Source organism: Xanthomonas dyei, from assembly GCF_002939865.1.
Classification (GTDB): domain Bacteria; phylum Pseudomonadota; class Gammaproteobacteria; order Xanthomonadales; family Xanthomonadaceae; genus Xanthomonas; species Xanthomonas dyei.
Genome location: NZ_MDEE01000001.1, coordinates 1 through 55,362, shown reverse-complemented (window position 1 = coordinate 55,362; position 55,362 = coordinate 1). Strand labels below are relative to the sequence as shown.

The 55,362-nt window shown below is 64.6% G+C and carries 48 protein-coding genes, 1 tRNA gene, 1 other RNA gene and 2 pseudogenes (1 of these 52 only partly in view); 34 read left to right on the top strand and 18 right to left on the bottom strand.

Features of this window, described 5'->3' with window-relative positions; genetic code table 11:
• The 9 genes from XdyCFBP7245_RS00260 to XdyCFBP7245_RS00220 all read left to right on the top strand — a co-directional run.
• Nucleotides 1-860 carry the 3' portion of an FKBP-type peptidyl-prolyl cis-trans isomerase gene (locus XdyCFBP7245_RS00260; RefSeq protein WP_104613877.1) on the top strand. The gene continues 112 nt to the left of window position 1, outside the view, so the window shows 860 of its 972 coding nt (coding positions 113-972); its start codon lies off the left edge, out of view; its stop codon occupies nucleotides 858-860.
• Nucleotides 861-884: 24 nt separating this feature from the next.
• Nucleotides 885-2,231, top strand: coding sequence for a UDP-glucose dehydrogenase family protein (locus XdyCFBP7245_RS00255; RefSeq protein WP_104613876.1), 1,347 nt, complete (start codon nucleotides 885-887; stop codon nucleotides 2,229-2,231).
• Entirely contained in the window at nucleotides 2,224-2,460 is a 237-nt protein-coding gene (locus tag XdyCFBP7245_RS00250) for a SlyX family protein (RefSeq protein ID WP_024939344.1), read from the top strand. Before XdyCFBP7245_RS00255 ends, XdyCFBP7245_RS00250 begins: the two co-directional genes overlap by 8 nt.
• 18 nt (nucleotides 2,461-2,478) lie before the next feature.
• Nucleotides 2,479-3,216: a DUF2058 domain-containing protein gene (locus tag XdyCFBP7245_RS00245; RefSeq protein ID WP_342352078.1), complete on the top strand. Its 738-nt coding sequence runs from the start codon at nucleotides 2,479-2,481 to the stop codon at nucleotides 3,214-3,216.
• A gap of 428 nt (nucleotides 3,217-3,644) precedes the next feature.
• Nucleotides 3,645-4,493 (top strand): transporter, encoded by an 849-nt coding sequence (locus XdyCFBP7245_RS00240; RefSeq protein ID WP_104613874.1) that lies wholly within the window; start codon nucleotides 3,645-3,647, stop codon nucleotides 4,491-4,493.
• A gap of 175 nt (nucleotides 4,494-4,668) precedes the next feature.
• Entirely contained in the window at nucleotides 4,669-5,808 is a 1,140-nt protein-coding gene (locus XdyCFBP7245_RS00235) for a LacI family DNA-binding transcriptional regulator (protein WP_104613873.1), read from the top strand.
• A 13-nt stretch (nucleotides 5,809-5,821) separates the two neighbouring features.
• Nucleotides 5,822-7,132, top strand: coding sequence for an L-fucose:H+ symporter permease (gene fucP, locus XdyCFBP7245_RS00230; protein WP_104613872.1), 1,311 nt, complete (start codon nucleotides 5,822-5,824; stop codon nucleotides 7,130-7,132).
• Nucleotides 7,129-8,115: a carbohydrate kinase family protein gene (locus tag XdyCFBP7245_RS00225; RefSeq protein WP_170068414.1), complete on the top strand. Its 987-nt coding sequence runs from the start codon at nucleotides 7,129-7,131 to the stop codon at nucleotides 8,113-8,115. Before fucP ends, XdyCFBP7245_RS00225 begins: the two co-directional genes overlap by 4 nt.
• Entirely contained in the window at nucleotides 8,112-9,317 is a 1,206-nt protein-coding gene (locus tag XdyCFBP7245_RS00220; protein WP_104613870.1) for an AGE family epimerase/isomerase, read from the top strand. The genes XdyCFBP7245_RS00225 and XdyCFBP7245_RS00220 overlap by 4 nt, the downstream gene beginning before the upstream one ends.
• A 153-nt stretch (nucleotides 9,318-9,470) precedes the next feature.
• On the opposite strand, the gene metH is transcribed toward XdyCFBP7245_RS00220, so the two are convergent.
• The 4 genes from metH to XdyCFBP7245_RS00200 are packed head-to-tail and all read right to left on the bottom strand — an operon-like array spanning nucleotide 9,471 to nucleotide 14,750.
• Nucleotides 9,471-12,224 carry a methionine synthase gene (gene metH, locus XdyCFBP7245_RS00215; protein WP_104613869.1) on the bottom strand — a complete coding sequence of 918 codons (2,754 nt, stop codon included), beginning with the start codon at nucleotides 12,222-12,224 and terminating at the stop codon, nucleotides 9,471-9,473.
• A complete protein-coding gene (locus XdyCFBP7245_RS00210; RefSeq protein ID WP_146091625.1) occupies nucleotides 12,221-12,622 on the bottom strand; it encodes a hypothetical protein in 402 nt (133 codons plus the stop codon). Before XdyCFBP7245_RS00210 ends, metH begins: the two co-directional genes overlap by 4 nt.
• Nucleotides 12,619-13,758, bottom strand: a complete 1,140-nt coding sequence (locus XdyCFBP7245_RS00205) for a homocysteine S-methyltransferase family protein (protein ID WP_104613867.1) — start codon at nucleotides 13,756-13,758, stop codon at nucleotides 12,619-12,621. The genes XdyCFBP7245_RS00210 and XdyCFBP7245_RS00205 overlap by 4 nt, the downstream gene beginning before the upstream one ends.
• A complete protein-coding gene (locus XdyCFBP7245_RS00200) occupies nucleotides 13,758-14,750 on the bottom strand; it encodes an ArsR/SmtB family transcription factor (protein WP_170068412.1) in 993 nt (330 codons plus the stop codon). The genes XdyCFBP7245_RS00205 and XdyCFBP7245_RS00200 overlap by 1 nt, the downstream gene beginning before the upstream one ends.
• A 123-nt stretch (nucleotides 14,751-14,873) precedes the next feature.
• Here XdyCFBP7245_RS00200 and XdyCFBP7245_RS00195 point away from each other — a divergent pair, with 123 nt between their 5' ends.
• The 3 genes from XdyCFBP7245_RS00195 to XdyCFBP7245_RS00185 all read left to right on the top strand — a co-directional run bounded on the left by XdyCFBP7245_RS00195 (nucleotide 14,874) and on the right by XdyCFBP7245_RS00185 (nucleotide 18,035).
• Nucleotides 14,874-16,022, top strand: a complete 1,149-nt coding sequence (locus tag XdyCFBP7245_RS00195; RefSeq protein ID WP_104613865.1) for an acyl-CoA dehydrogenase family protein — start codon at nucleotides 14,874-14,876, stop codon at nucleotides 16,020-16,022.
• Between the two features lie 28 nt (nucleotides 16,023-16,050).
• Nucleotides 16,051-16,161 (top strand): acyl-CoA dehydrogenase family protein, encoded by a 111-nt coding sequence (locus XdyCFBP7245_RS24865; protein WP_228323466.1) that lies wholly within the window; start codon nucleotides 16,051-16,053, stop codon nucleotides 16,159-16,161.
• Nucleotides 16,162-16,598: 437 nt separating this feature from the next.
• A complete protein-coding gene (locus XdyCFBP7245_RS00185; protein ID WP_104614218.1) occupies nucleotides 16,599-18,035 on the top strand; it encodes a platelet-activating factor acetylhydrolase IB subunit in 1,437 nt (478 codons plus the stop codon).
• Between the two features lie 435 nt (nucleotides 18,036-18,470).
• Here XdyCFBP7245_RS00185 and XdyCFBP7245_RS00180 read toward each other — a convergent pair.
• Nucleotides 18,471-18,557: transfer RNA gene (locus XdyCFBP7245_RS00180), tRNA-Leu, on the bottom strand.
• 121 nt (nucleotides 18,558-18,678) lie between these two features.
• Here XdyCFBP7245_RS00180 and rnr point away from each other — a divergent pair.
• The 4 genes from rnr (at nucleotide 18,679) to XdyCFBP7245_RS00160 (ending at nucleotide 26,147) form a co-directional block, all read left to right on the top strand.
• Nucleotides 18,679-21,204 (top strand): ribonuclease R, encoded by a 2,526-nt coding sequence (gene rnr, locus XdyCFBP7245_RS00175; RefSeq protein ID WP_104613864.1) that lies wholly within the window; start codon nucleotides 18,679-18,681, stop codon nucleotides 21,202-21,204.
• Between the two features lie 134 nt (nucleotides 21,205-21,338).
• Nucleotides 21,339-21,812: a GFA family protein gene (locus XdyCFBP7245_RS00170; RefSeq protein WP_104613863.1), complete on the top strand. Its 474-nt coding sequence runs from the start codon at nucleotides 21,339-21,341 to the stop codon at nucleotides 21,810-21,812.
• A 315-nt stretch (nucleotides 21,813-22,127) separates the two neighbouring features.
• Nucleotides 22,128-22,877 carry a 23S rRNA (guanosine(2251)-2'-O)-methyltransferase RlmB gene (rlmB, locus tag XdyCFBP7245_RS00165; RefSeq protein ID WP_104613862.1) on the top strand — a complete coding sequence of 250 codons (750 nt, stop codon included), beginning with the start codon at nucleotides 22,128-22,130 and terminating at the stop codon, nucleotides 22,875-22,877.
• Between the two features lie 237 nt (nucleotides 22,878-23,114).
• Nucleotides 23,115-26,147 (top strand): ligand-binding sensor domain-containing diguanylate cyclase, encoded by a 3,033-nt coding sequence (locus tag XdyCFBP7245_RS00160; RefSeq protein ID WP_104613861.1) that lies wholly within the window; start codon nucleotides 23,115-23,117, stop codon nucleotides 26,145-26,147.
• Between the two features lie 254 nt (nucleotides 26,148-26,401).
• Here XdyCFBP7245_RS00160 and rnt read toward each other — a convergent pair whose 3' ends face one another.
• The 9 genes and pseudogenes from rnt to XdyCFBP7245_RS00115 form a co-directional block, all read right to left on the bottom strand.
• Nucleotides 26,402-27,043, bottom strand: a complete 642-nt coding sequence (gene rnt, locus XdyCFBP7245_RS00155; protein WP_104613860.1) for a ribonuclease T — start codon at nucleotides 27,041-27,043, stop codon at nucleotides 26,402-26,404.
• A 566-nt stretch (nucleotides 27,044-27,609) separates the two neighbouring features.
• Nucleotides 27,610-27,982 (bottom strand): annotated as a pseudogene (locus tag XdyCFBP7245_RS00150) (RcnB family protein).
• Nucleotides 27,983-28,107: 125 nt separating this feature from the next.
• On the bottom strand, nucleotides 28,108-28,818 hold the full coding sequence (gene phoU / locus XdyCFBP7245_RS00145; protein WP_005994733.1) for a phosphate signaling complex protein PhoU: 711 nt from the start codon (nucleotides 28,816-28,818) through the stop codon (nucleotides 28,108-28,110).
• A 110-nt stretch (nucleotides 28,819-28,928) separates the two neighbouring features.
• Entirely contained in the window at nucleotides 28,929-29,759 is an 831-nt protein-coding gene (gene pstB / locus XdyCFBP7245_RS00140) for a phosphate ABC transporter ATP-binding protein PstB (protein WP_039420807.1), read from the bottom strand.
• A gap of 22 nt (nucleotides 29,760-29,781) precedes the next feature.
• Entirely contained in the window at nucleotides 29,782-30,651 is an 870-nt protein-coding gene (pstA, locus tag XdyCFBP7245_RS00135; RefSeq protein ID WP_046964651.1) for a phosphate ABC transporter permease PstA, read from the bottom strand.
• Nucleotides 30,651-31,625: a phosphate ABC transporter permease subunit PstC gene (gene pstC / locus XdyCFBP7245_RS00130; protein ID WP_039420811.1), complete on the bottom strand. Its 975-nt coding sequence runs from the start codon at nucleotides 31,623-31,625 to the stop codon at nucleotides 30,651-30,653. Before pstC ends, pstA begins: the two co-directional genes overlap by 1 nt.
• Before the next feature lie 112 nt (nucleotides 31,626-31,737).
• Nucleotides 31,738-32,829, bottom strand: coding sequence for a phosphate ABC transporter substrate-binding protein PstS (pstS, locus tag XdyCFBP7245_RS00125; protein WP_104613859.1), 1,092 nt, complete (start codon nucleotides 32,827-32,829; stop codon nucleotides 31,738-31,740).
• 336 nt (nucleotides 32,830-33,165) lie between these two features.
• Nucleotides 33,166-34,185: a phosphate ABC transporter substrate-binding protein PstS gene (gene pstS / locus XdyCFBP7245_RS00120; protein WP_104614217.1), complete on the bottom strand. Its 1,020-nt coding sequence runs from the start codon at nucleotides 34,183-34,185 to the stop codon at nucleotides 33,166-33,168.
• Nucleotides 34,186-34,382: 197 nt separating this feature from the next.
• Complete coding sequence (locus tag XdyCFBP7245_RS00115; protein ID WP_104613858.1) at nucleotides 34,383-35,633, bottom strand: OprO/OprP family phosphate-selective porin; 1,251 nt, start codon at nucleotides 35,631-35,633, stop codon at nucleotides 34,383-34,385.
• 337 nt (nucleotides 35,634-35,970) lie between these two features.
• Between XdyCFBP7245_RS00115 and XdyCFBP7245_RS00110 the strand changes: the two genes are divergently transcribed.
• From XdyCFBP7245_RS00110 to XdyCFBP7245_RS00100, 3 genes are all read left to right on the top strand, one after another.
• Nucleotides 35,971-36,291 (top strand): hypothetical protein, encoded by a 321-nt coding sequence (locus XdyCFBP7245_RS00110; RefSeq protein ID WP_211287624.1) that lies wholly within the window; start codon nucleotides 35,971-35,973, stop codon nucleotides 36,289-36,291.
• Nucleotides 36,292-36,404: 113 nt separating this feature from the next.
• The gene (locus tag XdyCFBP7245_RS00105; protein ID WP_005996719.1) at nucleotides 36,405-37,085 is read left to right on the top strand and encodes a carbonic anhydrase; all 681 of its coding nucleotides are present in this window, start codon (nucleotides 36,405-36,407) and stop codon (nucleotides 37,083-37,085) included.
• Between the two features lie 11 nt (nucleotides 37,086-37,096).
• Nucleotides 37,097-38,656: a SulP family inorganic anion transporter gene (locus XdyCFBP7245_RS00100; RefSeq protein WP_104613856.1), complete on the top strand. Its 1,560-nt coding sequence runs from the start codon at nucleotides 37,097-37,099 to the stop codon at nucleotides 38,654-38,656.
• A gap of 391 nt (nucleotides 38,657-39,047) precedes the next feature.
• On the opposite strand, the gene nth is transcribed toward XdyCFBP7245_RS00100, so the two are convergent.
• The 3 genes from nth to XdyCFBP7245_RS00085 are packed head-to-tail and all read right to left on the bottom strand — an operon-like array spanning nucleotide 39,048 to nucleotide 40,917.
• Complete coding sequence (gene nth / locus XdyCFBP7245_RS00095) at nucleotides 39,048-39,758, bottom strand: endonuclease III (RefSeq protein ID WP_104613855.1); 711 nt, start codon at nucleotides 39,756-39,758, stop codon at nucleotides 39,048-39,050.
• A complete protein-coding gene (locus tag XdyCFBP7245_RS00090; protein ID WP_104613854.1) occupies nucleotides 39,755-40,126 on the bottom strand; it encodes a hypothetical protein in 372 nt (123 codons plus the stop codon). The genes nth and XdyCFBP7245_RS00090 overlap by 4 nt, the downstream gene beginning before the upstream one ends.
• 8 nt (nucleotides 40,127-40,134) lie before the next feature.
• Nucleotides 40,135-40,917 (bottom strand): enoyl-CoA hydratase/isomerase family protein, encoded by a 783-nt coding sequence (locus XdyCFBP7245_RS00085; protein ID WP_104613853.1) that lies wholly within the window; start codon nucleotides 40,915-40,917, stop codon nucleotides 40,135-40,137.
• Nucleotides 40,918-41,081: 164 nt separating this feature from the next.
• Here XdyCFBP7245_RS00085 and XdyCFBP7245_RS00080 point away from each other — a divergent pair, with 164 nt between their 5' ends.
• From XdyCFBP7245_RS00080 to XdyCFBP7245_RS00065, 4 genes are all read left to right on the top strand, one after another.
• Entirely contained in the window at nucleotides 41,082-41,780 is a 699-nt protein-coding gene (locus XdyCFBP7245_RS00080; RefSeq protein ID WP_104613852.1) for an FKBP-type peptidyl-prolyl cis-trans isomerase N-terminal domain-containing protein, read from the top strand.
• A 115-nt stretch (nucleotides 41,781-41,895) separates the two neighbouring features.
• Nucleotides 41,896-42,693, top strand: coding sequence for a CoA pyrophosphatase (locus XdyCFBP7245_RS00075; protein WP_104613851.1), 798 nt, complete (start codon nucleotides 41,896-41,898; stop codon nucleotides 42,691-42,693).
• Nucleotides 42,690-43,562: a sulfurtransferase gene (locus XdyCFBP7245_RS00070; protein ID WP_104613850.1), complete on the top strand. Its 873-nt coding sequence runs from the start codon at nucleotides 42,690-42,692 to the stop codon at nucleotides 43,560-43,562. The genes XdyCFBP7245_RS00075 and XdyCFBP7245_RS00070 overlap by 4 nt, the downstream gene beginning before the upstream one ends.
• 87 nt (nucleotides 43,563-43,649) lie before the next feature.
• Nucleotides 43,650-44,600, top strand: coding sequence for a DUF1684 domain-containing protein (locus tag XdyCFBP7245_RS00065; RefSeq protein ID WP_104613849.1), 951 nt, complete (start codon nucleotides 43,650-43,652; stop codon nucleotides 44,598-44,600).
• Between the two features lie 46 nt (nucleotides 44,601-44,646).
• Here the strand turns inward: XdyCFBP7245_RS00065 and XdyCFBP7245_RS00060 are convergent, their stop codons facing one another.
• Nucleotides 44,647-45,222 carry an N-acetylmuramoyl-L-alanine amidase gene (locus XdyCFBP7245_RS00060; RefSeq protein WP_104613848.1) on the bottom strand — a complete coding sequence of 192 codons (576 nt, stop codon included), beginning with the start codon at nucleotides 45,220-45,222 and terminating at the stop codon, nucleotides 44,647-44,649.
• Nucleotides 45,223-45,245: 23 nt separating this feature from the next.
• Between XdyCFBP7245_RS00060 and XdyCFBP7245_RS00055 the strand changes: the two genes are divergently transcribed.
• The 11 genes and pseudogenes from XdyCFBP7245_RS00055 (at nucleotide 45,246) to XdyCFBP7245_RS00005 (ending at nucleotide 55,224) form a co-directional block, all read left to right on the top strand.
• The gene (locus XdyCFBP7245_RS00055; RefSeq protein ID WP_104613847.1) at nucleotides 45,246-45,737 is read left to right on the top strand and encodes an MOSC domain-containing protein; all 492 of its coding nucleotides are present in this window, start codon (nucleotides 45,246-45,248) and stop codon (nucleotides 45,735-45,737) included.
• Nucleotides 45,734-46,261, top strand: a complete 528-nt coding sequence (locus XdyCFBP7245_RS00050; RefSeq protein ID WP_104613846.1) for an alpha/beta fold hydrolase — start codon at nucleotides 45,734-45,736, stop codon at nucleotides 46,259-46,261. The genes XdyCFBP7245_RS00055 and XdyCFBP7245_RS00050 overlap by 4 nt, the downstream gene beginning before the upstream one ends.
• Before the next feature lie 44 nt (nucleotides 46,262-46,305).
• Entirely contained in the window at nucleotides 46,306-46,812 is a 507-nt protein-coding gene (locus XdyCFBP7245_RS00045; RefSeq protein WP_104614216.1) for a GNAT family N-acetyltransferase, read from the top strand.
• Nucleotides 46,813-46,976: 164 nt separating this feature from the next.
• Nucleotides 46,977-47,936, top strand: coding sequence for an SAM-dependent methyltransferase (locus XdyCFBP7245_RS00040; protein ID WP_104613845.1), 960 nt, complete (start codon nucleotides 46,977-46,979; stop codon nucleotides 47,934-47,936).
• A gap of 181 nt (nucleotides 47,937-48,117) precedes the next feature.
• A non-coding RNA gene (locus XdyCFBP7245_RS00035) (sX9 sRNA) lies at nucleotides 48,118-48,193 on the top strand.
• Nucleotides 48,194-48,449: 256 nt separating this feature from the next.
• Nucleotides 48,450-50,063, top strand: coding sequence for an ABC-F family ATP-binding cassette domain-containing protein (locus tag XdyCFBP7245_RS00030; RefSeq protein ID WP_104614215.1), 1,614 nt, complete (start codon nucleotides 48,450-48,452; stop codon nucleotides 50,061-50,063).
• Nucleotides 50,042-50,233, top strand: a pseudogene (locus tag XdyCFBP7245_RS24385) (hypothetical protein). The gene XdyCFBP7245_RS00030 and the pseudogene XdyCFBP7245_RS24385 overlap by 22 nt, the downstream one beginning before the upstream one ends.
• Nucleotides 50,230-52,365 (top strand): bifunctional 23S rRNA (guanine(2069)-N(7))-methyltransferase RlmK/23S rRNA (guanine(2445)-N(2))-methyltransferase RlmL, encoded by a 2,136-nt coding sequence (gene rlmKL, locus XdyCFBP7245_RS00025; protein ID WP_104613844.1) that lies wholly within the window; start codon nucleotides 50,230-50,232, stop codon nucleotides 52,363-52,365. Before XdyCFBP7245_RS24385 ends, rlmKL begins: the two are co-directional and overlap by 4 nt.
• A 159-nt stretch (nucleotides 52,366-52,524) precedes the next feature.
• Nucleotides 52,525-53,301: an NAD kinase gene (locus tag XdyCFBP7245_RS00020; protein WP_104613843.1), complete on the top strand. Its 777-nt coding sequence runs from the start codon at nucleotides 52,525-52,527 to the stop codon at nucleotides 53,299-53,301.
• Between the two features lie 217 nt (nucleotides 53,302-53,518).
• Complete coding sequence (locus XdyCFBP7245_RS00010; protein WP_055844706.1) at nucleotides 53,519-54,484, top strand: 5'-nucleotidase; 966 nt, start codon at nucleotides 53,519-53,521, stop codon at nucleotides 54,482-54,484.
• On the top strand, nucleotides 54,481-55,224 hold the full coding sequence (locus tag XdyCFBP7245_RS00005) for a spermine/spermidine synthase domain-containing protein (protein ID WP_104613841.1): 744 nt from the start codon (nucleotides 54,481-54,483) through the stop codon (nucleotides 55,222-55,224). Before XdyCFBP7245_RS00010 ends, XdyCFBP7245_RS00005 begins: the two co-directional genes overlap by 4 nt.
• Nucleotides 55,225-55,362: the final 138 nt, after the last annotated feature.

Here is a 55,362-nt window from a genome sequence, read left to right as displayed (position 1 = left end):
TTTTGAATGCATCGTCTGAGAAGAGCACGCGCGACAACGTCAGCTACGCCATCGGTATGGACGTGGCGCGCTCGTTCGAGCCGATTGCCCAGGACATCGATCTGAGCGCCATGCAACGCGCCATCGAAAATGCATTCAAGGGTGGCAAGCCGCTGTTGTCCGACGAGCAGACTCAGGCCACCGATACCGCATTGCGCACCGCACTCGCTGCCCGTAACGGCCAGCAGGTGCCGGGCATGGCGCCGGGTTCCACGCCGGCCACCCCGTCCAAGGAAAATGTCGGCCTGATGCTCGGCGACCGCGCTGTCGGCCCGTCGCTGGCAGGCATCAAGGACGAGATCGATCTGTCGACCCTGATGGAAGCGGTGCGTACCGTGTTCGCCAAGGGCACCACGCGTCTGACCCAGCAGGAAGCGGCCGCCACCATGCAGGCCTTCGCTTCTGCCAAGCAGGGCGCTGCCGGCGCGAAGAATCGCGAAGAAGGCAACGCCTTCCTTGCCAAGAACAAAACCGAAAAAGGCGTGATCACCACCGCGTCCGGCCTGCAGTACATGGTGCTGCGCCAGGGCAGCGGCGAACGCCCGATGCGGACCAGCAAAGTGCGCGTGAACTACGAAGGCAAGCTGCTCAATGGGCAGGTCTTCGACAGTTCGTATCAGCGCGGCCAGCCGGCCGAGTTCGGTCTGGATCAAGTCATTCCCGGTTGGACCGAGGGCGTCGCCTTGATGCCGGTCGGTTCGAAATATCGTTTCTGGATTCCATCCAACTTGGCCTATGGCCCGAACGGCACGCAAGGGGGGCCGATCGGACCGGACGCAACGTTGACGTTCGATGTCGAACTGATGGGTATCCTTCCCTGATCCCCCACAGGAGTACCCCCACCCATGCGAGTTGCGATCTTTGGTACCGGCTATGTTGGTCTTGTCACCGGTACCTGTCTGGCGGAAGTAGGTCATCACGTTATCTGCGTGGATATCGACCAGGCGAAAGTTGATGGTCTCAATCGTGGGGTGATTCCCATCTATGAACCCGGCTTGGAGCCGATGGTGAAAGCCAACCACGCCTCTGGCCGGTTGCGCTTCACCAGCGACGCCGCCGAGGCGATTGCGCACGGCGAAATCACCTTTATCGCCGTAGGCACGCCGCCGGACGAAGATGGCAGTGCCGACCTGCAGTACGTGCTGGCGGTTGCACGCACTGTCGGTCGCCATATCGACGGCCCGTCGGTCGTGGTCAACAAGTCAACGGTGCCGGTCGGGACCGCCGACAAGGTGCGCGCGGCGATCCAGGAAGAGCTGGACGCACGTGGCGTGGACCATGAGTTCGATGTGGTTTCCAACCCCGAGTTCCTGAAAGAAGGCGATGCGGTGGCCGACTGCATGCGTCCGGACCGGATCGTGATCGGCGCCAAGAAGCCGGCTGCGATCGCACGCATGCGGCGTCTGTATGCCCCGTTCAATCGCAACCGCGATCGCATCGTGGAAATGGACGTGCGCTCGGCCGAGCTCACCAAGTACGCGGCCAACGCGATGCTGGCGACCAAGATCAGTTTCATGAACGAGATCGCCAATATCGCCGAGCGTGTCGGTGCGGACGTCGAGCACGTGCGTAACGGTATCGGCTCTGATCCGCGCATTGGCTGGCACTTCATCTATCCCGGTGCCGGTTACGGCGGCTCGTGCTTCCCGAAGGACGTGCAGGCGCTGGCCAAGACCGCAGAGCAGTACGGCATGCAGCCGACCCTGCTCAACGCGGTGGAAAGCGTCAACAACGCGCAGAAGGGGCACCTGTTCGAACTGGTGCAGCGTCATTACGGTGGCGAAGGCGGCAGCATCGCCGGCAAGACCTTCGCGGTGTGGGGCCTGGCGTTCAAGCCCAATACCGACGACATGCGTGCGGCTTCCAGCCGTCGTCTGATGGCGCAATTGTGGGAAGCCGGTGCCACCGTGCGTGCCTACGACCCGGAAGCCACGCACGAGGCCAAGCGCATCTTCGGCGAGCGCGACGACCTGACCTTCTGCGACGACGCCTTTTCTGCACTGGAAGGCGCCGACGCACTGGTTGTGGTCACCGAGTGGAAGCAATTCCGCAGCCCGGATTTCGGCAAGATCAAGCAGGCATTGAAGGACGACGTCGTGTTCGACGGCCGCAACCTGTATGACCCGCAGGAAATCGAAGCCGCCGGGCTGGCTTACTACGCCATCGGACGAGGCCGTTCGTTGCATGCATGAGCAACTCTCGCCGCGCGACCAGGAACTGGACGCGCGGTTGGTGGAACTGGAAACGCGCCTCTCCTTCCAGGAGCAGGCGCTCAACGAACTGAGTGAAGCGCTTGCGGACGCCCGTTTGACGGGCGCCCGCAACGCCGAACTGATCCGCCACCTGCTCGAGGATCTGGGCAAGGTGCGCTCCACGTTGTTTGCCGATGCAGCGGACGAACCGCCGCCTCCGCACTATTGATTGCAGATTGCCACCGCCATGAGCGATACCTTACGTGACCAGTTGCTTGGCCTGGGCTTCAAGTCCGCGCCCAAGCCCGAACGCAAACCCGACGCACGGTCTGCCGCGCGTCACCATGGCAACGGTGGCAAGCCCGCACCCGGCGGCAACCGGCCGGGTGGCCAGGGCAGGGGACCGCAGCGGCCACACGCCGCTGCGGCGACCGATGCAACCAGCGAACGTAAAAACGATGGCAGGCCCGACCGGCGGCATGATGGCAAGCCGGCAGCGTCGCCACGTCCGCAACATCCCAATGCCGACCGACGCGGCCCCAGGCCGGCGCGCACGCGCGAGGACATCGACCTGGCCAAGGCCTATGCGATTCGTGCGCAACGCGAAAAGGACGAGCGCATCGAAGCCGAGCGCGTGAAGCAGGAAGAAGCACGCCTGCGTCGCGAAGCCAAGGCCAAGCTCGAAGAGCTGCTCAAGGACAAAGGCCTGAACCAGGCCGATGCCGACATCGCTCGGCATTTCCCCTATGGCGGCAAGATCAAGCGCATCTATGTCACCGCCGATCAGCTCAAGGCGCTCAATGCCGGCGAGCTGGGCGTGCTGCAACTCAACGGGCGCTATCTGCTGGTGACCGCGCAGGTGCTCGCCGAAGCCGAATCCGTATTCGCACCGTCGGTGGCCCTGAAGGTGGACCCGAATGCACCGGCAGGCGACGACCCGTACGCCGATCCGAAGTATCAGGTGCCCGACGATCTGGTCTGGTGATGCCGTAATCCAGCGATAATGTGACACGTGGGCACCTGTCGGGTGCCTTTGTGTTTGCGGTGCTTTCGCGGGCCATGCAACGTTGGGTGCGCTTACGTCAAGCTGGCGCAGCCCGTTTCATAGCGTCTCGTGTACCGCGGTTGATCGCTGCACGCTGCATCTAGGGTCGGCCGAAAAATCGATCGCCGCCCAAGCCTGCCATCGACGCACTTTTGTAGGGCGACAAGTAACACGAATAGTCGCAATCACTTACCGAGGCCGAGCATTGCTGTGGATTTGCTTGGATTGCCGTTTCAGCGGCCTGTTGTGGACCAGCGTCGGGAGTACGCTCGCTATACAAGCTGGTCACGGCTGGGGCCGCACTATGCGCGCCATGACAGATTGGCGCACGCAGGCTTTCTGTCTGGTGCGTTGTTGCTCACTTCCCGATGGTGCCGCCTATGTCCATGCCCTCAAAATGTGTGAAGTCCTGCGCTAGCGAATCGGTTTCATCGGCCGCACCTGATGCGCTGCGTTTGCATGCCGGTCGCCTGGTTGCGTCGGCCGGCGTCGTGTTTGCGCTCTGCTGTGGTGTGAGTCCGCATGCATCTGCGCAGTCGCAAGACGCTCCGGCGTTCGACCGTCCCGGTATCCCGTTCGCTGCCGAGGTGCTGCAGCCCGGCGCATTCGCGTGGGAGCAGGGCTTGCCGGATGCCAGTACCGACCGTGCGGATGGTCAGCGCACAACGCTGTATACCGCCGACACGGTGCTGCGTTTTGGAGTATCCGAGCATGTGGAGCTGCAGCTGGGCAGCGACAGCTACAACTGGCAGCACGGCGGTGGTGCGCGTGTGCGCGGCGGCGGCGATAGCCATGTCGGGTTGAAGGTTGTCTTGCCGTCGCGATCGGAGAGTTTCCATTGGGCGGCACTGGGCACCTATCACGTGCCGACCGGCAGCCCCGCTTTCAGCGATGGCTATTCCCGCGAGCTCGGGGTGACTGCATCGTGGGATCTGGCGCAGCAGCGCGCGTTGGCGTTGTACGTCAATTATGCACGCGACAACGACGGGCACACCTGGACGTTTTCGCCCAACTACACGTTCTTCTCGGGCGAGCATTTCAGCAGTTATGTGGAAGCGGGCCTGGATACCGGTAGCGAGCATTCGCGTGTGGCCGGCGCCGGCGGCGCCTGGCAGCTACCGCATGCGATGCAGCTGGATGTCTCGGTGCTGCGCGGGTTGACCTCGGAAAGCCCGGATTGGCAGGGCGGGATCGGGGTGTCGATCGCCTTTCAGTAATCGGAAGTCGCAGTCCACCATCGCCGATGAGGTCGGTGGCGGCACTTGCGCACGGTGTCTGTGAGCTTGCTCATGCTGCACTGCCGCATGCATTGAAGGGCGGGAAAAGGCTTAATTGGATCGATCCAATTCAAGTCCATTACATGCGCGTTTTTCACCCAGCGGGGTCCGGCGCTTGACGCGTCCCAAGCAGACCTCCGTCGCACCGGAGGCAGGCGACGCGCGCCAGGCACGGCGTGGCGCGGTGACGCTGCGCGACATCGCAGGCGCAATCGGCGTGTCGCGCGCGACTGTGTCGCTGGTGCTACGGGGCAGCCCGCTGGTGCATGCCAGCACGCGCGCGCGGGTGGAAGCCGAGCTGGACCGGCAACATTATGTCTACAACCGGGCCGCGGCCAATCTGCGCCAGCGTACCTCGTCCAGCATCGCGCTGGTCATCAACGATCTGTCCAACCCGTTTTTCGCAGAGTTTGCAGCTGGCGTTGACGAAGCGTTGGGCGCGGCCGGCTATGTGACGCTGCTGGGCAGCACCGGCGAGTCCACGCAACGTCAACAGGCGGTACTGACCTCGTTGATGGAGCACACGCCGGCGGGGATCATCCTGTCGCCCGCCGAGGGCAGCCAGGCGCAGGCGCTGGCGCAGGTGCTCGGCCGCCAGCGCAACGTGGTGCTGTTCAATCGCGAGGTGGACGGGGCCGGTTGGGACCTGTTGGAGCTGGACAACGAGCAGGGTGCGTTTCTGGCCTGCACGCATCTGATTGCACAAGGGCATCGGCACATCGTGTTCTTCGGCGGTCATGCCGAATCCAGCTCGTGCCGGCAGCGTCGTGCCGGCTATACGCGCGCGATGTCCGGTGCGGGTCTGGCGGTGCAGTACGTCGAGTCGGCGCCCAATCGTCAGGACGCTGCACTGTGTGGCACGCGCATGCTCGACAACGCCGACCATACTGCGACCGCGGCGGTTTGCTACAACGACAGCGTTGCGCTTGGGCTGATGGCTGCGCTGGCGATGCACGGCAGCGTGCCGGGTCGCGATTTCGCGGTGACCGGCTTCGACGACATCGCCGAAGCCGCGTTGTTTACCCCGGCGTTGACCACGCTGGCTGCCGATCCGCGTGCGCGCGGCCAGCAAGCTGCGCAGCTGGTGCTGCAGCGCATCGGCAGCCCGGACCTGGCGTCGCAACGGCTGACAGCTGCAGTGGCGCTGAAGGTCCGCGCGAGTAGCGCCTGCGCGCCCTTACTCCTCTCTGTGTCTTCGCAACATCCCGCAAGCGATTCCCCCGTCCATTCCCCCACCAAGGCCTCAGGCCGCTGACCAGGCAACTCCTATGGTTTCCCTTTCCACGCAATCCACTGTGCCAAGCGGCAACAAGGCGCCCGTCAACAACGGCGTCGCGTTGTCGGTGGTCACCACGATCTTTTTCATGTGGGGCTTTCTCACCTGTCTCAACGACATCCTGATTCCGCATCTGAAGGCGGTGTTCGAGCTGAACTTTGCGCAGGCGATGCTGGTGCAGTTCACCTTCTTCGGTGCGTACTTCCTGATGTCGTTGCCGGCCGGTTGGCTGGTCAATCGCCTGGGCTACAAGCAGGGCATCGTGGCCGGGCTGGCGGTGGCGGCGGTCGGTGCGCTGGGTTTCTGGCCGGCGGCGGAACTGCGTGTCTACGGCGCATTCCTGGGGGCGTTGTTCGTGCTGGCGACCGGCATCACCATCCTGCAGGTGGCGGCAAATCCGTATGTCGCGTTGCTGGGTCCGGAGCGCAGTGCCTCCAGCCGGCTGACCCTGGCACAGGCGCTCAATTCGCTGGGGACCGCGATTGCGCCGCTGCTGGGCGGCTGGTTGATCCTCTCCAACACGGTGATGAGTGGCGACCAGCTCAAGGCGTTGCCGGACGCCGAGCAGCTGGCCTATCGCGTGCAGGAAGCGCAAGCCGTGCAAGGCCCCTACATCGGGCTGGGCGTGGTGCTGTTTCTGCTGGCGATCTTCGTGTTTCTGTTCCGTCTGCCCGCGTTGACCGATGCCGGCGCGCAGAAGGAAGAGAGCAAGCATTCGCTGCTGGATGCGCTGCGCCACCCGCATGTGCGCTTCGGTGTGCTGGCGATCTTCTTCTATGTCGGCGCAGAAGTGGCGATCGGCAGCCTGATGGTCAATTACTTCTCGTTGCCTGAGATCGGCGGGTTCACCGAGCGCGAGGCGACCAAGTACGTCTCGGCGTACTGGACCTTGGCGATGATCGGCCGCTTCATCGGTTCGGCGTTGTTGGCCAAGCTGTCGCCACGCGTGCTGCTGTCGGTATTTGCGGGCATCAATGCCTTCCTGCTGGGCCTGACCATGGCCAGTGGTGGCATGCTGGCGGTGTATGCGCTGGTGGCGATCGGGCTGTTCAACTCGATCATGTTCCCGACCATCTTTACCCTGGGCATCGAGCGGCTCGGTCCGCTGACCGGGCGCGTATCCAGCCTGTTGATCATGGCCATTGTGGGTGGCGCGATCGTGCCGTATCTGCAGGGCTTGCTGGCGGATCGTATCGGCCTGCATGAGTCGTTCGTGCTGCCGCTGGTGTGCTACCTGTACATCGTGTTTTACGGCATCTGGGGTTCGCGCTTGCGTGGCGCACTGGCGGAGGCGCGCGCATGAGTGCTGCCAAGAACCAGGTGGTTTGCTTCGGCGAAGCCTTGATCGACATGCTGGCCTTGCCGCAGGCCAGCACCGATGACGCGCGCACCTTCGCGCAATATGCCGGCGGTGCGCCGGCCAACGTGGCGGTTGCGGTGGCAAAGCTCGGCGGCGCTGCGCATTTTGTGGGCATGCTCGGGCGCGACATGTTTGGCGATTTCCTGTTGCAGAGTCTGCAGCAGGCCGGCGTTGTCACCGATGGCATCGTGCGCACCGATGAAGCCAAGACCGCGCTGGCATTTGTGGCGCTGGACGACGCCGGCGAGCGCAGTTTCAGCTTCTACCGGCCACCGGCAGCGGACCTGCTGTTCCGTCCGGAGCACTTTGCCGCCGATGGGTTTGCACAGGCCGCGGTGCTGCACGTGTGCTCCAACAGCATGACCGAGGATGCGATCGCGCAATGCACGCTGGACGGCATGCGCCGCGCGCGTGCCGACGGCGCCATCGTCAGCCTGGATCTCAATCTGCGCCCGATGCTGTGGCCGCAGGATGTGGACCCGGCTGCGTTGCTGTGGGAAGCGTTGGCGCTGGCCGACGTAGTCAAGCTCTCGCGCGAAGAACTGGAGTATCTGGCCGGCACCTTGCATAGCGACGCCAGCGCGGTGACGCAGAAGCTGTGGCAGGGCCACGCGCGCTGGCTGCTGGTCACCGACGGCGGTGGCCCGGTGCATTGGCAGACACGGGTGGATTCCGGCCAGGTGCCGGCGTTCACTGTGCAGGTGCGCGACAGCACCGCGGCTGGCGATGCGTTCGTCGGTGGCTTGCTGTATCAGCTGGCCGCACGTGCGAGCACGCTTGAACACCTGTGCGGCGATGCTGCGGCGATGACGCAGGTGATTCGTTTCGCCGCCGCTGTCGGTGCACTGGCAGTGACGCGCAAAGGCGCGTTCGCCGCGATGCCCAGCATCGATGAAGTCCATTCTCTGATCCAGGAACAAGCATGAGCCCGTTGCCCGCATCTCCCGCCCCCGATTTCCGCTCGGCCGATGTGTTACGCCAGCATATTGCCGACACCATGGCGTTCTATCACCCGCGCGCGATCGACCCGGCCGGTGGCTTCTTCCAGTATTTCAAGGATGACGGCAGCATCTACGATGCCGGCCACCGGCATCTGGTGAGCAGCACGCGCTTCGTGTTCAACTACGCGATGGCCTATCGCGAATTCGGCAACGCCGAGTACCTGCAAGCGGTGCGTCACGGCCTGGAGTATCTGCGCAACGTGCACCGCAATGCGGCCACTGGCGGGTATGCGTGGACGCTGCGCGATGGCGTGGTCGAAGACGACATGAACCACTGCTACGGCGTGGCGTTCGTGCTGCTGGCGTATTCGTGCGGCCTGAAAGCCGGTATTGCCGAAGCGCGCGAATGGATGGACGAAACCTGGCAGCTGCTGGAAAAGTACTTCTGGGAAGCGGACTTCGGCCTGTATCGCGATGAGGCCGATGCGCAGTTCAACTTCACCCGCTATCGCGGCCAGAACGCCAACATGCACATGTGCGAGGCGATGATCGCCGCCTACGAGGCCAGCGGCGAGCAGCGCTATCTCGATCGTGCGTTGCAGCTGGCCGACACCATGACCCGGCGCCAGGCGGCCAAGGCCGATGGGTTAGTGTGGGAGCACTACGACCCGCAATGGAACATCGACTGGGACTACAACCGCGATAACCCCAAGCATTTGTTCCGCCCCTGGGGGTTCCAGCCGGGTCACCAGACCGAGTGGGCCAAGCTGCTGATGCTGCTGGATCGCTACGCGCCGACAGACTGGTTGTTGCCGACCGCGCAGCATCTGTTCGATGTTGCGGTGGAGCGTTCCTGGGATGCGCAGCGCGGCGGGCTGTATTACGGCTTCGCACCCGACGGGCAGGTGTGCGATGACGACAAGTATTTCTGGGTGCAGGCCGAATCCTTGGCTGCAGCGGCCTTGTTGGCGCAGCGCAGTGGTGATGCGCGCTATTGGCGGTGGTACGACAAGCTGTGGGAGTACTCCTGGACCCACATGGTCGACCACCGCTACGGCGCGTGGTATCGCATTCTGGATGCGGATAACCGCAAGTACAGCGACGAGAAGAGCCCGGCCGGCAAGACCGATTACCACACCATGGGCGCGTGCTACGAAGTGTTGAACGTGTTGCGTCCAGCAGTTTGATGCGGGTGTGACCGGGCGCGGCCGTCTATGTGCGGCCGCGCCATGCTGTAGGAGCGCACCCGGGCGCGATGGGGCTTTATCGGTAAAGCCTTGTCGCGCCCGGGTGCGCTCCTACGTTAGTTGGTCGCTGCTTATGGCGATGCCGGCCCGGTGTTATTCCGGGTCGTAATCCAGATTCGATGCCAGCCAGCGCTCGGCCAATGCCAGGGTGATGCCCTTGCGCTTTGCGTAGTCGGCGACCTGTTCCTTGCCCAGTCGCCCGACCACGAAGTACTGGCTCTTGGGATGGCTGAAATAATACCCGGACACCGCTGCAGTCGGCAGCATCGCAAAGCTTTCGGTGAGCGACATGTCCGCGTTGCGTTCGGCATTGAGGAGATCGAACAGCGTGCGTTTTTCGCTGTGTTCCGGGCATGCGGGGTAACCGGGTGCCGGGCGAATACCGCGATAGCGTTCGGCAATCAAGGCTTCGTTGTCGAGCTCTTCGTTGTCGATGTAGCCCCAGAACTCGGTACGTACGCGCTGATGCAGGCGCTCGGCCAACGCTTCGGCCAGGCGATCGGCCAATGCCTTGAGCAGGATTGAGTTGTAGTCGTCGTGCGCCGCTTCAAAACGCGCAACATGCGGGTCGATACCGATGCCGGCAGTGACCGCAAACCCGCCGATCCAGTCCTGCTTGCCGCTGTGCTTGGGCGCGATGAAATCGGCCAGGCAGAAGTCGGGTCGGTCGACGGGTTTGTCGACTTGCTGACGCAAAAAATGCAAAAGCTGCCGCGATTGGGAGGTCGGGATTGGGGATTGGCCGGGCGGCTGCGAATCCCCAATCCCGATTGCCGAATCCCGGTGGTCCGTCAGGATCACCTCGACATCGTCGCCCACACTATTGGCCGGCCATAGCCCAAACACCGCCTTGGCGGTGAGCCACTTTTCGTCGACGATCTGCTTGAGCATACGTCGCGCGTCGCGATACAGCTCGCTGGCCTGGGTGCCGACGATCTCGTCGCTGAGGATGGCGGGGAATTTGCCGGCCAGCTCCCACGCCTGGAAGAACGGCGTCCAGTCGATCAGCTCGATCAATTCTTGCAGGGGGTAATCGTCGAATACGTGCAGGCCAGGCTGACGCGGAGTGGGCGGTGTGTAGTTAGCCCAATCGCCATCGAAACGCTGCGCGCGTGCCTTTTCCAACGACACCAGCCGTTTTGCATCGCCACGGTTGCGATGGCGTGCGCGGATCTCGGCGTAGTCCGCATCGTTGGCAGCGACGAATGCCTGACGCAGGTCGCGCGAAATCAGCGATTGCGCAACGCCTACCGCACGCGAGGCATCCTTCACCCACACCGTGGGTGCGGCGTAATGCGGGTCGATTTTCAGCGCGGTGTGCGCGCGCGAGGTGGTGGCGCCACCGATCAACAACGGAATCTGAAAACCCTGTCGCTGCATTTCGCGCGCCACATGCGACATCTCTTCCAGCGAGGGCGTAATCAAGCCGGACAACCCGATCAGATCCGCATTTTCTTCGCGCGCACGGTCCAGGATCACCTGCGCAGACACCATCACGCCCAGGTCCACCACGTCGAAGTTGTTGCATGCCAACACCACGCCGACGATGTTCTTGCCGATGTCGTGCACATCGCCCTTGACCGTGGCCATGATGATCTTGCCATTGGACTTGCCAACGTCGCCGGTGCGCAATTTTTCCGCTTCGATAAAGGGGAGCAGATAGGCCACGGCCTTTTTCATCACGCGCGCGGATTTGACCACCTGCGGCAGGAACATCTTGCCGGCGCCGAACAGGTCGCCGACCACGTTCATGCCGTCCATCAGCGGGCCTTCGATCACATCCAGCGGGCGTGTCGATTGCTTGCGCGCTTCTTCGGTGTCGGTTTCCACGTAGGCATCGATGCCATGCACCAGCGCATGCGCCAGGCGTGCACGCACCGGTTTGTCGCGCCAGGCCAGGTCCTCGACCTTGGCCGCGCCCTTGCTGCCCTTGTAGCGTTCGGCGATTTCCAGTAGCCGCTCGGTGCCGTCCTTGCGGCGGTTGAGGATGACGTCTTCCACGCGCTCGCGCAGGTCCGGGTCCAGCTCGTCGTAGATCGGCATACCACCGGCATTGACGATGCCCATGTCCATGCCGGCCTTGATCGCATGGAACAGAAACACCGAGTGAATCGCCTGACGCACCATCTCGTTGCCACGGAAGGAGAACGACACATTCGATACGCCGCCGGAGATGTGGCAATGCGGCAGCGTGCGCTTGATCTCGCGCGTTGCCTCGATGAAGTCCACTGCGTAGTTGTCGTGCTCCTCGATGCCGGTGGCCACGGCAAAGATGTTCGGGTCGAAGATGATGTCTTCCGGCGGGAAACCCACTTGCTCGGTCAGCACCTTGTAGGCGCGCGTGCAGATTTCCACCTTGCGTGCGCAGGTGTCGGCCTGGCCCACTTCATCGAAGGCCATCACCACCGCGGCTGCGCCGTAACGCAGCACCTTGCGCGCCTGCTCGATGAAGACTGCTTCGCCTTCTTTCAGCGAAATCGAGTTGACCACGCTCTTGCCTTGCAGGCATTTCAAGCCGGCTTCGATCACCGTCCATTTGGACGAATCCACCATCACCGGAATACGCGCGATATCCGGCTCGGACATGATCAGATTGAGAAAGCGTGTCATCGCTTTTTCGGAATCGATCAGGCCCTCGTCCATATTGACGTCGAGGATCTGCGCGCCGTTGGCGACCTGCTGGCGCGCCACGTCCACCGCTTCTTCGTAACGCTCTTCCTTGATCAGCTTGCGGAATTGCGCGCTGCCGGTGACGTTGGTGCGCTCGCCGACGTTGACGAACAGCAGGTCCGGCGTGATGACCAGCGGCTCCAGGCCGGACAGGCGGGTGTAGCGGGGAGTGCTCATGCGATGCTCTGGTGGGCGTCGGACGTGGCGAATGTCCAGGCGAGGCGATGATGGTTGGCGGTCGGCAGGGCGCGGATCGAGAGGCCCCTCATCCGCCCTTCGGGCACCTTCTCCCGCGTGCGGGAGAAGGAAGCTTTCGTCCAGCTGCCGAGCAATGCGCCGTGCTTCTCCCGCGTGCGGGAGAAGGTGGCCTTCGTCCAGGTGCCGAGCAATGAGCTGTGCTTCTCCCGCGTGCGGGAGAAGGTGGCTTTCGTCCAGGTGCCGAGCAATCCGTCATGCTTCTTCGGCGTGCGGGAGAGGGCGGTTTTCGTCCAGCTGCCGAGCAATGCGCTGTGCTTCTCCCGCGTGCGGGAGAAGGTGGCGCGCAGCGCCGGATGAGGGCCCACGTTCTGCATCACGCCGCCAGCTCCTGCGCACCCGGCAATTGCCGCGGCGGCAGATCCGCTACCGCTTCGGCAATTGCGCGGATGTGGTCCGGCGATGTACCGCAGCAACCGCCAACCAGATTCAGCAAGCCGGACTGGGCAAATTCGCGCAGCGTCTCGGCCATCTCCTCGGGCGTTTCGTCGTATTCGCCAAACGCATTCGGCAACCCGGCGTTCGGATGCGCACTGACATAGGCGTCGGCGATCTGCGCCAGCGTTTCCACATGCGGACGTAGATCCTTCGCGCCCAGCGCGCAATTCAGCCCCACCGACAGTGGCCGCCCGTGTGCGACTGAGGCGTAGAACGCTTCGGCAGTCTGGCCGGATAGCGTGCGACCGGACGCATCGGTAATGGTGCCGGAGACCATCACCGGCAGGCGCCCGCCACGTGCTTCGAAGACTTCTTCGATCGCGTACAGCGCGGCCTTTGCATTGAGCGTATCGAAGATGGTCTCCACCATCAGCGTGTCGGCGCCGCCGTCGATCAAACCCTCGACAGCCTCGCGGTAGGTCGCGCGCAATGCATCGAAACTGGTATTGCGGTAGCCGGGGTCGTTGACGTCCGGGCTGATCGACGCGGTGCGGCTGGTGGGGCCGAGCACACCGATGACAAAGCGCGGTTTGTGCGGCGTCAGCGCTTCGACGGCATCGCAGCATTCACGCGCGACCTGCGCGCCGGCCTTGTTCAATTCGTACACCACGTGTTCCAGGTGATAGTCGGCCTGGCTGACCGAGGTGGCGTTGAACGTGTTGGTTTCCAGCAGATCGGCACCGGCATCCAGATAGGCGCGGTGGATGCCGGCGATGATCTCGGGGCGGGTCAGCAACAACAGATCGTTGTTGCCTTTCAGATCGTGACCTTCCTGCGTGTGGGCGTGATCGCAGCCCGGGCCATGCACATGCGCGCTGTCGTAGCCCTCGGCAAACCGCGTGCCGCGATAGTCGGTTTCCTGCAGATCGTGGCGCTGGATCATGGTGCCCATCGCGCCATCGATGATGAGGATGCGTTCGCGCAGCGCGGCAGTGAGCTTGGCTGCACGGTCCGGGCGCAGCCATGGCAGCGAGAACGGGATTGGGGGTTCGGACTTTGCGATTGGCAGGGATGTCATCAGCCAGTTCTCCGCGCACTCGTGCTGTTGCTTTCAAGCAATCCCGACTCCCGACTTCCGACTCCCGGCTTCATCGCAATCAACGAGATCACTTCGAAATGGGGCGGGCGTTTCTCGCGCGTCACCGTCTCCAGGCTGGACACATCCAGTCCGGCTTTTTCGACGAACTTGCGCAATTCCTTGGCGGCAAACCCGAGATTGACGTGGCCATACGCATGCACGGCCGCGCGGTGTTCGTGCTTGGCCAGGCTGCACAGCAGCAGGCGCCCGCCGGGGCGCAGCACGCGTGCGGATTCGGCCACCGCCTGCGCCGGTTTTGCGGCATAGGTCAGCGCGTGCATCAGCACCACCAGGTCGAAGCTGGCATCGGGGAAGGGCAGCGCATGCATATCGCCTTCGCGCACTTCCACGTTGCGCAGTTTGCGCAAGCGCTCGCTGGCAGCGGCAACCACGCGTGCGCTGGTGTCGATGCAGATGTAGCGGGTGGCATGCGGGGCGACCAGTTCGGCCAGCACGCCGTCGCCGGAGGCGATGTCGAGCACGTCGCCGGTTTCCAGTAAGGGCAGGGCGGTACGCGCCAGCGCTTCCCAGGTGCGGCCGGGCGAGTAGTGCCGCTCCATGTCGCCGGCTACCGAATCGGCCCAGTTCTGGTCGGCGGCGCGGTTGGCCAGCACGGCCGCCACGCGTTCGGCATCCTGGCGCAGCAGCGGGTCGTCGCTACCGGTGCTCAGCGCCAGCCACAGCGCCCGCTGGGCCGGGTCCAGCGACACTTCGTCGAAGCGGTAATACGCCGACACCCCGGCGCGGCGGTCGCGCACCAGCCCGGCTTCCTTGAGCTTGGCCAGGTGAGTGGACACGCGCGGCTGGGCCAGGCGGGTGATGGCCGACAGCTCGGCCACGGTGAGTTCTTCCTGTTCCAGCAGCGCCAGCAGGCGTACCCGGGTGGCGTCGGCAAACACTTTCAGGCGCGCCGACCAGTCTTCCAGATCCATGAATATCTCTATATCGCGATATGGAGATATTTTCGGCCCGGCGGGGTGTGGGGTCAACTACATACGCATGCGAATGGTTGGGGCTACAATGGCCGCTCAGCCAATACCCGGGAGGGGTCGAACGTGGATTTCAGCTTTACCGAAGAGCAACTGATGATCCAGGACGTGGCCCGCCGGATCGCCCAGGAAAAGATCGCCCCCAGCGCCGAGCAGTTCGACCGCAGCGGCGAGTTCCCGCTGGACAACATCCGGCTGCTGGGCGAAAACGGTCTGATGGGCATCGAGGTGCCGGCCGAGTACGGCGGTGCCGGCATGGACCCGATCAGCTACGCGCTGGCGATGATCGAGATCGCGGCCGGCGACGGCGCGCACTCCACCATCATGTCGGTCAACAACTCGTTGTTCTGCACCGGCATCCTGAAGAACGGCAGCGAGGCGCAGAAGCAGCTGTACGTGCGCGCAATCGCCGAAGGCACGCATATCGGCGCATTTGCGCTGACCGAACCGCAGTCCGGCTCGGATGCATCGGCGATGCGCTGCCGCGCGGTCAAACAGGCCGACGGCAGCTTCGTCATCAACGGCAAGAAGAGCTGGATCACCTCCGGCCCGGTGGCCAAGTACATCGTGTTGTTTGCGGTGACCGAGCCGGAGAAGGGCTCGCGCGGCATCACCGCCTTTATGGTCGACACCGACAAGCCCGGCTTTCATCGCGGCAAGACCGAGCCCAAGCTGGGCATTCGCGCCTCGGCCACTTGCGAGATCGAGTTCGCCGACTATGTGGCCCAGCCGGACGAGGTGCTGGGCGTGGAAGGCGAGGGCTTCAAGACCGCGATGAGCGTGCTCGATGCCGGGCGCATCGGCATCGCCTCGCAAGCGGTCGGCATTGCGCGCGCCGCGTATGAAGCCACGCTTGCGTACGTCAAGGAACGTAAAGCCTTCGGAGCGGCCATCGGTACGTTCCAGATGACCCAGGCCAAGATTGCTGACATGAAGTGCAAGCTGGATGCGGCGCTGTTGTTGACGCTGCGTGCGGCCTGGCTCAAGGGGCAGGGCAAGACGTTCGGCACCGAAGCGGCGGTCGCCAAGCTCACCGCATCGGAGGCGGCAATGTGGATCACCCACCAAGCGGTGCAGATCCACGGCGGCATGGGCTATTCGAAGGAAATGCCGCTTGAGCGCTACTTCCGCGATGCCAAGATCACGGAAATCTACGAAGGAACATCTGAAATTCAACGCCTGGTGATCGCGCGCGGCGAGACCGGGCTACGCTGAGGTCGTCCGCACTCCAGCGCTGCCGCAGGTGCGGCAACGCTGGAACGCTCTGCGCGATGCCAAGATCACGGAAATCTTTGAGGGAACGTCTGAAATTCAACGCCTGGTGATTGCGCGCGGGGAAACCGGGCTGCGTTGAAGTCGGCGCGGACGCGTGCGGCTAGTGCGCGCTGCGCGATGCGGCTCTGCGCGCTATCGAGAGCAGCAAGATCTATCCAGGCGACGTGCAGATCCCTCTGCCTTCACTTGCTTGCGGGGAAGGCGGGCTTCGTAGGCGGATGGGCCCGCATGGGGCCCTCATCCGGCGCTGCGCGCCACCTTCTCCCGCAGGCGGGAGAAGGGAGTGTCGTGTCGGTGCATCGGTGCCTCGTCTAGTCGTTGCATCGTTAGTCCTGCCTCGACAGTGGGGCGGAAAGGGCGCGCTTGTCGGATTAGCTTGTGAGGTGCCAACGGCGCAGCCCACAATCGGAATTCCTCCGATCCTTTCTGTCACGCATGCTTACGTTTCCCTCCCTGTTTCGCGGTCGTATCCGGCCGCTTGCCGCGATCGGCCTTGGCATGTCGTGGTGCCTGCTGATGCTGCCTGCGCTTGCGCAAACGCCATCTCCCTCGATCGTGCCCACCGACCGCCTGCAGGAGCCCTGGTGGTCTCAGCGTCACGCGCAGGTGCTGGAGCAGGTCAAACAGCATCCTGAGACGATGCTGCTGTTGATCGGCGATTCCATCACGCAGAACTACGAGAAATCCAAGGCGCCCGACGAAGACTTTCAGCCCACCTGGCAGACCTTCTACGGCAGCCGCGGCGCGCTCAATCTGGGCTTCAGTGGCGATGGCACCGAAAACGTGCTGTGGCGTCTGGCCAATGGCGAAGTGGATGGCTTGCAGCCCAAGGTCGCGCTGGTGCTGATCGGCACCAATAACACCGGCCACCTCGGCCAGAGTGCAGAGCAGACCCAGCTCGGCATCGACGCGGTAGTCGCGGCAATCGAACAAAAGCTGCCGCGTACGCACATCCTGCTGTTGAGTGTGCTGCCCAGCGCGGTTTCCGGCGAAAAATCGCGTCGCGATGCGCAGATCAACCAGGGTCTGGCGGTGCGCTACGGCGACAACCCGCGTGTGACCTATCTGGATGTGAGCGCGGTGTTCCAGCGCGACGGCAAGCTGCGCACCGAGTTGTTTTACGACACGCGCTTTCGTCCGGCGGCCGGTGCATTGCACCCGGATACGCAGGGCCAGCGCATGCTCGCCGAGGCGATCGAGCCGACCCTGGCGCGACTGTTGGGTGAAGCGCCGGTCAAGCCGGTGGCCGAGCTCGGTCGCGACGTGACCACTGCCTTGATGCCGGTCGATTGGCTGGAGCAGGATTCCTACGATTGGTACGCGCGCCATCATGCCGCGCTGGCTGCCGCGCGCAGTTTGAAGCCGGAGGTGGTGATGATTGGCGATTCGATCACCCACTTCTGGGCCGGCCCGCCACAGGCCACGCGCGTCAGCGGGCCGCAGTCCTGGCAGTGGCTGTACGGCCAGCGGCCGGTATTGAATCTGGGCTTTGGCTGGGACCGCACCCAGAACGTATTGTGGCGCATCCGCCAGGGCGAGCTCGACGGCCTCGATCCGCGTTGGGTGGTGCTGCATATCGGCACCAACAATCTCACCGGCACCGCGCAATCGCGTGCGAGTACGCCAGCCGAAACCGCGCAGGGCGTCGATGCCATCGTGCGCGAAGTGCGCACACGCATGCCCAACAGTAAGTTGATTTTGATGGCGATCATGCCGCGCGGCCGCCCTTCTAGGGATCCGCAACGCGGCCCGATTGCCGAAACCAACCGCCTGCTGCGCGAACGCTATGCGGCCAACCCATCGGTGCGTCTGGTCGATATCGGCAAGCAGCTGCTGCAGCCCGATGGCAGCCTGCCGGAGGCGCTGATGCCCGACGGTACGCATCCCAGCGAAGCCGGTTACAGGATCTGGGCGCAGGCCCTGCGCGATGCTGGAATAACGGCCGCTCCGTAGGGCAGCCATCACGGCGGCGCCCGCCAGGCAGGTGGGTGCTGTCGTTTCGAAGTCTTGGTGTTTGACCGTGGTGCAGCGTGCGCCGTAGGTCTGGGTAGCGACGCGTTGGTCGTCGTTCTGATCGGCGGTCGTGATGAAGTGGAGCGCAAGGCCGCGTAGGCGTCGCGATCATCCGGTCACGTCGATGGATCAATCGGCGGAGCGCAGCTAGTCAAATGACTGTGCTCACCACCCGGCGGGCGCGGCCGGTGCCCGGAACTGGCACTTACCAATCGTCCATTGCGATTTTGAGCGCGCCGTCCACATCCGGCCGACGACTGCCCGCTAAGTTTTCTTAGCGGCTCTGAATCACCTCATCGGCCTTCAACCGCAGCGCCCGCATTTTCAAACCCCAGAAACCAGAAGACCCCCGATCGCTCGGAGGTCTTTTTAAACTGGTGCCCAGAAGAGGACTCGAACCTCCACGAAGTTGCCCCCGCTAGCACCTGAAGCTAGTGCGTCTACCAATTCCGCCACCTGGGCAGGTGAGCCGCGAATTTTGCAGACTCCTGGCGGGGTTGTCAACGGGTGATGTGTAGCAATCGCCAACGGCCTGGCTAGCCTTGCCGCCCATGTCATGACCGCAGGGGTTACCATTAGGGCAATGACAAAGAAAAATACCCCCGATTCCGACCGGCCCAGCCGCCGCAAATCCGCCAGCCCGGGCGAGTCCACCACCGCCGAGCAACAAAAACTGCCGGGCTGGATGCCGGACTTCCTGGTCCGCGCTGCGGCAGGTGCGTCCACCAAATCCGCCAACAAGCGCGCTGCGGCAAAGGCGTCGTCCGATCAGCCGGCACCTCCAGTCGAGCCTGCTGCGCCCCGCGCGCCGCATCCACGCAAGAGCGGTCCGGCCGCGCCGCCGCCGGAACGTTTCCAGAAAGACACCGTCCAGGCCGTCGCCGACACCGGATTCAAGGACCCGCATGCCGACCGCGAGGCATTGCGCTACGCCGAGCCGATCGCCAGCCGCGAGGCCATCCTGCAGCTGCTGGAAGCCTGCGACGGCCCGCAGACCGCCGAAGAGATCGCCGAGCAGCTGGGCCTGAGCGATCGCATCGAGGCGCTGGGCAAGCGCCTGGCGGCGATGGTGCGCGAGGCGCAGTTGGTGCAGAACCGTCGCGGCGGCTACGCGCCGGTGCAGCAGACCAGCCTGATCGCCGGCGTGGTGATCGCCAATCCGGAAGGCTTCGGTTTCCTCAAGCCGGACGAGGGCGGTGACGACCTGTTCCTGCCGCCGTACGAAATGCGCAAGGTGATGCACGGCGACCGTGCATTGGCCAACGTGACCGGTATCGACCGCCGTGGCCGCCGCGAAGGCGCCATCGCACGCGTGCTGGAACGGCGCATGTCGCGCATGATCGGGCGCTTCTTCTACGAACATGGCGTGGCCTACGTCTACCCGGACGACAAGCGCGTGCAACGCAACGTGCAGATTGCGCCGGACGGCATTGGCGAGGCGCGCGAAGGGCAGTTGGTGGTGTGCGAACTGATCGCGCCGCCTGACGCGCGCCGCCCGGCCATCGGCAAGATCATCGCGGTGCTGGGCGACAAGCTGACGCCGTCGTTGGTGGTGGAAATGGCCATCCATGGCCATGAATTGCCGCACGAATTCCCGCAGGAAGTGCTGGACCAAGCGGCCGCCGTGCCGTTGGTGGTCGAGCCGCAGATGATCGGTGGGCGCGTGGACCTGCGGCAGATGCCGCTGGTCACCATCGATGGCGAGGACGCCAAGGATTTCGACGACGCGGTGTATTGCGAACCCAATGCCGACGGTTTCCGTCTGGTGGTGGCGATCGCCGACGTGTCCAACTATGTGCGTCCCGGCACGCCGCTGGACGATGAAGCGCAAAAGCGCGCCACCTCGGTGTATTTCCCGGGGTTCGTGGTGCCGATGCTGCCGGAGACCCTGTCCAATGGCATTTGCTCGTTGATGCCCAAGGTCGACCGCATGTGCTTTGTCTGCGACATGCAGGTGGGCCGCGATGGCGAAGTGACCGGCTCGCGTTTTTACGAAGCGGTGATGAACTCGCATGCGCGCCTGACCTATAACCAGGTCTGGAAGGCGGTTGGCGAAGACGATGCCGATACCAAGGCATTCATCGGCCCGTTGTTGCCGCAGGTGCAGCGTCTGCATCAGCTGTACAACGTGTTGTCGAAGGCGCGGACGCATCGCGGTGCAATCGAGTTCGAAACCTCCGAAGTGCGCTTTGTGCTCGACAACACCGGTGAGGTCACCCAGGCCGGCATGCTGGTGCGGAACGACGCGCACAAGCTGATCGAAGAATGCATGATCGCCGCCAACGTGGAAGCCGCGCGCTATCTGCTGGGCGTGCATGTGCCTGCACCGTATCGCGTGCACGAGCGGCCGCCGGAGAGCAAGTACGAAGACCTGCTGGAGTTCCTTAAGGAATTCCAGCTCAGCCTGCCGGCGTGGAGCAAGGTGCGCCCGGGCGATTACACCAAGCTGCTGAAGAAGGTGCGTGCGCGCCCGGATGCCGCGCTGCTGGAATCGGTGCTGCTGCGCAGCCAGAGCCTGGCGGTGTATTCGCCCGACAACAACGGTCACTTCGGTCTGGCGTTGGAGGCATATGCGCACTTCACCTCGCCGATCCGCCGTTACCCGGATCTGCTGGTGCATCGCGCGATCAAGCACGCGCTGACCGGCGCCAGCCCGGAAAAATTCATCTACACGCCGCGGCAGATGGCGGCGCTGTCGCTGCAATGCTCCGAGCGTGGGCGACGTGCCGATGAAGCCGAGCGCGAAGTGGACGAGCGTTATCGCGCCGCCTGGATGGAAAAGCATGTCGGCGGCCAGTTCGATGGCGTGATCAGCGGCGTGACCGGCTTCGGCCTGTTCGTGGAGCTGACCCAGTCCAAGGTCAATGGCCTGGTGCATGTCACCCAGTTGCCGCAGGACTATTACCAGTTCGACCCGATCCGCAAGACGCTCAGCGGCGAGCGCCGTGGTCGCGAGTTCCGTCTGGGCGATCCGGTACGCGTACTGGTGCTCAAGGCCAGCATGGAAGAACGCAAGATCGACTTCCGTTTGGCAGAGGATGGTGCGCCTACAGAAGCACCGCTGCCGCCGCGCGAGAAGCCGACCAAGCGCAAGAAAAAGTCGTATTGATGCTGGATGCATGGTGTTGCGGGCGGCCGGAATGGCTGCCCGCAGTGCATCGAGTTGGCAAGTGCGTCATGAGTGCCGCCGCGTGCCGGTATGACGCGTTGGCTTGCATCACACGCTGATCTGAGGGGCAAACGATGCGTGCATCTTGCGAATACAGCGGTGGCTGCCAATGTGGTGCCGTGCGTTTTCATGTGCGCGGCGTGCTGGATGACGCATCGATCTGTCATTGCCGCATGTGTCAGAAAGCCTTCGGGGCGTATTACGCGCCGCTGGTGTCGGTGCGCGGCACCGAGTTCCGCTGGACCCGTGGCGAGCCCAAGCGCTTCGCATCCTCGTCAGTGGTACAGCGCGGCTTTTGCGCCGAGTGCGGGACGCCGTTGACCTATGAAGCGCCCGACGGCGTGGCGATTGCCGCCGGTGCATTCGATAGGCCGGAGCGGTTGCCTCCGCACATTCAGTACGGGCTGGAGCGCAAGTTGCCGTTCGTCGATACCCTGGCGCAGCTGCTGACACGCCCGAGCGAGGACGACGCGGCTGCATGGGCGTTTCAGGCAGCTCTTGTATCGCATCAGCATCCGGATCACGACACCGAGCGGTGGCCGGTGTAAGCGGTCATGTGGCTTCGCAATGCAGCTCATTGCTGTGTTCAAACATGCGGATGTCGGTGCGTTGCGGCGTGTTGCCGACGTCGGCGCGCTAAGCGTTCAGGCAGCCATCCATAGCGGTTCACGCAGCGCGAAGACATCCGGCGTGCCGAGACGGTTGCTGCATGCCCGCTGCAGCCAGTGGCGCATGACGCCCGCAGGTGCCAATGGCATTGCGGCACGACTTTGGCCCGATTTGTCGGGCAATCCACGCCCCGGCCGTGACGTAGCAGGCCGCAGGCCCTACCATTCCCCCTCATTTCTTCGTATGCCCGCGCAATGAGCAAGCAGAACCAGTGGATCGTCGGCGTCAATGCTGTCGCCTCGTCCGTCGAGAACGACGCCGACAACGTGCGCGAGGTCCTGATCGAGGCCGGTAGCAAGAACCCGCGTCTGACCGAGATCGAAGAACAGGCGCGCCGCAAGGGGATCGACGTGCGCCGGGTCAACACCCAGGCGCTGGACGGCGTCGGCGGGCAGGTACGCCACCAAGGTGTTGCCGCACGCTACGCCGCCGCACGGCTGTGGGCGGAGAACGAACTGGAAGGCCTGGTCGAGGCTGCGCAAGGTCGCGCGCTGGTGCTGGTGCTCGATGGCGTGCAGGACCCGCACAACCTCGGTGCCTGTCTGCGCAGCGCCGCGGCCGCAGGCGCCACTGCGGTGGTCATCCCCAAGGACAAGTCGGCCACGGTGAACGCGACCGTGCGCAAGACCTCGGCCGGCGCCGCCGACCGCATCCCGGTGGTGGCGGTGACCAATCTGGCGCGCTGCCTGCGCGACCTGCAGAAGCAGGGTGTGTGGCTGTACGGCCTGGCCGGCGAGGCCGAGGCGTCGTTGTACAGCGTGGACCTGCGTGGCAACGTCGGGTTGGTACTCGGTGGCGAGGCCGATGGCCTGCGTCGCCTGACCCGCGAGCATTGCGATGGTCTGGTCAAGATTCCGATGCCCGGCGATATCGAAAGCCTCAACGTGTCGGTCGCAACCGGCGTGACCCTGTTCGAGGCCGTGCGCCAGCGTCTTGGTGCCTGAGTACGCGGGATTGAAGCGCGCGATCGAGCGCTGCTTCCGGCATGCAATGGGTGCGCTGCGCGGAGCCGTGCACCTGGCAATCCACGCAGAGTGCGGTGTGGTGATTGGCGAACAGTGTCCACCGAGGGCGGGCACAACGCCGCCGCAGCAGACATGTTGGCATCAGCTGGCGCAAACGCGCAGCGCCGGTACAACTTTTTGCCTACCATATCGCCAGCAACCGGCGTGTCGTGTCTGATGAAACTTGGGGTGGGCGCGTGCGGTACGGGCGAGAACAGAGATGCCGATACGGCGTCGGCACGATGGCATGGACAGTGGCGGCGCTGGCTCGGCGCTGGCATCTGCATGCTGTTGGCGTTGTATTCGCTGGCGGCGATCGCCGCACCCATCGGGACCGCGCGATTACGCGACTACGCCATCGACAGCTGGAGTTCGCGTAGCGGCCTGCCGCACAACTCGCTGCGCGATATCGCCCAGACCCGCGACGGCTACCTGTGGTTCGCCACCTGGGAAGGCCTGGTGCGCTACAACGGCCTGGAATTCAACGTCATCGATCGCAGCACGCGCCCGGGCCTGCCCGATAACGGCGTCAGCGCCTTGTACGTGGATCGCGATGGCGCGCTGTGGCTGAGCGATGCGCGCGGCAATCTGGTGCGTCACGGCGTCGATGGGCAGTGGCGGCAGTGGCAACGCAAGGGCCAGTGGCCGCAGGCATTGATCCACGCGATGACCATGGATGCCGAAAGCCGGATGTGGCTGCTGTTCGAAGGGCACGGGCTTGGGTGTTTGTGGCCGGATGGACGTTTCGACTATTTTCCGCCGCGCGATGGCGTGCCGCTGCAGAGCAGTTTTCCGCGCATGTTGTTCGACGGCCAGGGGCGGTTGCTGATCGGGACGCTGGACGGGCTGATCTATCGCGAACCGGACGGGCGCATGCATCGTGCGCCAGCGTCATTCGGCCTGCCACCGGGCCTGGCGTGGCCGTATCGCGCTCCGGATGGCACGGTGTGGGTGGTCGCAGGCGAGCAACTGTATCGCCTGCACGACGAGCGCGCCGAGCTGGTGCATCGGCTGCCGGGGCAGGGCCACTTCACTGCGATGCTGCAGGATCGCAATGGCGATCTGTGGCTGGGCAGCGAAAACCAGGGCCTGTTGCGGATCGGCAGTCACGGGGTGGAGCAGTTGCCGGCGGGCCGCAGCCTGCCCACCGGGCGCATCGTCAGCCTGCGCGAAGATGCAGAAGGCAGCATCTGGGTCGGCGCCAACGGTGGTCTGTTCCGCTTGCGCGAGACCTTGTTCAGCAGCTACAGCCAGCGCGACGGGATGAGCGGCGACTATGCCCGCGCAGTGCTCGAAGATCGCGACGGCAGTCTGTGGATCGCCAGCACCGCCGGTCTGGATCGCATGCTGCCGGACGGGCGGATCGTGCCGGTCCCTGTCGCCACGCCGTCGGGACGCCGGCTGTCGGTGCTCAGTCTGGCGCTCGATCGGCAGGGCGACTTATGGGTGGGCACCTATGCCGACGGCGTCTTCGTGCTGCGCGATGGCCGCGTGCTGCAGCACTACGGTGAGGCCGACGGCATCCCCAGCGGTCATATCCGCGCCATCGTGATCGATGCGCACGCTGCGGTGTGGCTGGCCACTCAACGCGGCGTAGTGCAACTGCTGAATGGCAAGCGCGTGCCGATGACGATCGAGGGCTTGCCCGATGGCGTGATCACCGCGTTGGCCAGCATCGATGGCGCGCTGTGGATCGGCTCGGTCGATGGCGCGGCGGTGTTGCGCGACGGCAAGCTGCAGCAGCTGGACCTGGAGCGCCTGGGCGGCGCGCGCAGCGTATTCGGTTTCCAGGCGATTGGCGATGCAGTGTGGATCTCCACCGATCGCGGTCTGTATCGCGTGCGCGGCGGCACGCTTGCACGCGTGGGCCTGGAGCAGGGCATGCCGGTGGACACGGTGTTCCAGCTCGTTAACGACCGGCTGGGCAATGCGTGGATCAGCAGCAATCGCGGCGTGCTGCGCACGGAGTTTGCCGCGCTCGATGCGGTGGCCGATGGCCGCGGCCAGCTTGCCATCGAGCGCTATGGCGAGATCGACGGCATGGGCAACGCGCAGGCCAACGGCAGCTCCGGCCCCAGCATGATCGAACGTGCCGATGGCACGCTGTGGGTGGTCACCGCTGGCGGTGTGAGCGCGGTGGACCCGGCGCGCCTGCAGCGGTTTCGCGAGCGCCGCCCGCCGCCGCCGCTGATCGAAAGCGTGCAACAGGACGGCCGCCCGCTGGCCTGGCGACAACAAGCGCAATTACCTGGCGGCTATCGGATCAATGTCTCGTATGTGGGCATGAGTTTCCTGCTGTCCGAGCGGATCGAATACCGCACCCGTCTGGACGGCCTGGACAACGTGTGGATCGCGCGTGGCCGGCAGCGCAGCGTGGAATTCATCGGCTTGCCGCCGGGGCACTACACCCTGCGCGTGGCCGCCCGCCATCCGGGCGGTGCCTGGAGCCCGCAGGAGGCGCGCTGGACCTTCGATGTCCTGCCGCTGTGGTGGCAACGCCACGATGTGCGCTTTGTTGCGGCGTTGGCCGCGATTCTGGCGCTGGCGCTGCTGTATCGGGCGCTGCTGCATCGCTACAGGACCCACAGCGCCCGCCTGGCCGAATTGGTGCGCAAGCGTACGCAGGATCTGCAACTGCAGGCGCAGCGCCTGCTGCAGGCCAATCAGGAAAAGAGCGAGTTGTTGACGCGCCTGCGCATCAAGTCCGATGTGTTCGAGCGCCAGGCGCACGAGGACGCACTGACCGGCTTGCCCAACCGTCGCCACTTCGACGAAGCGCTGGCGCGCGATATCAGCCGCGCACGTCGCAGTGGCCGGCCGTTGGTGCTGGCGATCCTGGACATCGATCATTTCAAGCGCATCAACGACCGCTACTCGCACGCCATTGGCGACGCGGTGCTGCATGACGTCGGTGAGCTGCTGACCGCAGCCGCACGCACCTCTGATCTTCCTGCGCGCCTGGGCGGCGAAGAATTCGCGCTGCTGTTGGGCGAGACCGCGCTGAGCGATGCACAGCTGCTGTGCGAGCGCATTCGCATGCTGTTCCATGCGCGCGCCGACTGGGGCGATGTGGAAGGGTTGCAGGTGACCTTCAGCGCCGGCCTGGCCGAGTTGGGCGACGACGACACCGGCTCATCGTTGATGCAGCGCGCCGACCACGCGTTATACGAAGCCAAGAGCGCAGGGCGCGACCGGATCTGTGCTGGTTAGAGCTGGGATTGGGGAATCGGGATTGGGGATTGGGGAATCGGGAATCGGGAATCGTAAAAGCGCTGTGGCTGGCGCTTTGCTGCTCCTGTAGGGCGGTTAGGAAGTACGAAGGCCCCAACCGCACGCCCGGCAACGCTGCATGCGGTCATGCGGTGGGCAGTAGTTGCTCTGTTGCTGCCGCACCCGGCTGATCTTTCGGCCGCGCAAACGCCCCGCTTTTGCCAATCCCGAATCCCAAATGCCCAATCCCAGCCCTAAACAGGCCCGGGCCAGGCATTGAGGATGGTGCAGAACAGCCGTGCGGTCTGTTCGGTGTCGTAGACCGCGCTGTGCGCATCGGCGGTGTTCCAGTCCAGACCGGCCGCCTGCGCAGCACGCGCCAACACGGTCTGCCCGTACGCCACGCCAGCCAGGGTCACCGTGTCGAACACGCTGAAGGGATGAAATGGATTGCGCTTGTGCTCCACGCGCGCGACCGCGGCGTTGAGGAAGTTCAAATCGAAATGCGCGTTATGCCCGACCAGGATGGCGCGCTGGCACCCATATTTCTTCACTGCGGCGCGCACTGGCGCGAACACATGGTCCAGCGCGTCCTTTTCCTGCTTGGCAAAACGGAACGGGTGATCGAGCACGATGCCGGTAATCTCCAGCGACTTGGGGTCGATCTCCAGTCCTGGGGCCGGGACCAGGTGCGCGCTGGCGGTTTCGCCAGGGAAAAAACGCCCGTGGGCATCCATTTCTATCGGCACGCAGGCGATTTCCAGCAATGCGTGCTTGTTCCAGTCGAACCCTCCGGTTTCCACATCCACCACCACGGGCAGATAGCCGCGGAAACGCCGCGACATGGGCAGAAAGGAGGGGGCAGGCTGCGGATCGACCGGTTCGTTCATCCGCATAGCCTAGCAGGTCGCACCCTGAGCCCGATCGGTGCACCCGCCCGCAGTGTCTGCGTCTTCGGTCTGGCGCATCTGCTCGGCAGGCAAAGTATCGCCGGTCATCGCCACGATGCTGTCGAGACAGCAGCGGTGGATTGTGCAGTGACAAGGCGGATGGACAGCACGGCAACGCGCCGATGACGGCCGGCGCTATAGCTCAGAACGGCGACCAAGCCTGGGCGAGTAGTCCTCGGCAGGGTGTGTAAGGTCTGCACAGAACCGGAGTGCGCGTGGTACACGCCGCACCGAGCACCAGCGGCGCCCATCCGGAGGTGAGCGCAAGAGTGTTGTCAGTTGCTCCAAGGGGAGGCCGCGTCCCTACCAGAGCGTGGCCTGTCACAACTTCGTCCGCATGCGTTCCCGCCGATAAACCAGCATCGATCAACCGTATTGCACGGCTTTCGTTGGATGCGCTAAAGGCCACTCCTGCTTCATTCCGCCATCCACAGTCACAACCGCACGCAACAAAAAGCCCGATCCGCGTTGCCACGGATCGGGCCTGCCTAATGAATACGGATGCCTCGGAATCAGCTCCCGCCGACCACGCTGGCAATCAGGCCGGTCGCGATGGCAATCAGTACATATTGATTGTCCACGCGGCGGTTGCTTGAGGTGATGCTTGCGGTAATCGGCAACGTGGCTGCCCCGATGGTCCGGGGCCAGGCGCTCGCCGCGATGGAAGGGCGGGCCATGGCGATCGTTGCGATGATCGTCGTGGTATGCGCTGCGCCGATCGTCGTGCTTGTCGTTGCGATGCTCGTCATGCCGGTCCGGGCCGCGATTGTCGTGACGCTGCTCGATGCGGTCGCGGTCGTGATCGTCATGCTGCTGGGGTGCGGCGAAGGCGGCACCCGAGGTCAGCAGCGAGACAACCATGAAAGATCCGATGAGACGTTTCATCTGCGTACTCCTGCGTCACAGGAACGGCCTGTGTGCAATCCCACCGTAGGGATTTTTAGCTGAATACGTAATTAAATGAAGCTTTTCGCTGCTTATCGACAGCGCGTGGCGGTACCCCACGGCGATCAGATCACGCCGGTGGTGCTGGTGTCGTCGCGCTTCAGGCGCGGCGGCAGCGGCTGTTCGCCATGCACCAAAAACCACACGTTCTCGGCAATGTTGGTCGCATGGTCGCCGATGCGTTCCAGGTTCTTGGCCATGAACAGCAGGTGCGTACACGGCGTGATGTTGCGCGGGTCTTCCATCATGTAGGTCAGCAGCTCACGGAACAGCGCGGTGTACTGCGCGTCCAGGCGTGCATCTTCGTCGCGCACACGGATCGCCGCATCGGCATCCTTGTTGCGATACGCCTGCACGGCCTCGCGTACCGCATCGGCCGCCATCTGACCCAGCGCGCGCAAGCCCACCGTCTGCGGCAGCGGCGGCGCGGAGTTGAGTGCGATCGAGCGCTTGGCCACGTTGGCCGCGTAATCGCCGATGCGTTCGATATCCGCAGGAATCCGCAGGCCGGCGAGGATTTCGCGCAGGTCGCGTGCCATCGGGCCGCGCAACGCCAGACGCATCACGTCGTGGCTGATCGCGTGTTCCAGCGCATCGATCGCTTCGTCGTTGACCACGATGCGATGCGCGGCGTTGTCGTCGCGACGCTCCACCACATCCAGCGCCGCTTCCAGCTGCGCCACCGCCGTGTCGCCCATGCGCACGATCTCGGCGACAAGACGGTGCTGCTCCTCGTCGTAGCTTTTGACGATATGGTCGTTGAGGTGCTGGTTCATCGTGATCTCGATTCGTGGCAGTGGTGGATGTCCGTCAGCCGCGCCGAATGATGTGCAGGGCAGGGCGACGGAGCTGCTTCAGTGCGGGCGTTGCGGTGCGTCGCCTTACATCAACCAAAACGGCCGGTGATGTAGTCCTCGGTCTGCTGCTTGGACGGCTGGGAAAAAATCGTTTCGGTGCGGTCGTGCTCGATCAAATCGCCCAGATACATGAAGGCGGTGTAATCGGACACGCGCGCGGCCTGCTGCATGTTGTGGGTCACGATCACGATGGTGTAGTCGCGCTTGAGTTCTTCCACCAACTGTTCGATCCGGCTGGTGGAAATCGGATCCAGCGCCGAGGTGGGTTCGTCCAGCAGCAGCACGTCCGGCCGCAACGCCACTGCACGCGCAATGCACAAGCGTTGCTGCTGGCCGCCAGACAGGCCCAGCGCGCTTTGCCCCAGCTTGTCCTTGACCTCGTCCCACAATGCGCCCTGACGCAAGGCCTGTTCCACGCGGTTCTGCATGTCGGGCTTGGACAGTTTTTCGTGGTGGCGGATGCCGTAGGCGACGTTTTCGAAGATGGTCATCGGAAACGGCACCGGCTTCTGAAACACCATGCCCACCTTGCTGCGCAGGCGGTTCATCGGATACTTCGGCGACAGGATGTTTTCGCCATCCAGCAGCACTTCGCCGCGCGCTTCCATCTTGGGGTACAGCGCATAGATACGGTTGAAGATGCGCAGCAGGGTCGACTTGCCGCAACCGGAGGGGCCGATCAGCGCGGTGACGCGCTTTTCCGGAATCTCGATGTCGATGCTTTTGAGCGCGTGGTACTTGTCGTAATAGAAATCCAGATTGCGTGCGGCCACCTTCACCGGCGCCTGCGCCGTCGGCGCCCCCTTGGCGGCCGGAACAGCGATGCGATGCATCGGCTTGGCGTTTTGGAGATCGTTCATGTCGGGTGTCCGGAAAGAAAGGTCAGTCATTGGAAATCTTGTTACGCAACAGCAGCGCACGTGCGCCCAGGCTCACCAACAACACGAACACGGTCAGCACCAGTGCGCCGGACCAGGCCAGGGTCTGCCAGGATTCGTACGGGCTGCCTGCAAACTGGTTCATGATCACCGGCACGCTGGCCATCGGTTGGAAGATGTTGCTGTTCCAGTATTGATTGCCGAATGCAGTGAACAGCAGCGGTGCGGTTTCGCCGCTGATGCGCGCCAGCGCCAGCAACACGCCGGTGAGAATGCCGGCCGATGCCGCGCGGTACAGCACCTGCACGGTGACCTTCCACTGCGGAATGCCCAGCGACAAGGCCGCTTCGCGCATCTGCGCCGGTACCAGCCGCAGCATCTCGTCGGTGGTACGCACCACCACCGGCAATACGATGAAGGCCAGCGACAACGCGCCTGCAAACGCAGAGAACCGCCCGCCGGTCTGCATCACATACAGGGTGTAGACGAACAGGCCCAGCACGATCGACGGCGCAGACAACAGGATGTCGTTGACGAAGCGCACCACGATGCCGGCCTTGCGCGCATTGCCATACTCGGCCAGCCAGGTGCCGGCCGCCACGCCCAACGGCGTGCCGATCGCCAGCGCCAGCCCGCACATCACCGCACTGCCGAAGAAGGCGTTGAGCAGGCCACCTTCCTGCATCGGCGGCGGCGTCATCTTGGTAAACAGATTGAGATCGATGCCGGGTACGCCCTTGGACAACAAGGTCCACAGAATCCAGGCCAGGAAGAACAGCCCGAACAACGCAGTGATGCACGACAACAACAGTGCCACCACATTGGTGATGCGGCGCCGGTTGTACAGCGATTGCGAGACCGAAGAGGCAGACATCAGTTGCCCTCCCGACGCGACAGCTGCATCAGCATGAAGCGCGCGATCGCCAGCACGATGAAGGTCACGATGAACAACACAAAGCCCAGCAGCAGCAAGGCCGAGCGATAGGTTTCGGTGGCCTCGCCGAAGTCATTGGCGATCAATGCCGCGATGGTGGTGCCGGGCTCCAGCAGCGACGGCGACAGGCGCACCGTGTTGCCGACCACAAAGGCCACCGCCATGGTTTCGCCCAACGCGCGTCCCAAGCCCAGAAACACCCCGCCGATTACCGCCGAGCGCGTGTACGGCAGCACGATGTCCCAGCTGACTTCCCACTTGGTCGAGCCCAGCGCATACGCCGATTCTTTGAGGCGCGTCGGCACCGTCAGGAACACTTCGCGCATCACCGAGGAGATAAACGGGATCACCATGATCGCCAGCACGAATCCTGCGGTGAGCAAACCGATGCCGAGCGGCGGGCCCTGGAATAACGGGCCGATCACCGGCAGCGTGCCCAGGTGATCGTTGAGCCACGGCGTCACGTGCTCGGTCATCACCGGCACCAGCACGAACAGGCCCCACATGCCGTAGATGATCGACGGGATGCCGGCCAGCAATTCGATTGCCGTGCCTACCGGCCCGCGCAACCAGCGCGGCGCCACTTCGGTGAGAAAGAAGGCGATGCCAAAACTCACCGGCACCGCAATCACCATCGCGATCAGGGCGGTGACCAAGGTGCCGTAGATCGGCGCCAGCGCGCCGTACTTGTTTTCGACCGGATTCCAGTCGGCGGAATAGAAAAAGCTCAGGCCCTGCATCTGCAGTGCGTGGCGTCCGCCCCACAACATCGACAGCGCTGCGCTGCCGAGCGCCAACAGGACGAATACGACGGTGGCGGCCAGCGCAAGCTTGAACAGGCGATCGGCGCGCGCATCGCGCAGGTCGCGGCCGCGGGGGGCGGTCATCGCTTCGGGAAGGGCGGTGGCATTCATTCGATTGAACTCGTCACCCGCGCATTGGCGGGAGCGTGAGACATCAGGAACGGTGAGGCGCCCGCAGGCACCTCACCGCCGCGCAGCCCGCCGTGCAGGCGGGATGCAGGCATTACTTGAACTCGCTGCCCCAATAGGCTTCGATCTGCTTCACCAGCTCAGGCGGCAGCGGCACGTAATGCAGCTCGCTGGCCTGGGCCTGGCCGTTTTCCAGCGCCCACTTGAAGAAGTCCAGCGTCGCCTTGCTGCGCGCCGCATCCTTGGCCTGCTTGTGCATCAGCATGAAGTTGGTGGCCGTGATCGGCCAGGCCTTCTCGCCCGGCGCATTGGTGATCACCAGATTGAAGTCCTTGGCATTGGCCCAGTCGGCGCTCTCTGCAGCGGCGGCAAAGCTGTCTGCATTCGGCTCGACCCACTGGCCGGCGGCATTCTGCAGCGAGGTGTACTGCATCTTGTTCTGCAGCGCGTAGGCCAGCTCGACGTAGCCGATCGACCCCTTGATCTGCTGCACGTACGAGGCCACGCCTTCGTTGCCCTTGCCGCCGACGCCACCGGGCCACTGCACGGAGGTGCCTTCGCCGACCTTGCTCTTCCACTCCGGGCTGACCTTGGACAGGTAGTTGGAGAAGTTGAAGGTGGTGCCCGAACCGTCCGAGCGGTGCACCAGATTGATCTTGGTCGCCGGCAGGGTCACGCCCGGGTTGGCCGCGACAATCGCCGCGTCGTTCCACATGCTGACCTTGCCCAGGAAGATATCGCCCAGCAGCGCGCCGGTCAGGCGCAGCTTGCCCGGCGCGATGCCTTCCAGATTGACCACCGGCACCACGCCGCCGATGGCGGACGGGAACTGGCCCAGGCCGGCCTGTTGCAGCTCGGCGCTATCGAGCGGCTTGTCGGTCGAGCCGAAATCCACCGTGCCGGCCTTGATCTGGGCAATGCCGCCGCCGGAACCGATCGACTGGTAGTTCACCTTGTTACCGGTGGCGGCGTTGTAGTCGGCCGACCACTTGGACACGAGCGGGTAAATGAAGGACGCACCGGCACCGGAGATTTCCGCGGCCTTGCTGTCGCTGGCGGTGGCGCCTGCGCTGGGGGCGCCCTTGGCGGCATCGCCGGACTGCGCGTCCTTGCCGGGCGAACACGCAGCCAGGGCAAGGGCGATGGTGAGGGACAGGGCGGTCAGGCTGGCCGACTGCAGTTTCATGGAAGCTCCGAGGCTGGATTGGCCGGGTGTCCGGCAGACCACGCTATGAAATGATGTTTTTGTTACACCCGCATGACAGTGCCTTCTGGAGAGGCATCACAAAAAAAGACGCGGACCGCGGAGGGCATCGCACCCCCCGGGATCCGCGTCCCGGTCCCGACGCCGGGGAGAGAGACGGCGTCGTTCCTGTCGTGCTGAGAGTGGCCAGTCAACGTGACACGCAGGTGTCAGCCGGGCCCGGTGGATGCACGCAAAGCCCGTGCTCGCGCGCAACCAGCGTCTTCAACGGCCGCCGCGTGCACCTGGCGATGCACGCGGCGGCGTCACTGCACGCGGTTAGCGCGGCAGGTTCTTGGCCCAATAGCCTTCGATCTGCGTCACCAGGCTGTCCGGCAGCGGCACGTAGTCCAGTGCCTTGGCCTGCGCATCGCCCTTGCTGTAGACCCAGCGGAAGAACTCCAGCGTGTTCTTGAGGCCCGCGGCATTCTTCGGCTTCTTCTGCACCAGGATGAAGTTGGTGGCAGTGATCGGCCAGGCGTTATCGCCGGCGGCATTGGTCATGACCAGGTAGAAGTCCTTGCTATTGCCCCAGTCGGCGCTGTTGGCCGCCGCAGCAAAGGTTTCATCGGACGGCTGCACGAACTTGCCGGCAGCGTTCTTCATCGCAGTGTAGGCCATCTTGTTCTGCAGCGCGTACGACAGCTCGACGTAGCCGATGCCGCCCTTGATCTGCTTCACATAGGCAGCCACGCCTTCGTTGCCCTTGCCGCCGATGCCGCTCGGCCACTGCACGGCGGTGCCTTCGCCCACCTTGCTCTTCCAGTCCGGGTTGACCTTGGACAGGTAGTTGGTGAAGTTGAAGCTGGTGCCCGAGCCGTCGGAGCGATGCACCACGGTGATCTTGCCGTCGGGGAGCTTCACGCCCGGGTTGAGCGCGGCAATGGCCGGATCGTTCCAGGTGCTGACCTTGCCCAGGAAGATATCGCCCAGGGTCTTGCCGTCGAGCTTGAGCGCGCCCGGTGCGATACCGGCCACGTTGATCACCGGCACCACGCCGCCGATCACCGACGGAAACTGCGCCAGGCCGGCAGCGGCCAGTTCTTCCGGCTTCAACGGGGCGTCGGAGGAACCGAAGTCCACGCTGGCCGCCTTGATCTGGGCAATGCCGCCGCCCGAGCCGATCGATTGATAGTTGACCTGCTTCTTGGTGGCGGCGTTGTAGTCGGCCGACCACTTGGACATCACCGGGTAGATGAAGGACGCACCGGCGCCGGTGACATCGGCCGCCTGGGCGCACAGTGCCAGCGAAGCGGCGAGCACGCCGACGGCCAGACGGGTTTTGAAGGAGTGGGTCACGGAACAGCTCCAGAAGAGGGTGGGGATCACGACGTCCCGCGGTTGCGCCATTGCAGGGCAAGGGCATGACCGTGAGGTGTCGGAGAGATGACAGAAATAAAATGGCGTTATGCCAGCGCGCGCCGGAGTACGTTGACGCGAATCCTGCCACCGCGTGCGCTCAGGCGAGCGCACGCGGTGGACAGGGACGCAGACGCTTACCAATAGAACTGCGCACGTGCCTCGATGATCGACGGGTTGTCATCGACCAGGCCGCGCGTGGCGCTGCTGTAACGCGTGCTTTCCACCTTCGCGTAGTCCAGCGCGAACTTGAAGTTGGAGCGCCAGTACCAGTTGGCGCCGATGGTCCACACGTTCATCTTGCCGCCCAGCACGCCGTCCACGAACGGAGTGTTGCCATTGGCGATCAGGTGACCATCGTTGAGGTCCAGGGTGTCGTAGCGCACGGCCAACTGCCACAGGCCCGATGCCGGTTCGTTCGGCAGCGGGGTGGTCGGCACGCCGGCCTTGTAGCCCCAGGTTTCGCCAGTGATGTTCCACACGCCGCTGACGTACCAACCGTCGCTCTTGTAATCCTGCGCGTTGTTGCCGATGCGCTTGGCGCTCTCCTGGAAATATTCGCTCTGCAGCTTGAACGGCCCGGTGACCCACATCGCTTCGGCACCGGCCACGCCCACGCGATCCACATTGGTGATGGCGCCGCTGTCGATCAGACGGATGGTGGTGAGGTCGGCGTCCGGACGTGCGCGCAGGCGCAGGGTGTCGTCATCGGTGTCGTAACCCAGGTAGCTCAGGCCGAAGTGCAGCACGTTGCCGCTTTCGTTGATCGGGGCCCAGGTGCCGCGCGCACCGTAGCCACTGCCATGGGCCTGGTTACGGGTCAGCTCGCGGCCGAATGCACTGGCAGTCACGCTCCAGTTGTTATCGCCCATGCCGTACGCCACGCCCAGCCGGCGCGAGATGCCGTAGGTATTGGTCACCGACGCCTTGGATACGAAATCGTTGTTCTTGGTGCTGGACAGTTCTTCCAGGCTGTTGGGCTGCTTGAACTGACCGATCTGCAGGTAGTTATTGGCGTTGCCGCCGAACTTGTACTTGACGTTGTTGTCCAGAAAACGGCCGGTGCTGCGGATGGTGGTGCCGCGGATGGTCACTTCCTTCAGCACGCTCGGGTCGTACCCGGCCACCCATTCGAAGTTGCCCGGGCCTTTGCCCTTGAGCACCAGCTCGGCGCGACGGATGCTGAATTCGGAATTGTCGCCATTGGCACCGATCGGACCATTGAGGTCCTGCACATCGTTGTGGAACCAGTTGCCGTCGGCCTGGACCAGGCCTTCCAGCGAGACCTCCGAGCCACCAATGACATCAATGGCGATTTCGGCATGCGCGGCGGGTGCGGCCAGTCCCAGCAACAGGGCCGAACCAAGCAGGGTGGGAGCGAGTTTCATAGATGCCTTGCGACCTGAGAAAGTGGGCGCAGGCTATGGTGTGAAAGTTGCGTTAATGTGACAAAACCACAGAAACGTCATAAATGATTTTTGCCAACAAAGACAAGAGTTTACGCGTGTTTAGACTGTGTCATCGCGTGTCAAATACCTGAACGACGCTGCTCTGTGACAATGCTGCACGTCACTCTGAATTGGCGGCTGTCGAGGCTGCCTGGCGTAGCGACCTGAACCGCAACCATTGCCCACTGAACATATGTGTCAGGTTGTGCAACGCACCACTTGCGCTTGCAGCTTCTAAATTGTTAGTTTCAAGGCCATGTTTCCTCGATTCCTCCAATTGCTGTTGGTCTGCCTGCTCGCGCTCACCGCGTGGTCGGCAGCCAACGCACACACGCGCATCTACGATGCGTTGGTGGGCGGCGGCGTGGCGGTGATGGTGGATGCTGGCGAAGAACGCGACGCAGCAGAAGATCCGCAGGACGAAGGCGATACGCAAAGCCAAGTCGATACCCACCCTGCGGACGATATCCCCTTGCTCTCCCAAGCATGGCCGATGCTGGCGCGGTATTCCCCTTCTTGGCACGCGCATCATGCGCCGGCAAATCAAAAACGCGACCTGATCCCGCAACTGCGTCCTCCAAACGCATTGCTTGGCTGATCCCCGCTGTCGCTGTACCCGGTGCGCTGCGCCGGCTTTCCGATTGATTTGTTTGTCTTTGCAATTCGCGGTTTGCGCCGCGGGTCGCCATCCGTTGCCTAGAGGAATCTCCCATGGAAAGTTTGCTAGAAGGTTTTCGCCATTTCCGTAAGGAAGTGTATCCGCGCCAGAGTGCGCGCTTTCAGGAACTGGCCGGCGGCCAGAGCCCGCATACCTTGTTCATCACCTGCGCCGACTCGCGCGTCATGCCGGAGCTGATCTTCTCCGCGCAGCCCGGCGAATTGTTCGTCTACCGCAATATCGGCAATGTCGTCCCGCCTTACTCCCAGCACGTCAGTGGCGTGGTGGCGGCGATCGAGTACGCCATCGCCGTGCTCGGCGTACGTCACATCGTGATCTGCGGCCACACCGACTGCGGCGCCATGAAGGCCGTGCTCAAGCCGGAATCGCTGGAAGATGTTCCGTCCGTGGCGGCGTGGCTCAAGCACACCGATGCGGCGCGTCACGTCACCGCGCATCACGGCCACGATCCGGCCAGCCAGGACGCATTGAGCTGCATGACCGAAGAGAATGTGGTCTCGCAGCTCGATCACCTGCGGACCCAGCCGGTGGTTGCAGCCCGTCTGGCGGCGGGCACCTTGCGCATTCACGGCTGGATCTACGATATCGCCCACGGGGAGATCCGCGCCTTCGATGCCGAGAAGGGTGGCTTCCGCCCATTGCTGGCCGAAAGCACCCCCGAAGCCACTCCGCGCCCACGACTGCAGCAAGTCGTCCGCGCTGAACTCGCCTGACGGAGTCGACCATGAACACATCAGGTATCGGCGGATATTTCCGTCAGGGACTGTTTGGGCGTGATTTGTTGTCGTCTGTGGTGGTCTTTCTTGTCGCGCTACCGTTGTGCATGGGTATCGCGATCGCTTCCGGAATGCCACCGGCCGCAGGTCTGATCACCGGCATCATCGGTGGTCTGGTCGTTGGCTTCCTGGCGGGCTCTCCTTTGCAGGTGAGCGGTCCGGCCGCCGGCCTGGCTGTGTTGGTGTTCGAACTGGTGCGTGAGCACGGCGCTGCCGCGCTTGGTCCGGTGATTCTGGTGGCCGGTGCGATTCAGTTGGTGGCCGGTCTGTGCCGGGCCGGTGTGTGGTTCCGCATGACATCGCCGGCCGTGGTGGCCGGTATGTTGTCGGGCATCGGCATCCTGATTGTGGCATCGCAGGCGCATGTGCTGATGGACGCCGCACCCAAGGCGCGTGGTCTGGAGAACTTCGCCGCATTGCCTGCCGTGTTGTGGCAGGCGATCAGCGAAGGTACCGGCCGCACGGCATTGTTCGTGGGTCTGGCGACGATCGGCATCATCCTGGCCTGGGACAAGCTGCGTCCGCAGCGTCTGCGCTTTTTGCCGGGTGCGTTGATCGCAGTGGTGGTGGTGACCGCGACCGTGCAGTTACAGGGATTGAACGTCAACAAGGTCGATGTACCGACCAACCTGTTCTCCGCGGTGTCCATCCCGAGCTTCTCCGACATCTTTGGTGTGTTCAACCACACCTTGCTGGTGTCGGCGGTGACCTTTGCCTTCATCGCCAGTGCCGAAACGTTGCTCTCGGCAGCGGCGGTGGACCGCATGCATCAGGGTGCACGGACGCAGTACGACCGTGAGCTGGCAGCGCAGGGCGTGGGCAATATGCTGTGCGGCTTCCTGGGTGCGTTGCCGATGACCGGCGTGATCGTGCGCAGTGCGGCCAATGTGCAGGCCGGTGCGGCCACGCGTGCGTCGACCATCCTGCACGGCAGTTGGTTGCTGGTGTTCGCAATGCTGCTGCCGTGGTTGTTGCGGATGACGCCGGTGGCGTGTCTGGCCGGCATCCTGGTCTATACCGGCGTGAAGATGATCAAGATCGGGCAGGTCAAGGAGTTGGCGACCTATGGTCGTGGAACTGCGGCCATCTACCTGGCGACCACCTTCGCGATCGTGGCGACCGACCTGTTGACCGGCGTGCTGATCGGCTTCGGCCTGTCGCTGTTCCGCCTGGCGTTGCATTCCTCGCGTCTGAAGGTCGAAGTGCGCGAGCACGCCGACAAGAAGGACGAGATGCATCTGACCCTGCAGGGTTCGGCAACGTTCCTGAAGGTGCCGGCAATGGCGCGGACGTTGGAAAGCGTGCCGCCGAACACCGCGCTGCATCTGGACGTGGCCAAGCTGCATCACGTCGACCATGCCTGCATCGAATTGCTGCGCGATTGGAGCCGGAATGCGGCCTCGCGCGGATGCGAGTTGGTGGTGGACTGGAAGGAACTGGAGCGACGCGTCGAAGGGCGAGCGGCCGCAGAAAGCGTGCCGGTACCGGAACCGCGCAAAGCGGCGTAATCAGTGACAAACGCCCGGCGTTCGCGCCGGGTGACATCTGTCGTGACCGGATGATGCATGGCGCCGAAAGACGCATCATCCGGTCACGATTTTTTTGGGCCGGGAGTGGGAGTTCGGGATTGGGGATTCGCGACAGCTTGTATTTGCGTTGGCTGGACGTGATGCCTACCGCGCACCTGCTTGTGCCCGGCCGCGTATGTGATGACTAGAGAGTGTCAGCCATGTCGCCGCATTGGAGCGGCTGACAAACGTAGTGAGCAGTCTGCAGTTGGAGGTGGGCGGCGCGCTCGTAGCCGGAAGGGACGCGTGGTACCGCCGCACCGAGCACCGGTAGCTCCCGCGCCGGGCGGGCGGTGAGCGCAGTCGTGTCGTTAGCTGTTCTTGGATCAGGTCAGCGCTTCGAAGCTGGCGGCCGTTCGGCTGGCGCCGCGGTCTTGTCGCGGTAGCGGCACAGGTCATGGATCACGCAGCCCGGGCAATCGGGTTTACGTGCCTTGCACACGTAGCGGCCATGCAGAATCAGCCAGTGATGTGCGTCGTTCAAAAATTCTGCAGGGATGACCTTGACCAGCTTGTCTTCGACCGCGCGCACGTCCTTGCCCGGTGCAAGGCCGGTGCGGTTGGCGACGCGAAAGATATGCGTATCCACGGCCATCGTCGGTTCGCCGAATGCGGTGTTGAGCACCACGTTGGCGGTCTTGCGGCCGACGCCGGGCAAGGCTTCCAAAGCTGCGCGATCGTGCGGCACCTCGCCGCCGTATTGCTCGAGCAGGATGCGGCAGGTGGCGATGACGTTCTTGGCCTTGGCATTGAACAGGCCGATGGTGGCGATGTAGCGCTTCAGCCCTTCTTCTCCAAGATGGAGAATGTCGCGCGGTGTATTGGCGACCGGATACAACTTGCGGGTGGCCTTGTTGACGCCCACATCGGTGGCCTGCGCCGACAGCAATACCGCGATCAACAACTCGAACGGCGTGGTGTATTCCAGTTCGGTGGTCGGGTGTGGATTGAGTTCGCGCAAACGCTCGAACATTTCCTGTATTTCAGGGTTGCGCATGGTGCTGTCGCGGCGTGACGGCGGTGCAGGGCGTGCAGCGTTCATGGTTGCGTCCCTCCCGCTGCCTTGGCTTTGGCGCGCGCCAGGATCGCCGCGGCCAACGGTGGCAACGCCGCCGCTGCCGGCTGGCTGGGCACCGGTGCGGGTGCACGCCGTGCGTCGCGCTCGGCAGCGCGGCGTTGCAGCCGTGCGGCACGTGCGCGATAGCGTTCGCGCGCCGCCCATGCAGCACGCAGGCGCTGTTGTGCGGCGAGCAGGGCCGCCACGACCGGTGCATCCGCTGCATCGAGGTGCGGATCTGGCTGGTAGTCCATCAGGCCGAGTTGCAGTGCGCGATCAAGATCGTCCGCCTGCACGCAGTCGAACAAGCGCATGGCCAGTGCGCGCGGTGCCGGTAGGTGGTCGTGCGGCATCAGGGTGCTCAGCGGTTGTGGAACTGTGCGGGGCGCTTGTCGAGAAACGCGCGGGTGCCTTCGCGCATGTCCTCGCTGGCGAACAACAGCGCAAATTGCGCGGTTTCCAGCTGCAGCCCTTCTTCGATGCCGCATTCGCCGCCGAACACCACCGCGTCCAGAATGCCGCGCAATGCCAGCGGTGCGGCGCTCGCCAGGCGTTGGGCCAGGGTCTGGGTTTCTTCCTGCAAGGCGTCGAGCTCGACCACGCGATTGACCAGGCCCAGTTGCAGTGCGCGCGCTGCATCGATCGGCATGCCGAGCAGGCACAGTTCCAGTGCTGCGGCACGGCCGGTCAGGCGCAACAGGCGCTGGGTGCCGCCGAAGCCGGGAATCAGGCCGAGATTGATTTCCGGCTGTCCCAGGCGTGCGGTGGATGCGGCGATGCGCAGATGGCAAGCCATTGCCAGCTCCAGCCCGCCGCCGAGCGCAAATCCGTTGATCATGCCGATCACCGGTTTGGGCATGCGTTCGATCCGGCGCATCAAACGCTGCCCGACCAGCGAAAATTCGCGGCCGTCCATCGCCGACAACGCGCTCATTTCGGCGATGTCCGCGCCGGCCACGAAGGATTTGGGCCCGGCACCGGTGAGGACCACCACGCGCACGTCGTCGGCGTTTTCCGCGTCCACGAATGCCTGGTCCAGCGCCAGCATGGTGTCGCGGTTCAATGCGTTCAGTTTGTCCGGCCGATTGACCGTAATGGTCCGGACACTGGCGTAATCGGCGATCAAAATGACGTCGTTGGACATGGCACACCCTTGCGAACGTAAAAAAATAGTAAATACGGAACTTCCGAAAGCCTTGCTGGTCATAGCTTTCGTGATAAGTAGCGGTTCGGTATCGCGGCCGCTATCCTAGCGCGTCATCTCAGGCGGCAGACCCGTCCTGTGCCACCACCCTGGAGAATTGTTTGATGAAGTTGCGTTCTATCGCGGTCGCTGTGGCGGCCCTGGCCCTGACGGGCAATGCACTGGCCCAGGACACGACGTCCGAAAAGGGCAAGTTGAGCTATTACTTCGGTTACGACTACGGCAATAACCTTGCCGAGCTCACCGGTCGCGGCGAGCAGCTCGACATCAACGCGGTGGTAAAGGGTCTGCAGGACGCCTATGCCAAGAAGCAGCCGGCGATCACCGCCGACCAGCTCAAGCCGGCGGTCGAAGCGTTCCAGAAGCGTGAGCAGGGCCGTGCCCAGCAGGCCAAGGCCGAGTACGACAAGGCCGCTGCTGCCAACAAGACCAAGAGCGAAGCGTTCCTGGCCAAGAACAAGGGCACTGCTGGCGTGCAGACCCTGCCGAGCGGCGTGCAGTACCGCGTGATCGAAGCGGGCAAGGGCGCCAAGCCGACCCAGGCCAGCACCGTGCAGCTGGAAGTGGCCGGCCCGTTCCCCTTCGGCGATCGCGAGAAGGCGCGTCCGGCGCAGCAGATCCCGGCCATCAAGGTCAGCGAAGTCGAAATGAAGGCCATGCGCGAGACCCTGCTGCAGATGCCGGCCGGCTCCAAGTGGGAAGTGACGTTGCCGTCGGATCAGGCCTATGGCGCCGACCCGCGTACGCCGTTCCCGCCGAACGTCGCGGTGCAGTTCGAAATCAAGCTGGTCAGCGTCAAGTAATTCTTGTGCTGTTGCACTGACAACGCCGGCCACCAGGCCGGCGTTGTCGTTTTGGCGTCCCAATCTTGCTGAAGAGACCGATGAAACACCCACGCCGCGGCTGCGGAAACGCGCGATGAGCGACACCGATTCCAATCGCGGGGATCTGCCCAGCCCGTGTATCGGTGTATGTTCATTGGACGCGCAGTCGCACTGTGTCGGCTGCTTGCGCAGCCTGGATGAAATTGCACGCTGGATGAGCATGAGTGACGCCGAACGCCAGGAGTTGTTGCACACCGTGTTGCCTGCACGTGGGCTCATGGCAGCGCTGCCGGAGTATGCGCAGTTGCGCCGGGCGCTGTATCCGCTGGACACCGCACCCGACGGCCCAGGCTGGAACCATGCCGAAATGATCGACCTGAGCGAAGGTGGTGCGTCCGCCGAAGCGGCGGTGCTGTGCGGCCTGGTGCCGCGCGAGCAGGGCACCATGGTGCTGCTGACCCGGCGCACCGACAGCCTGCGCCACCATGCCGGGCAGGTCAGCTTCCCGGGCGGGCGGATGGAGCCCTCCGATGCCGATGCGGCAGCGGCGGCATTGCGCGAGAGCTGCGAGGAGATCGCGCTGGGTGCGCCGCAGGTACACGCGCTGGGATATCTGGATCCGTTCCTGACCGTGAGCGGGTTTCGGGTGACGCCGGTGGTGGCGGTGATCGATCCCGCGTTCGTGGCCGTGCCGCAACCGGAGGAAGTGGCCGAGATCTTCGAAGTGCCGCTGGCCTATCTGATGGACCCGGACAATCTGCGCAGCGTGGAGCTGGAATTCCGCGGCCGTCCGCGTCGCGTGCTGGAATACGCCTGGCCGGGACAGCGCATCTGGGGCGCCACCGCGGCCATTCTTCTCAATCTTCGTCGTCGCCTGGAGCAGGTTGCATGAGTGCCGATCCGAACTGGACCACGCTGGTCGATAGCGCCGCCCTGGCCGCGGCATTGCCGCACCCACAGCTGCGGCTGCTGGATGCGCGCGCCGCGCCGCCGACCGCCCCCGATCCACAGGCGGCGCGCAAGGCATATGCGCAAGGGCATCTGCCCGGCGCGCATGACGTCGATCTCGATCATGACCTGGCCGACCTGTCGCGTGCCGATCAAGGGCGGCACCCATTGCCGCGCAGCGCCGACTTCGCCAGGCGCCTGGGCGCGTGGGGCATCGATCCGCACAGCCAGGTGGTGGTCTACGACGCGGGCGATGGCAGCATGGCCGCGGCACGCGCGTGGTGGATGCTACGGCTGATGGGGCATCGCCGCGTGGCGGTGCTCGATGGCGGGCTGGCCGCATGGCGTGCCGCCGGCCTGGCCGAGACCACCGAGCCGCCGGCAGTGCGCGATGGCGCCGCGTATCCCGGCAGTTTCGATGCCGATGCCGTGGTGGATGCCGAACAGATCCTGGCGCGGCTGGGGCAGGCTCCGGGTTGGCTGCTGGATGCGCGCGCCGGCGAGCGGTTTCGCGGTGAGGTGGAGCCGATCGACCCGGTTGCCGGGCATGTGCCGGGCGCGGTGAGTCGCCCGCTGGGCCTGAGCCTCCGCGATGGCCGCTTCAAACCGGCCGATGAATTGCGTGCCGAGCTGTCTACATTGCTGGGCGCTTACACGCCCGAGCAGGCCGTGGTGATGTGCGGATCGGGCGTGACCGCCTGCCATCTGCTGTTGGCGTTGGAAGTGGCTGGCTTGTCAGGTGCGCGCGTGTATGCCGGTTCCTGGAGCGGCTGGCTGCAGGATCCGGCACGTCCGGTCGCGACCGCTTCCTGATCAGGCACAATACCGGCAGGAAGGGTGGTCTGTGGGGACGCAGGCTCGCTGCGCGGAGCGCAGTTTCTTGCAGTGGTGGGTGGATGCATGCGGTTGCAGTTGCAGAAGGGCGCCTTGTGCGTCGCAGTGATGGCGATGGCTGCGTGTTCGGCAAGCTCTGGTGACGCTGGCGATGTGCGTGTCTCCAAGCGTTCGACGACCGATAAGCAGCAGGTGTACCGGCTTGCATTGGAACGAGCGCGCGCGCAGCGTCTGGCACAGGTGCGTGCGCCCGATGGCTGGCTGAGCTACACCGGCTCCGGTCGCGTGCGTGCAGGTCAGTACCAGGTGGGCAGCGATTCGCACAACGATCTCGTCTTGCCTGCCGGCCCAGCACAGCTGGGCCAATTGAGCCTGGATGGGCAGGGTCATGTGCGCTTCAAGGCGGCAGCCGGCGCGTCGGTGAGGTTGAACGGGCAGCCTGTGGATGACGTCAGTCTGGAGCCTGAGCGGGCGGACCAGCGTGGCGACCGGCTCGATGTGGGCAACCGGCAGTTCTATCTGGTGCAGACCGGTACGTTGTTTGGCTGGCGTTTTCGCGACCCGGCAGCGCCGGCGTTGACTGCATTTCAGGGCTTTGAGTATTTTCCGATCGACCCGCAGTGGCGGGTCGATGCGCGCTGGCAGCCGTATGCCACGCCACGGTCGGTGACCTTGCTGACATCCATCGGCACGCCACTGACGGCGGAGGTTCCAGGCGAGGCGGTGTTTATCCGCGATGGTCGGGAATACCATCTGCAGCCGCTCGCGCAGGACGATGGCAGCGGCCTGTTTTTTCTGTTTACCGATCGCACCAGCGGCAAGGAAAGTTATGGCGGCGCGCGCTATCTATTCACGGAGATGCCGCGCGATGGCCGGGTGCTGCTCGATTTCAATCTGGCCGAAAATCCGCCCTGCGCGTTCACCCCGCATGTGGTCTGCCCGATCGCGCCGCCGGAAAATCGGCTGACGGTAGCGGTGAATGCAGGCGAAAAAACCTATCGCGCCATGGATCCTTGATCGCTCTGGTTTTGCGTGCGTTGCCTGCCGCGTAACCGGCGCGCGCTCAACGCAATGCGTGCGCCCAGCCGACCGCCGCTTCGATACGGGGCCATGGAAACAACGGGCCGGGGTCGAGCTTGCGCTGGATCTTGCGTGCCGGATCGTCGCTCGCCGCTTCCTGGGTGGTGTCCAGCTCCTGATGGCCGGCGATGCGGCGCACCGATGGCAGCTGCTGCTGCAGCCACTGCAGCAAGGTCACCAGCGCGGCGATCTGCACGTCCGGATACGCCTCGCGCATCGCCTGATGGCGCGAATCGAGCCAGTGCGGATAGCGGCCGCTGTTGACCAGTTCGATGCCCAAGGTATGCGGGTTGTGGCCGCGCACGTGATGCGCGACGCGATCCAGCGCCACGTACTGCTGGATGCTGCCGTTGCGATCGATGTAGTAATGCCCGCTGTTGCCGGTGCCGCTGTCGTAGAGCACGCGCTCGCCGTAGTCGCGTGCCATCGCCATATCCGGCAGTTCGGTGCAGTGGATGACCACCATGTCGATCTGCTCGAGCCGGCGGCGTGCCAGTCGCGATTCGTAAGGCAACGGCGCGTAGGTGATCGGCGGCGACGGCAGGACGGCATCGGACATGAAGCGAATGCTAGCATTGCCCGATGGCTTTGAATCCCGACAGCCCGCTGGGCAAATTGATGGCGACGCTGCCGCAGACCGGTCAGGTGACCTGGATCGGCGTGCGTCCTGCGCGTGATGTGGAGATGCTGGAGGTGTACGCCGTACAGGCCACCACCGGCATCGGGCTGGTGGGCGATCGTTACAAGGGCGGCAGCGGCAAGCGGGGGATCACCTTGATCCAGGCCGAGCATTTGCCGGTGATCGCGGCGCTGGCAGGGCATGCGACGATCGCGCCGGCCACGCTGCGACGCAATCTGGTGGTGTCGGGCATTCCGCTGATCGCGTTGAAAGGGCGACGCTTCCGCATCGGCGATGTCGAGCTGGAAGGCACCGACCCGTGCGACCCCTGTTCGCGCATGGAAGATGCGCTGGGCGCGGGCGGCTACAACGCGATGCGGGGACACGGTGGCTTGTGCGCGCGCGTGCTGCGCGGCGGTGTGCTGCGTATTGGCGATACGGTGCAGGCGCTATGAGCCGCGGCCATTGCATTCTGGCGCATGGGTTCGAGAGCGGCCCTGCGGCGCGCAAGGTCAGCGCATTGGCCGAGGTTGCCGACCGCCTGGGCTGGACCCACGAACGCCCGGATTTCACCGATCTGGATGCGCTGCGCGATGTCAGCCCGCTCGGCGACGTGCGCGGACGCCTGCAGCGATTGCTGCAGATCGCACGCGACGCCGCGGACAAGGGGCCGCTGGTGCTGGTCGGTTCCAGTCTGGGCGCCTATATCGCCGCGCAGGTATCGCTGCAGGTGCCGACGCGTGGGCTGTTTTTGATGGTGCCGCCGACCACGATGGGCCCGCTGCCGGCGCTGGATGCTGCGCAGGTACCGATCTCGGTGGTGCATGCCTGGCGCGATGCGCTGATTCCCGCCGCAGATGTCATCGCCTGGGCGCAGGCGCGTCGGGCGCGGCTGTTGCTGGTCGACGATGAGCACGATCTCGCCGCGCATGTGGACACGGCAGCGAACGCGTTCGCCGAACTGTTGCAGCGCCTGTGATGCACGAGGCTGACGACCTATCGCCCACACCGGCCGAGCCGCCGATGGCGGTGCTGATCCGCGAGGCCAGCGACGGCGACGCGGCAGCCATCGAGATATTGACCATGGTGGCGTTCATGCGCGCCGAGCACAGCCGTCATGACGAACAGCATGTGATCGCCGCGCTGCGTGGTGACGATGCGCTGGCATTGTCATTGGTCGCCGACCACGAGGGGTATGTGGTCGGCCATCTGGCAGTGTCGCCGGTGAGCTTGTCCGACGGCTCGTCCGGCTGGTTCGCGCTGGGGCCGCTGGCGGTGGGCCCGGGCCACCAACGTCAGGGCCTGGGCAGCCGTCTGGTGCACACAGCCCTGGCGACCTTGCGCGAGCGCGGCGCGGCGGGATGCGTTGCTTTTGGCGAACCCGGTTTTTTCCGGCGGTTTGGGTTCGCCGTCGAGCCGGGCCTGAGCATGCCCGACGCACCGGTATCGGAATTGCAGGCGTTGGCGTTCGGCGACCGGCTGTTGCCGCTGGCCGATGTGGCCTATCACCCGGCTTTCGGTCTGGGCTGAGTCGCGCGCTGCGCTGCACACGCGTGACCGGATGCAGTCGCGATGCTGCGCGCACGCGGCGCCCGTTCGCTCACCGGCACCCTGCATCGCGCGTCCGGCCGCAGCGTATTGCCGCGTTCGTCACCATGGTCGGCACCAGCGATCGACGCTTGCCGAGGTGAAAGATGCAACACGACGAGTCACCGATGCCGCCAAACGCGGCGCATGCGCGCCTGATTTCGCATGCGGGCGACGCCTTGCACGATGATGCGACCCTGCTCGCGTCGATCAGGTCGCGACTGCGGCAGGACACCGGCCGTTCTGCTGCCGAAGTGGAGCGTCTGCTGCAACTGGTCGATGCGCTGTGGGAGATGGAGCTCGGGCGATTCCTGCTACGCAATCGCGGGCTCAATGCGGAATGGACGCATCGGCTGGTGAGCTATGAGGCGGGGACCCTGCCGCCGGATACCACACCGGCACTGGAGTACGAAATTTTCGAGAAGACGCCGGCCGTGCTCGCAACCCGCGAGCGGTTCGGCATCTTCCGTGCGCAATTGCAGGCCTTGTTGCGGCCCGGCATGACGCTCGCGTCGGTGCCATGCGGATGGATGGGCGATGTGTTGAGTCTGGATTACCGGCAGTGCCCGGATGTGCGCTTGATCGGGATCGATCTGGACCCGCAAGCGCTGGACGGCGCGCTGCAGCTGGCGCGTCGCTACGGGCTGGAGCAGCAGCTGTCGCTGCGTTTGGAAGATGCCTGGGCGCAGGGCGATGCAGAGAGTGTGGACGTGGTGACCAGCAACGGCCTCAATCTCTACGAGCCGGATGATGCGCGTGTGGTCGCGCTCTATCGCGCGTTCTTCAACAGGCTGCGGCCGGGCGGCACGCTGGTGGCGAGTTTCCTGACGCCTCCGCCCAGCCTGTGCGCGCAATCCCCGTGGAAACTGGCGCTGTTGGACCAGGCATCGCTGGTGCTGCAGAGCCAGGTCTTTATCGATGTCGTCCAGGCGCGCTGGGCATCGTTTCGCACCCATGCGCAGACGCGCACGCAGCTGGAAAGTGCAGGCTTTGCGAGCGTGCGCTTCATCGACGATCGCGCAAGCATCTTTCCCACTGTGATTGCGCAAAAGCCGATGCATGCCTGAGGGGAGCGACCAGGCACCGACTCTCTCGCGGCATGGCGTGTCGGTACGTTGCAGTCGAGTGTCCGCTGCGTTGGCGCTGGCTTGCGGATACCGATAACGCCAGGCGCGCGCGTCGGCTAAGAGCAGCTCACAAAACGAATGTGCTCACTACCAGACGGGCGCGGCCGGTGCTCTGTGCGGCATGGATCACGCGTACACTCCGGTTTCTGCGCGCCCCCCGCACCGACCTGACGACTGGTCGCTACGTGGTGTGAGCCGCCCTAAGCGGCAGGGCGGACTGCAAGCGTGCAGGCATGCGTTTTTCCTGCGGATATTTCGCTGTTGTTGAGCGGATTGTTCGGCCCAGTGATGTCCAGGGGTTTCGGTGCAGCCGCAGACCGGCCTACACTTGTGCTGCACCCACTGTTCGAGGATTGGTCCAATGCGCCATTGATGCCGCCGTCGCGATGACGGCCATACCCGTTGCCGTTCCGTCTGGAACGCGACGTGTCCTGGCATGCAATGGAGTCACTGATGACCTGTCCGTCGTTGACGCTGGAAAGCGTCGCGTTCGTGCTGCCCGATGGCAGCACGCTGTTTTCCGATCTCACCCTGCACATCGATCAGCGCCGCACCGGCCTGGTCGGGCGCAATGGCGTAGGCAAGAGCGTGCTCGGCCGTCTGCTGGCAGGCCAGCTGGCCCCCAGCAGCGGCCGCTGCGTACGCCGTGGCAGCGTGCATTACCTGCCGCAGCGCGTGAGCGCGATGCCGGGGCAGCGTATCGCCGATCTGGCAGGTGTTGCGCCGTTGCTGGACGCGCTGGACCGGATCGCCGCCGGGAGCGTGGCGCCTGCCGATTTCGAGCGGGTGGGCGAGCGCTGGACTGCCCACGCCGAGTTCGCTGCAGCGCTCAAGCAGCAAGGGCTGGGTGGCCGCGATCCGCAGGCCCCCGCCGCGCATCTGAGTGGCGGCGAAGCCATGCGGGTGGCGCTTGCCGGCGCCTGGCTGATGCAGCCGGACATGCTGATCCTGGATGAGCCCAGCAACCATCTGGACGGCCCGCAGCGACAGCGGCTGCTGGCGCAGTTGCAGGGGTGGAATGGCGGGTTGCTGATCATCAGCCATGACCGGGTGTTGCTGGACGGCATGCAGCGCATCCTGGCGCTGTCCGCACACGGGGTGCGCAGTTATGGCGGCAACTACACCCACTACGCGCAGCAGCACGCACGCGAGCAGCAGGCGGCCAGCGAGCTGCTTGCGCAGCGCAAACAGGCACGTGCGCACGGCGAACAGGCATTGCGCGAGCAGCACATGCGCCAGCAGCAACGCCAGGCGCGTGGCGCGCGCGCGGCGGCGCAGGCCAATCAGGCGCCGATCCTGCTCGGGGGCCAGCGGCAGCGCAGCGAGGTCAGTGCCGGCCGGCTGCAGCAGCATCGACAGGCCGAACAGGCGCGCTTGTCGGAGGGGGTAACCCAGGCCGCAGCCCAGCTGGAGGCCCCACCGGCCATTGCGTTGCTGGCACCAGCGACGGCGGCAGGCGCGTCGCAACGCCTGGCGACCCTGCAGCAGGTGCAGTTGGCGGATGGGCGGCTGGGTGGGCGGCGTGTGGATCTGCTGCTGCACGGCCAGCCCCGCATCGGGCTGGTTGGCCCGAACGGCAGCGGTAAATCCTCGCTGCTGCAGCTGTTGGGCGGACGCCTGGCGGCACAGGCCGGCCAGTGCGAGGTACATGTGCCGGTGGCCTATCTGGATCAGGATCTGGGCATGCTCGACCCGGCGCGCTCGGCCGCTGCGCAGCTGTGCGATGCCGACCCCGCCGCGGCCGAGCACGCCCAGCGGCTGCGCCTGGCCTTGCTGGGGCTGGACCGGCAGCGCGCCGACCTGCCCACCGGCCAGCTCAGCGGCGGCCAGCGGCTCAAGGCAGCGCTGGCCTGCGCGCTGTATCGGGCTCAGCCGGCGCAGCTGCTGTTGCTGGACGAACCCACCAATCACCTGGATCTGGCCTCTGTCGAGGCGATCGAGACGCTGCTGCGCAGTTGCACCGGCGCGCTGCTGGTGGCCTCGCACGATGCCGCCTTCCTGGACCGGTTGGGCCTGCAGCAGCGGTTGGACACCGGGCAGGCGCAGTGGCGGCTGGCGCCCTGGTGAACCGTGCGCCCGGCGGTGCGGACGGCGGGGGTGGTAATGCCGGCCCCGATGGCCGACCATTTGCGGCCCATCCACGGCGACCACGGCACTGCCCACCCGGGCGCCGGCCCGCTGTCCTGCTCCCACGCTCGCCGCCGCGCCAGCGTCTTTATCGATACCTGCCTACGTGAAATTCTTCGCATCCTGTGCCAAGGGCCTGGAATACCTGCTTGCCGACGAGCTGCTTGCGCTCGGTGCCAGCAAGGCCACCGCCACCATCTCCGGCGTGAATGTCGAGGGTGAACCGCGCGACGCGCTGCGCGCCGTCATGTGGTCGCGCCTGGCCAGCCGGGTGCTGTGGCCGCTCACCGAGTTCGATTGCCCGGACGAGGACGCGCTGTATGCCGGTGTGTCCGAGCTGCCGTGGGACGAGCACCTGTCGGTGGGACACACCTTGTCGGTGGATGCGCACGTCTCCGGGACGGCGATCACGCACGCGCGCTATGCCGCACAGCGCATCAAGGATGCGGTGGTCGACACCATGCGCCGGCAGGGGCTGGAACGCCCGTCGGTGGATGTGGAAAGCCCCGACCTGCGGTTGAACCTGTCGCTGCGCAAGGGCCGCGCCACCATCTCGATCGACCTGGGTGGCGGCCCGTTGCACCGGCGCGGTTGGCGCATGGCGCAGAACGAAGCGCCGCTGAAGGAAAACCTGGCTGCTGCCGTCCTGCTGCGCGCCGGCTGGCCGCGCGCATATGCCGACGGCGGCGGCTTGCTGGACCCGATGTGCGGCAGCGGCACGCTGTTGATCGAAGGCGCCTTGATGGCCGCCGACGTCGCGCCCGGTCTGCAGCGCTACGGCAGCGACGTGCCCAGCCGTTGGCGCGGGTTCGACCGTGCGCTCTGGCAGCAGCTGGTCGACGAAGCACGCGAACGCGACAGCGCAGGCCGTGCCGCGCTGAAGCAGGTGATCCATGGCAGCGACATGGACCCGCATGCGATCCGCGCCGCCAAGGAGAACGCGCAGGTGGCCGGTGTGGCCGAGGCGATCTGGTTCGGCGTGCGCGAGGTCGGCGACCTGCAGACCCCGCCGCAGGCCACCGGCGTGGTGGTCTGCAATCCGCCGTACGACGAGCGTCTGGCCGCCGATGCGGCCTTGTATCGCAAACTGGGCGACACCTTGCAGCGCGTGGTGCCGCAGTGGCGCGCGAGCCTGCTGTGCGGCAATGCCGAGCTGGCCTACGCCACCGGCTTGCGCGCGGGCAAGAAGTACCAGTTGTTCAATGGCGCGATCGAGTGCGCGTTGATCGTCTGCGACCCGATCGCAGTGCCGCGGCGCACCCCGTTGGCAGCGCCCACCGCGCTCAGCGAAGGCGCGCAGATGGTGGCCAACCGCCTGCGCAAGAACCTGCAGAAGTTCAAGAAGTGGCGCGCCCGCGAAGGCATCGAGTGCTTCCGCGTCTACGATGCCGACCTGCCGGAATATTCCGCTGCCATCGACGTGTATCAGCAAGCCGATGGCGACCGACGCAGCTTCCTGCATGTGCAGGAATACGCAGCGCCGGCGACCATTCCCGAGGCGGATGTGCGCCGGCGTCTGGGCGAGTTGTTGGCGGCTGCGCGCGAGGTGTTCGAGGTGCCGGCCGAGCGCGTTGCACTGAAGTCGCGCGAGCGTGGCAAGGGCGGCAGCAAGTACGGCCGCTTCGAGCAGCGCAACGAAATCGTCAACGTGCGCGAGCATGGCGCGTTGTTGCGGGTCAACCTGTTCGATTACCTCGATACCGGCCTGTTCCTGGATCACCGCCCGTTGCGCGGCACCATGGCGCAGCAGTCCAAGGGGCGGCGCTTCCTCAACCTGTTCTGCTATACCGGCGTGGCCAGTGTGCAGGCGGCGGTGGCCGGCGCCAGCGCCACGACCAGCGTGGATCTATCCGGCACCTATCTGCAGTGGTGCGCCGACAACCTGGCCTTGAACGGCCAGGCCGGCAGCAAGCACAAGCTGGTGCAGGCCGATGCGCTGGCCTGGCTGGAAGCCGAGCGCGCGCACTTCGACGTGATCTTCTGCGACCCGCCGACCTTCTCCAACTCCGCGCGCGCAGAGGATTTCGATATCCAGCGCGAGCATGTGCGTTTGCTGCGCGCGGCGGTGGCGCGTCTGGCGCCGGGCGGCGTGCTGTATTTCTCCAACAACTTCCGCCGTTTCAAGCTGGATGAAGAAGCGGTGGCCGAGTTCGCGCAGTGCGAGGAAATCAGCCCACGCACCATCGACCCGGATTTCGAACGCCATGCACGCATCCATCGCGCCTGGCGGTTGACGGCCTGAGCCGAGGCAGGCCGATGTGGCGGTGTGCCGCGTGGCGACCGCTGCGTGCGTCGCGGTGGCCACTGCGCAGCGGCGGCCGTGCGTGCGAGGGCAGGGCGCGCCGCCAACAAGCCCACCACAGCGCTGCGGTATGCTGATTCGCATGCTTTGGAGTCAACGATGACCACATCACCCCGCATTGCCTTTCTGGCCAGTCACACCGAGCCCGCCGTGAACGCGCGGGCGCGTCTGGTGCAGCGCTACGGCGATTATCCGCTGGAGAACGCCGAGATCGTCTGCGCCCTGGGTGGGGACGGCTTCATGCTGCAGACCCTGCATCGCCACGGTGCCGCCGACAAGCCGGTGTTTGGCATGAAGCTGGGCTCGGTCGGGTTTTTGATGAACCAGTACCGCGACGACGAAGACGACCTGCTGGTGCGTTTGCAACGGGCCGAACCTGCGCATCTGCGGCCGCTGGAAATGCTGGTGCAGACCGAATCGGGCACCAGTGCCGGATCGTTGGCGTACAACGAAGTCTCGCTGTTGCGGCAGACCCGCCAGGCCGCGCATCTGAGCGTGGATCTCAACGGCCAGACCCGCATCGCCGAACTGATCGGCGACGGCGTGATGGTCGCAACGCCGGCCGGCAGCACCGCGTACAACTATTCGGCGCACGGGCCGATTCTGCCGCTGGGCTCGCATACGCTGGCACTGACGCCGATTGCGCCGTATCGCCCGCGCCGCTGGCGTGGCGCCATCCTCAAGGCCGATACCGAAGTGCGCTTTCGCGTGCTCGACCCGTACAAGCGCCCGGTCAGCGTCACCGCTGACTCGCACGAAATCCGCGACGTGGTGGAAGTCACCATCCGCGAATCCACCGAGCGCCGCGTCACGTTGCTGTTCGATCCGGAACACAATCTGGAAGAGCGCATCTTCAGCGAACAGTTTGCGGTGTGAGGGGCGGGGATTGGGCATTGGGCATTGGGCATTGGAGATTCGGGATTGGCAACGGCAGCAGCGCGACGTGCATCGGAGCCTGCGCGTGGCCGAGGTACGATGCAGTGCAAGTAAAGATCTCAACTCCCAGAAACTTCGTTGTCGCTCCACCCCATTCCCCAATCCCAATTCCCAATTCCCAATTCCCAATTCCCAATTCCCAATTCCCGGCACCCAAATGGCTGACAACTCCCCTAGGTTATTGACCGTCGCGGTGACCTCCCGCGCGCTGTTCGATCTTGAAGAAGGCCATGCGCTGTTCGAGGCGAACGGGGTGGAGGCGTACTCGGCGTTTCAGCGTGAGCACGAAGACGACATCCTGCAGCCGGGCGTCGCGTTTCCGGTGGTGCGCAAGCTGTTGGCGCTCAACCACGATGTGCCCGAAGAAACCCCGCGCGTGGAGGTGATTCTGCTGTCGCGCAATTCTGCCGATACCGGGTTGCGCATCTTCAATTCGATCCAGCACTACAACCTGGGCATCGTGCGCGCGACTTTCACGTCTGGTCAGCCGACCTGGCCGTACGTGAAACCGTTCGGTACCGATCTGTTCCTGTCGGCCAATCCGGAATCGGTACGGCGTGCGCTCACTCACGGCATTGCCGCGGCCACCATCATGCCGCGCGCGCCGGGCGAGCGTGCCGAAGCGGCCGCAGCGATCGTGGACAACGATGAGAGCCGTCTGCCCACGCAGCTGCGCATCGCCTTCGACGGGGACGCGGTGATCTTCGGCGACGAGAGCGAACGCATCTCGCGCGAGCAAGGTGTGGAGGCGTTCGGGCGCCATGAGCGCGAGCGCGCACGCGAACCGCTGTCGGTTGGGCCGTTCCGCAATTTCCTGTCGGCGTTGCATGCGCTGCAGGCGGCGTTCCCGCCGGGCGAAGCGTCGCCGATTCGCACGGCGCTGGTCACCGCGCGTTCGGCGCCTGCGCATGAGCGGGTGATCCGGACCTTGCGCGAGTGGGGCGTGCGCCTGGACGAAGCGCTGTTTCTCGGCGGCCGGCACAAGGGGCCGTTTCTGGAAGCGTTTGGCGCAGACATCTTCTTCGACGACTCGCAGCACAACATCGACAGCGCACGCCAGCATCAGCATGTGGCGGCCGGCCACGTGCCGCACGGCGTGGCCAACGATCCGCCGAGCCGATGAGCGAGTCGCCGCAGTCGCCAGCGCGTGCTGGGCTACTGCGGACCTGGCGCACGCTGGAACTGACCTTCACCGACGACACGGTGCAGACCCGCATGTCGCGTTGGGCACCGCATCGGCTGATGTTGCCGTATACGCGCAGCATGCTGGCTGCGCTGTGGCTGCAACCGCGCCCCGAGTGCATTGGGCTGATCGGCGTGGGTGGCGGTGCGCAGGTGAAGTTCTGTCATCGCTACCTGCGCAGCGCGCGTCTGGAAGCGGTGGAAGCCGACCCGCAGGTGCTGGCGTTGCGCGATGCATTCGCAATTCCGCGCGACGACGCGCGGCTGGAGATCACGCTGGGGGATGGCGCCGACTGGATCGGCAACCGCGCCGGACGCTACGACCTGTTATTGCTGGATGCCTACGACGCCCATGGCATTCCACCGGCCTTGTGCACGCCTCGGTTCTACGCCGATTGTCGCGCGGCCTTGCGCGAGGGCGGGGTGTTGGCGCTGAATCTCTTTCAGGTGCCGATGGCCGAGCATCTGGCGCAGCTGCGCGAGCTGTTCGATGGGTTGGTGCTGCTGCTGCCCGAACCGGATCTGCGCAACCAGGTGGTGTTCGCCTGGAACGGCCGACGCACACCGGGGACGCCGGACGCCGCGCTGGCCGGGTTGGCATGGTCGGCACGCCGGCAATTGCGGCCGTCGATGCTGCGTTTGCAGGCGGCGTTGCAGGAACGAGCCTGGCGGTTTTCCTGATGCGTCGCTTGTCCTGCAGATCCGGCCAACAGCGGCTAAGGCAACGTCCCTAGGGAACCTCTGAACAAAGCACGGCAGATGCGCGACACTACCCGCCTCGTGTTGAGGAATCATCCATGCAACTGACGTTCGGCGACG

Excerpts from the sequence above, each read along its gene's own strand:
- XdyCFBP7245_RS00040 (WP_104613845.1), top strand. The coding sequence starts at position 46,977 with ATGCAACACGACGAGTCACCGATGCCGCCAAACGCGGCGCATGCGCGC.
- pstS (WP_104613859.1), bottom strand. The coding sequence starts at position 32,829 with ATGAAACTGCAGTCGGCCAGCCTGACCGCCCTGTCCCTCACCATCGCC.
- XdyCFBP7245_RS00170 (WP_104613863.1), top strand. The coding sequence starts at position 21,339 with ATGCGTGCATCTTGCGAATACAGCGGTGGCTGCCAATGTGGTGCCGTG.
- XdyCFBP7245_RS00245 (WP_342352078.1), top strand. The coding sequence starts at position 2,479 with ATGAGCGATACCTTACGTGACCAGTTGCTTGGCCTGGGCTTCAAGTCC.
- XdyCFBP7245_RS00050 (WP_104613846.1), top strand. The coding sequence starts at position 45,734 with ATGAGCCGCGGCCATTGCATTCTGGCGCATGGGTTCGAGAGCGGCCCT.
- XdyCFBP7245_RS00005 (WP_104613841.1), top strand. The coding sequence starts at position 54,481 with ATGAGCGAGTCGCCGCAGTCGCCAGCGCGTGCTGGGCTACTGCGGACC.
- XdyCFBP7245_RS00220 (WP_104613870.1), top strand. The coding sequence starts at position 8,112 with ATGAGCCCGTTGCCCGCATCTCCCGCCCCCGATTTCCGCTCGGCCGAT.
- XdyCFBP7245_RS00090 (WP_104613854.1), bottom strand. The coding sequence starts at position 40,126 with ATGCCGCACGACCACCTACCGGCACCGCGCGCACTGGCCATGCGCTTG.
- XdyCFBP7245_RS00055 (WP_104613847.1), top strand. The coding sequence starts at position 45,246 with ATGGCTTTGAATCCCGACAGCCCGCTGGGCAAATTGATGGCGACGCTG.
- fucP (WP_104613872.1), top strand. The coding sequence starts at position 5,822 with ATGGTTTCCCTTTCCACGCAATCCACTGTGCCAAGCGGCAACAAGGCG.
- XdyCFBP7245_RS00250 (WP_024939344.1), top strand. The coding sequence starts at position 2,224 with ATGCATGAGCAACTCTCGCCGCGCGACCAGGAACTGGACGCGCGGTTG.
- nth (WP_104613855.1), bottom strand. The coding sequence starts at position 39,758 with ATGAACGCTGCACGCCCTGCACCGCCGTCACGCCGCGACAGCACCATG.
- XdyCFBP7245_RS00020 (WP_104613843.1), top strand. The coding sequence starts at position 52,525 with ATGACCACATCACCCCGCATTGCCTTTCTGGCCAGTCACACCGAGCCC.
- XdyCFBP7245_RS00115 (WP_104613858.1), bottom strand. The coding sequence starts at position 35,633 with ATGAAACTCGCTCCCACCCTGCTTGGTTCGGCCCTGTTGCTGGGACTG.
- XdyCFBP7245_RS00010 (WP_055844706.1), top strand. The coding sequence starts at position 53,519 with ATGGCTGACAACTCCCCTAGGTTATTGACCGTCGCGGTGACCTCCCGC.
- XdyCFBP7245_RS00200 (WP_170068412.1), bottom strand. The coding sequence starts at position 14,750 with ATGGATCTGGAAGACTGGTCGGCGCGCCTGAAAGTGTTTGCCGACGCC.
- XdyCFBP7245_RS00075 (WP_104613851.1), top strand. The coding sequence starts at position 41,896 with ATGAGCGACACCGATTCCAATCGCGGGGATCTGCCCAGCCCGTGTATC.
- XdyCFBP7245_RS00065 (WP_104613849.1), top strand. The coding sequence starts at position 43,650 with ATGCGGTTGCAGTTGCAGAAGGGCGCCTTGTGCGTCGCAGTGATGGCG.
- XdyCFBP7245_RS00240 (WP_104613874.1), top strand. The coding sequence starts at position 3,645 with ATGGTGCCGCCTATGTCCATGCCCTCAAAATGTGTGAAGTCCTGCGCT.
- XdyCFBP7245_RS00100 (WP_104613856.1), top strand. The coding sequence starts at position 37,097 with ATGAACACATCAGGTATCGGCGGATATTTCCGTCAGGGACTGTTTGGG.
- metH (WP_104613869.1), bottom strand. The coding sequence starts at position 12,224 with ATGAGCACTCCCCGCTACACCCGCCTGTCCGGCCTGGAGCCGCTGGTC.
- rnr (WP_104613864.1), top strand. The coding sequence starts at position 18,679 with ATGACAAAGAAAAATACCCCCGATTCCGACCGGCCCAGCCGCCGCAAA.
- pstB (WP_039420807.1), bottom strand. The coding sequence starts at position 29,759 with ATGAACGATCTCCAAAACGCCAAGCCGATGCATCGCATCGCTGTTCCG.
- rlmB (WP_104613862.1), top strand. The coding sequence starts at position 22,128 with ATGAGCAAGCAGAACCAGTGGATCGTCGGCGTCAATGCTGTCGCCTCG.
- XdyCFBP7245_RS00255 (WP_104613876.1), top strand. The coding sequence starts at position 885 with ATGCGAGTTGCGATCTTTGGTACCGGCTATGTTGGTCTTGTCACCGGT.
- pstA (WP_046964651.1), bottom strand. The coding sequence starts at position 30,651 with ATGTCTGCCTCTTCGGTCTCGCAATCGCTGTACAACCGGCGCCGCATC.
- XdyCFBP7245_RS00085 (WP_104613853.1), bottom strand. The coding sequence starts at position 40,917 with ATGTCCAACGACGTCATTTTGATCGCCGATTACGCCAGTGTCCGGACC.
- XdyCFBP7245_RS00160 (WP_104613861.1), top strand. The coding sequence starts at position 23,115 with ATGAAACTTGGGGTGGGCGCGTGCGGTACGGGCGAGAACAGAGATGCC.
- pstC (WP_039420811.1), bottom strand. The coding sequence starts at position 31,625 with ATGAATGCCACCGCCCTTCCCGAAGCGATGACCGCCCCCCGCGGCCGC.
- rnt (WP_104613860.1), bottom strand. The coding sequence starts at position 27,043 with ATGCGGATGAACGAACCGGTCGATCCGCAGCCTGCCCCCTCCTTTCTG.
- XdyCFBP7245_RS00225 (WP_170068414.1), top strand. The coding sequence starts at position 7,129 with ATGAGTGCTGCCAAGAACCAGGTGGTTTGCTTCGGCGAAGCCTTGATC.
- XdyCFBP7245_RS00185 (WP_104614218.1), top strand. The coding sequence starts at position 16,599 with ATGCTGCCTGCGCTTGCGCAAACGCCATCTCCCTCGATCGTGCCCACC.
- XdyCFBP7245_RS00105 (WP_005996719.1), top strand. The coding sequence starts at position 36,405 with ATGGAAAGTTTGCTAGAAGGTTTTCGCCATTTCCGTAAGGAAGTGTAT.
- XdyCFBP7245_RS00070 (WP_104613850.1), top strand. The coding sequence starts at position 42,690 with ATGAGTGCCGATCCGAACTGGACCACGCTGGTCGATAGCGCCGCCCTG.
- XdyCFBP7245_RS00205 (WP_104613867.1), bottom strand. The coding sequence starts at position 13,758 with ATGACATCCCTGCCAATCGCAAAGTCCGAACCCCCAATCCCGTTCTCG.
- XdyCFBP7245_RS00030 (WP_104614215.1), top strand. The coding sequence starts at position 48,450 with ATGACCTGTCCGTCGTTGACGCTGGAAAGCGTCGCGTTCGTGCTGCCC.
- XdyCFBP7245_RS00060 (WP_104613848.1), bottom strand. The coding sequence starts at position 45,222 with ATGTCCGATGCCGTCCTGCCGTCGCCGCCGATCACCTACGCGCCGTTG.
- XdyCFBP7245_RS00080 (WP_104613852.1), top strand. The coding sequence starts at position 41,082 with ATGAAGTTGCGTTCTATCGCGGTCGCTGTGGCGGCCCTGGCCCTGACG.
- XdyCFBP7245_RS00045 (WP_104614216.1), top strand. The coding sequence starts at position 46,306 with ATGGCGGTGCTGATCCGCGAGGCCAGCGACGGCGACGCGGCAGCCATC.
- phoU (WP_005994733.1), bottom strand. The coding sequence starts at position 28,818 with ATGAACCAGCACCTCAACGACCATATCGTCAAAAGCTACGACGAGGAG.